Source organism: Bacillus cereus group sp. BfR-BA-01360 (assembly GCF_022663595.1).
Taxonomy (GTDB): domain Bacteria; phylum Bacillota; class Bacilli; order Bacillales; family Bacillaceae_G; genus Bacillus_A; species Bacillus_A cytotoxicus.
The window spans coordinates 1-49,433 of sequence record NZ_JAKUFV010000028.1 but is presented as its reverse complement, the minus strand read 5'-3'; the positions used below and the strand labels follow the sequence as shown (position 1 = coordinate 49,433).

Sequence of the window (49,433 nt, the reverse complement as noted above, 5' to 3'; positions counted from 1 at the left end):
ATGCAAGTTCATTAGAATGTTGTTTGATTGTTGTCTGTGCTTCAGATATCGCTTTTCCTTGTTGTGTTTGCGTTTCTTGAAGTTTAGATACGTTTTGTTTGATAACGTCCGCCGTCTTTTCAACATTTGTTACACGTTTATCAAACGAAGTTTGCGTGTTTTCGACTTTTGTTATGTTTTCCTTGATGCCATTTACGCTTGTTTCTATTTCTGTTGTTTTTTTCGTGAATTCAGCTTTAGAAGTAACCTCTTCAGTAGCTGGTTGCCATGTAGTTCGTATGTTACCTTCTTCAAATTTTGCATGATGAGAATTTAAATTTCCATCAATATTACGTCCGGAATAATAGAATATAATCCGAGTGATATCTTTATCTTTAGTTTTGAATGTAAATGATAGGGGCTCATCTGTATAATCCACATTAATCTTTAATTGTTTTTCTGCACGTAAAGATCTCCACTCTTGCTCCCCATCTGCATAAGTTATTGATGTTTCTACCCCAAACCAAGGATTTTCATTAAGTTTTATCATTTTTCCAGTGAATAGGAAAGAAACAGTAAACGTTTTGTTTCTGTAATTAATCTTATCGGAAAGATCCATATACTTACTGTCCGACCAGATTCCAGTCATATTTTGTTTGTTTAACCCATTTTCAGAGTTACTAGCTAAGTTAGTTGAACCTACGGCAATATTATTCATATTAGTTTGTAGCTGTGTAATTTTTTGCGTATTAGAAGTAGCAGTTTGCTTAATCTCATTGGTCGTCTTTGTAAGTCCGTCTGTTGCGGACTGGATATTAGCAATAGTCTGCTTCGTTCCTTCCACAGTGGACTTAACTGTATTTAGTTTATTGCTAATTTCATTATCCTTCTTGTTTAACGATTCAATAGATTGTTTGAATCCGTCTGCGGTTTGCTCGATTTGAGTCACTTTTTTATTAATGTTACCTTGTTCGTTTTTCACATTAGATATCGTTCTACTAACACCCTCGAGACTTTCTTTTACTTCGTTATACCGTCCTGTCGCTTCATTCTGAACAGCTTGTACTTTTTTATCTAGTTCTTTTTTTGTAGATTCAATATCTTTATTCACTTGCTCAAGTGTTTCTTGCTTCACTGATTCGACGTCTGGAACAACCGGTTCCCAGGTGCCGTTCTTCCACAGCTTTAAGATACCAGGCTTACCGTTTGATATGTCTAACCACAACGTTTTACCGTCTTCTAACCCTGTTTTCGGTGGATTTACGCTTTCAATAATCGTTGTTTGATAGTTTTTTAAGTTTTGTTGTACTTTTTCCGCTAATGTTTTTGCCGCTTCTGATTCTTTACGTGCAAGCTCAATGGTCTTTTTACTTTCTTCTACAACTTTTTCAAGCTGTTCTAACAGTTCTTTATTCGCTTTACTTCCTAAAGAACCAAGAATTTTATTGTATAACTTCCTTAATTCTTCGTTTTGGTCTACAATCTCACGGTAGTCACCAAATGTATATTTATTTTGTGTAGGGTCTGTGAAAGATTCGTCACCAACAATCGCTCTTGCTTCAAGATACAGTTTTGGTGTAAACCCTGTATCTTTAATACGAATCATGTCGCCTTCGCTAATTTCTTCATGTGACAATCCAAATACTTTCGAAATGTCCGCCGCTTCTACTTCGTATGATACAGACGTATTCACACGTTTTTTAAACTCTGTTTCCATGAGAGTCATAAGACGTTTTGGATCCATGTTCTGTTCTTCTGTCTCTGGAGTATAGAACCCAAATTTATGTTGTCCATTCTCGCTCCAACGCTGAAAAGCGTCCGAGTCTGTGATGTAAGGGAGTCCATTATTAATTGATTCAACTGTAATCAATTTGTCTCCCTCACCTCTTACAAAACCAACTAAAGCTGTACAAATATCACGTGAATGTTCAATACGTCTCACACTAACTAAATCTTTGCCGATCATTACCTCTTTACCAGTTTCACGACCACGCTTTTTGACCATGTCGACATACCAGGCAACTACTTGAGAGCCAACTACTTCAACTCGGTATTGGATTTCCAACCCGAATAAAGAAGCGATTTTCTTTAAAAATGTAAGAGGGTCAATAAACTCGTCAATGGTCATCGTGTGGAAGCCTGCGTATTCAGTACGTCCCCGCTTCCATTTCGTTCCCGCTAATGCCATGTCTACAAATTCATCAAGTGTTTTCGATTCAATCTTTTGCGGTTTAATAATTCCAGCCTTCGCTAACAAGACCCATGCACCGGCTGCATGCACAGTAACAGACCTGTCTTTTGAATCCTTTTCAACTTCATTCGAAATCACGTATGGAACAATGCGACCGTCTCGAACTTGCTTCAATACTAAATTTTGTTGTTGTAAAGTTATCGCTTGGTCTGTTCCATCAAATGTAGTGAATTGTAACGTATCTATATTATTTTTGAGTTCCCAGTGACGAATATCGTCCCAATAATCTTTTGGTTGAATAGCTGCAACAATTTGTTCTGTTTTAAAGTCTACGACATGTAAAATTCCGTTCATTTTCATTACCTATATCGCTCCCTAAAGCTGATAGTGGCTTTTCCAACATCGCCCGGCATGATGTCGATTCGGTTATCACCACGTACTACGACTGGAAAATCACTGAAAATGTCTTTGATACCCACTGCGTCCTCACCGTTTATCGTCACCAAACTGTTTTCAGTATCGATAACCACTTTATCTCCTTTATCGAAAATGTACGGCTTTGTGTTTTCTGGTACTTTATTCACTTTCCAAATCTTTAAGTCGTCAATAGACATCACTGAAACAGGATCATTTATATCCCATGCCATAATAGCAATCATCACTTGAGCAACTTTCCGACTTGTCATCGGATTTCCGCTCTCGTCAATCCATCTTTCTACTAATGAAGCATCGTCAATCTCCGTTCCGTCTTTAAATCTTGCTACATATACAGACCATTGATTTCCTCGTCTAGCAACCCTAAGTCTTCCGTAAAATTGATTAAAAGTGTTCGGGTGAGCGCCACTTGTATCGACTAATTTTCGAACACTATTAGGCGTTCCAGCATTACCAATCCGCATATATGCTTTTGTCATTTCAGCATCCCAGTATAAATCATTCATATTAATTCTCGTTACAATGTTGCTTGCTTCATCCAAAAGAAGTACTTCCACGCGCCCCATTTCGACAATGCTTTTCGATTTCAAGCGTACCCATGCTTCCATTTCAAAGTCTTGCAACGGTCCAACAGGAATATTCTTCTTGGCGATGGCACCATGGAATCCTCGTTCTTGTCCATAATCCTCGCAATATAAGGCATAACCATCTCTCGACTTGAAAGTACCTGTTCCTTTCATATCGTCAAAAATACCCGTAACAGGAGTCCATCCAATCGTAGTAGACATATCATCCCAAAGAACACGTTCTCGCTCTTTTACAGTTGTTTCAGCAATGGATAGCGGGTAACCAATTCGAAAATAATTTCTTTCGCTAGGATATTTTCCGAACCAAACATCCAAAAACGTAGCCGGTGTCTCTACATCAATTTCAACAAGGGCAGGCGTTTCTACGCTGCCCTTATTCATGAAACGCGATGTTATTTCTGTAGTCCAGTTTCTTTCGAACGCATGAGTTTGCATTTTTCCTAGTTTATAAGGCATTGGGCAGATAAAGGTAATGGTCGCTTGATGAATTTTAGACTTCTCCAAATTCTCCTCTACCTTTTCTTTAGTGCCGTAATATAATACGTCCGGCTCATCCATAAACGAAATAGGCACAGGTTCGTCCGTACTTAGTAAATCATTAAGCTCATCAATTCGCTTTCTTAATTCAAAAAAGGAGACTCCCTTGAGAGAGAAGTCAACCTCTAACTCTCTGTTGGGAGTCCTTTTGTTTAAGTGGTAGGATCCAGGACGGTTCGGAACCGTTAGTGTGTTAACCTCATCGCTTAAAACTCCGCGACCTCTTACATCGTTAACCATAAAAAATCCCTGTTCGTATTTTTCTGCGAAATACTCTTCCAAATTTATCCCGTTAAAAACTAGCAATCTACCGCCCTCCTTTAGAATATTGCTCTTCGTTCTTTAGCTATTTTTTGCTCATTAGTAATATCGTCAACAAATCTCACAAATTCTTGCTTACCAATCTGCACGTTAATATACGCAGGTTGTTTACTATTCGAAGATTGACCCGGTTGTAGGTTCGATTTATTTACAGCATCTATAATCGGAGTAGTTTTAGCTGTTCGGTATGTCCCTAACCCTTTAGGCATTCCGTACACAGTTTCTACAGTCAACGCTTCTGGTTTCATCCATTCAGCCATTCTCTCGGTTGTTTTTTGTACAGCGCCTTTCATTGCGTCAATACCATTAATCCAACCTTTCATCATGTTGACACCAATAAAATCTCTGAACCATCGACTTGGTGAGTGAATCGACAGGAGTCCTGAGATTTTATCTTTAATCCCGTTTCCGATTTCAGTAATTTTGTTCCAAATCGCACTTGCCATTGAACTTATACCATTTAAAAGCCCCTGCATCATGTTACGTCCTATGCTTCCTAAGTCGATTCCACTCAAGAAAGATTTCACGTTATTAAAAATTGAAGTTACTGTGCTATATACCGATGATAGGACACTCGATGTCATTGATTTAATGCTATTCCAAATTGAGGAGACAATACTACCTATGGATGACATCACTGACGAAATGACCGACCGGATCCCTGAAAAAATTGAGCTTACTAGAGAAGATACGGCTGATAGAACACTTGAAAAAACAGATCTTACTAGATTTAAGCCAGCAGTCACGATAGAAGAAATTAAGCTAATCGCTCCCTGGATAATGCTCCGGATTAATGACATCGCACTAGACGTGATCCCCTTCACAGCATTCCAGGCTCCGGACCAGTCGCCTTTCAGTAAAGAGGTAAATAGTTTAATAATGTTAGTAATAATATTAATGGCCGACGTTATTACACTAACCACTGACGGAAAAACAGCTTGCACAATCGACAAAATAAACTGAATTGCCGGAATCACGACTCCCTTTATAATTGTGGCTATCCCTTGGAGAATCGCACTTGCTACAGGAATTGCCGCCTGAATGATAGAAACCACAACCGGAAAAACAGCTTGGACCACTTGCAGAATTAGTGGTATCACAGTCGTTGCAATAACTCTAATAATTTCACCAAACATTTGAAGTACAGAAATCACAATCGGAATCGCTGCTTGAATGATAGAAACTATGATTGGAAAAACAGCTTGCACAGATGATAGAATCATAGGGATTACAGTCGTTGCGACTATCATGATAATTTCACCGAATCCCTGAATCAGCATTCCTGCAATCTCAAATACAGTTTGGATAACCTGTAATACAATTGGAAATCCTTGTTGAAACGCTTGAACAAACATTGGTAGATAAGTAGCTGCAAATTCTGTGAAAATCTGAGCTACTTGCTGAATCGCTTCAGTAATAACAGGCATAATTTCAATTGTTGTATCAGCAAATAACTGGATTAGCTCTAGGGCTAATGGCATTACGGCTTGTACAACTTCTCCAAATAGACTTGCTATCGTTGTACCTAGTTCACCGAATGCGGCTCCTAGCTCAGCAAGTACCGGTCCTAATGTTGCTAAACTTTCCGCTATCACTTGACCTGTTTTTTCGAATTCAGGTGCTAGTGGTGCAAATGCGTCAATAAATCCTTGTGCAATAGACGTCAAAATTGGCATAAGTGTAGCAGCTACGGTACTAATTACATTTTGTATCATTTGCCATGCTGACGTCAGAGCTGCTTTCGCTTGTTCATTTGAATTGATTAATTTAAAAAGTGTAGCACCTAATGATGCAATGATTGCAATTACCCAACCAACAGGCCCTGAAATACCTAAAAATGATAATCCCAAACGAACAACGAGTGGTGTCAAAGTTGCAATTGTGTTACTGATTGATGCAAAAGAAGATTTGATAAATTCAACTACCGGTGAAAGTGCTGAGCTTATACCAGCAAATTTAGCACTTAGACTTTCAATCGTCGAACCGAAAGCCGCGCTTATATTTTCACCGATTCCACTAAATTTTTCTTTAACCGAATCAACAAAGCCGCCTATTGCGACTCCCATTTCTGAAAATTTAGCAGGTATTGTTGAAAGATACGCACAAAAAGCATCAAAAGCAGATTTCATCGTCTCAACAGCAGATACTGTCACGCTTTTCACCGATTCCCAGGCGCTATTCACCCCATTACGAAATGTCTCGTTATGTTTATAAAGTTGCAAAATTGCTACGCCAATTAAAGCAAGCGCAGCAATTACTATCCCGACAGGCCCCGTCAAAAACGCGAAGGCGGCTCGTAATCCTACCATTGCTGCACTTGCTAGTTTGGCAGCCGTCGTACTTTTACCGAGCCATCCGATAAATTTACCTAAAGGAATAAGCGCCGTACCGATTGCACTAGCCATCATACCAACCACAGTCGCGATAACTAAAAATCCAGTTACAGATACCGCTGAAATAGCGACTACACTTCGCATAGTCCCTGATAAATTAGCGAACCAGTTAACCAAATTAGTAATTGAATTAGCAACGGCTTCTATAGCAGGGCCAAGAGCATCTACAAAAGTCTTAGAGTTAGCGTCTATAGCAGACTCCATCATTTTAAGTGCGCCGGCCCATCCTTTTAACATGTCGTCCGCTGCTTGTTTCGATGCTCCGCTAGAGTTTTTAAGCGCTTTCGTCATTTCTCTAATCTTCTCTGGCCCAGCACCCATTAAATTGAGCATGCCCGAAACAGCTTCCGTACCGAAAATAGCTGCCATAGTAGATGCTTTTTGAGAATCAGTATATCCTTCCATACCTTTCTGTAATTCGCCCATTAGTTGTGCTAAAGGCTTCATTTTTCCGTTAGAGTCAGTCGTAGTTACACCTAATTTCTTTAACGCATCTGCCGCCTCTTTCGGAGGTTTAACTAGACGTAGCATTGACGCACGTAGTGCTGTACCTGCGCTCTCACCTGTAGAACCTGCATCGACCATAATACCGATACTTGCTGCTAGTTCTTCCATGCTTATACCTAGCGCATTAGCTGGGCCAGCAGCGTACTTAAATGCATAATTGAGATCAAGGACGCTTGCTGCGGATTGATTCGCCGATTGAGCAAGTATATCTGCTACTTTTCCCGACTTATTCGCTTCCATTCCAAAAGCATTTAACGCTGACGTAATCGTATCTGCAACTAGTCCTAAATCCTCACCTGAAGCGGCCGCAGCACTTAATACTCCAGGTAATGCTGCTGTAGATTGAGCTGCATCGAACCCTTTTGCACCCATTTCGCTATAAGCAGCGGCTACTTCTCTTGTCGAATAAACAGACGTCTTTGCCATGTCTAAAATATCAGATTTCACTTGATTATAAGACCCACCCGTTAGTACCGCTGCTCTCCTCGTTTGGCTTTCGAACTCTCTCGCATCATTTATCATTTTGCCTAGAAAAAATCCGGAAGCGGCGGCAGCTGGAGCGAATGCGTTTTGGGCTGTCTGCCCCGCTTGCTGTACTCGATGCCCCATTTCTTGCACACGATTCCCTACGTTTCGAAATGTAGAGTTCCAACCGTTCATATTCGGTGGTGGAGGCGGTGTCATATTACGCATACGATCGTTCATCTGTCGTACTTGCTGACTAGCGCTTTGCATAGCGGAGTTCCAACCGCTCATGTTCGGCGTTGGTATATTAATCGGCTGACTTGCCGCTTGTTGAAACTCCCTTAGTGTTCGAGTTATATGCTTAAATCCGTTCTGCATATTCGATATGTCAGCGAGTAGCTGCACCTCGATTCTATTTTTACTAATTGTTATTCACCGCCCTTTCCGTTCTGATTGCGCAATGCTTGCTCGATAGCATCAAACAACGATTCATTTGCTTTAATTTTTTCCGTTAATTTCTTGTGCTCTTCTTGCGCTTCAACTAATCGAGCATTTTCAGGACGTTTAAATATATCCTCTAACGACTTGACTTTTTCGCTTTGTGCATTTCGATTGAACAACGCTTGAACACTAGCAATCTCATACGTATCTAGAAGCCGCTCTCTATAGCCGGTAAGCATAATGTGGTACTCTTTGATACTTAAGCGTTTAGACTCAAGCGTTGTCATGCCGAAATAGCGAAAACAATCTGCCTGTAAATCATCAATGTTTATTCGTACAGGCTCTCGAACGCTTTCTTCTGATCTTCCGTCATGCTCGCCAGTAATTTGTTCACTGTTTTCTTGAAGAAAAAACTATTAAGAACAACTGCCTTGTTATATTTAAGAATGTCATCAAATGATAACTTTTCCGAAGCCAATTTTTGACTTACAGCTTCCTCTATGTCTTTTCTTGTAATACCTTCTTCCGTATGAATTAATGCGTAATAAATTACATCTACGAAATCAGCAATGCCGCCTTTCATCGCTTTTTGAACGAATTCAAAAGGTCCGCCATTCTCATCGATTAATTTAATCGCTTCAAGCCCGTATTTTAGTTCGTACTCTTTTCCGTTTACCTCGAATCGTGTATATGATTTAGCCATTTATAAAAACCTCCGTTATTCTCTGAATTAAAAAGACGGGCATTTTAGCCCGTCGTTATTACTGTTTTGCTGATAGGGTATTCTGGACATTAACCTCTCCGTCAGACGCTCCTGGCGGTAATGTACTAATTGTCCCAACTGAAAGCGTACCGTTTAATTTCGCTTCAATAGAATACTTAGAAAACTCCTCGTTCTCATGCGATAATTCCACATTACTTAACATAAACGTACCGCTCTTTGCTTTGAAAGAAGAAGAGGAAGCACTACGTAAGGAAACTTCGTGAATTTTTACAAGTTTCTTATTCGTAATTGCTTCTTCAATGTAATCCAACGCCTCATCCCCTTCGGTACTCACACCTTCGATAGACACTGATTGTGTTACATCTCCGTAATCCGAACCGCTCTTATCCTTTGTTTTCAGTTCGATTTCGCCTGCTTCGATAGAACGTGATCCGGACGTTTGGTTGAATAAACGAACCGTTTTACTCTTTCCATCTGGTTGCGGGATATCAATTAAATACAGTGTCTCTTTTCCTTTAAATTCTGGTGAAGCTGCTGTCCCTGCCATTCATATTCCTCCTTAAATTCATATCGTTATCGTGGTAAAACTGCGATGCTTTGCTGTTACTTGCTCCACGCTTTCTTGCGGAACTGGTTCAAACGAAGAAACTTCTGCATCTAAAAAACCGACTAGTGTAGGCGTCTTCGAACTTGTGTCGTACAAGTCGATAGGTCGCCTTTCTAGTCGGTCGATGATTCTATCTTGTAATTCATTTCGGTTAGATACTGTATCGGAATACACTCCGATTTGTATTAAGTGATTTCGTGCGTAATTGTCTTTCGAATATCTATCAATTGTTCCCGTTAAAGATTCAATCGTTAGAAAAGGCTTTGCTTTTCCAGTAAGAGAGACACCGTCATATACCCAAATAGTAGGTGCGACCTCTTCTAGTGATTTTTTCAGCGAATACATTACGTCATTAACTGTGGCCATCGTTATAAACCTCTCGCTGTTCTCTGTACCGTTTTCTCTAAATCAGACATTAACGGTTGCTCGCCTTCAAACATCGTCTTACGCATGAAACCTTTTTTCGTTTTGTGCGTATATTCCTGAACGGCTGCGTATTCGACATCTGATCCGTATAACCATCCTGTTCTATCGCCATTGAGAACTTTCACACTCGGCGGAATACTTCCCGCTAAATTTCCCGACTCAACAGGTGCTCTGTTAGAAGCTGTATTTGCTTGTAGCCTCGCATGTTTCTCTACCGTATTCGCAACTGGCGTTTTGTATCGGTCAGGGTTGGTTATACGATAAATATTATCCATTCCTTTAATCCTTGCGGTTACCTTCACTAAACCACCCTCTTTACAACTACTTCTCGACGGTTAATTCCGCCTAGTCCTCGTTCATCAACAAGCATGATTACGTATTTGATGCCATTTCTCTCGAGATACTTGACGTTATTCAAATCGATATTAAGACGGAAAGTAACGAGTGCTTCACCTTCTTTTACGTCAGTACCAGCGAATTTCACATTATCCTCTAGCGTGAATTTCTTCCAAACAACCTGTACCATTTCCTGAATATCTTCACCTTGAATTTCTTCGCCTGTAATCGGATCTTCCTTTGTCACGCCTTTGCGCCATATAATAATAGATTCGCGTCGATTATGTTCGATTAATTCACGGTTGGCTCGAATTTGTTCGATGTCATCGTCCGTTAACATCAATCACACTCCTTTACCGATAAAAAAGGCGATTCCGGAACCAACCCGAAATCGCTTTTTAATCTACATATTATAAATATAATTTATTATGACTCAAAAGTTGTCCTTTCAGGAAAGACCCCTCCATCTCTAACTAAACAAACCGCTAATTTTTGTGCAGCCCTGTTGAAATAAAATTTAGAAGAGATATCTTTATCTGGAATAGTTTCTAATTCTCTTACTTTTTTAGTCAACTTATTTAACTCAATTTTCCCCATACTGTGTTCATTAGGTCCAAATCTATAAATCACCGTTTCTTTATCTTCATGCTCTTTTAACAACAAAACATACGAAGCCAAATTTAGTCCTCCTCCGGGGCATTCCACGGACGTCCAGATTCTACGGTTTTATCATGAGCTGTCCTATAATCCGTTTTAAATATCCCTTCAAATTTTGATTCAAAAAGCTCATGCTCTAATAAATAAATATCATTTTTAATATATGTTCCTTTTTGGAGCCTATCCCATGCTTGCGCGATTTCATAGTCAGGATCAAAACGTCCCACTCCATGGTCTTTAATATGCTCTTTAATAAATAAATGATTTTTTATTCTTTGTATACGTGGCACGCTCATTCCAGTATTTTTAGCAATAGACTGTACATCCGTCTTGGATTTTCTAAAAGACTCATACATTCTCTCAGCTATTTCGAGTTGTCTTAAGTATTCATCAACTGAAAGTTCTCTGCCTCCAGTTTGAAGATTGACTATATTTTCACGAGCTAATTTTTTAGTTTCTACAGGCGCTTTTTGATTTAAATTAATATGCTTATTTTCTGTATCTATTATTATATCTTGATTGGAATCTTTATACAAATCATTATTGCTATTATCATCTTCTATAATGTAATTTAAACGCGAAGAACATTGTGGGTGTGGCGAAATAAGTTGGGCTAATAAACTTTCAGGTATCTTTTTAGGGTATCTACCTGGACCTAGTCCGTAATCGTCACGTCTAGCTAACTTGTAACACATATGCTTCGAGTGATATCTATGACGGTGTCCATTATCTACTAATTTGTAACCTGTAACAATATCACTTTCATTTCCATTATAAATTGTAGCTGCTCGGTGTGTATTGTTGCTCTCAGTAATTGCTACACGTTCGATTTTCCATTTCTCATTATCGTGTACTTCTCTTATTTTTTGTGAGATTGAACTGACACTTTCACCTTTAAGAATGGCCGGTCGGATTACCTTCGTTAACTCTGCTCGCATATCACCCGCTAGATTCCACACTCGGTCAGACAGTATTAAGCCGTCATCTCCTACCCGTTTAACCATATCTTTCACAACGTGTTTATTTACGGAGTCTAAAGCCTTTACATTAAGAGGCGTTTCAGCAAGTTTAGAAGTCGTCCACTTCGCTGTATCATCTATTATTTTTTCGAATGACGCTCCTGCTTGCTTGCGAAACTCCTTTTCGTAATAGTCTAAATCTCGTAATAAAGCGTTTAATCTACCCCGTTTAATTACACCGTCTTTTTGATAGTCGTTAATCAAATCCATTAAAAAAAGACGGATTAAGAGTATCTCCTTCACCGTCTCTTCTACTTGTTTTTCGTTTTCTTTTTCGTATTGCTTCGATATTTCATCGAGCGCTTTATCAAAGTCGTTTTGTAATTCACTCATGGACGATCAACCCGCTTAGCAATTCGAAAACTAGAGCCTGTACCGTCGTATTCCGTTCGTTTGCTGCGCCATAAATCATAATAGTGTTGCGCCAAGTCACGGTAATTCTTCGATACACTAGACTTATCTACGCTTTCTTCACCGTCCGTATATTTAAACGAAGATGCTTCGGCTGTTGCTTTCGCCATTAAATCAACATAGCGATAATAGAACGTAATTAATTGCGCTTGTTTCTCGTTAAGAACGGTTAGCGACGAAAAGCCATTCGCGATTAATGCTTCGTCAAAAAGCGTTTCGTCGGCTTGCAACCGTTGTTTCAATTCTTCTACGCTAATAAAACCTTCCGTCGCCATAGCCGTCACTCTCCTTTAGTTACTTTTGTGGTACGCTTGCGTGTAGCGGGCTTTTTCGGCGCTGACTCGCCTTTTTCACCCGTAACCGCTTGCGTTTCAATAATTTCGACATAACCAATCGACGCTAAATATAACGCCGATTTTTCGTCGATTTCGATTTGTGAGCCGATACCGTGTCCGTCTACGATACCGCCTATTACTTTTACGTTAACTAGCATTATTGCGCCACGTCAGCATGTAGTAATAATGAAGGTTTCTCAACGATAGGGAATCCTGCTGCTACTGCACGTAATACAGATTCGATTGGCTCTTTCTTATCGTAAGCATCAAGTACAATACCTGGTTTAAAATCGTTTTCTACTGTTGGACCATAAACGAAATTACCTAGTCCTTCGGAAACGAATACTACACGATATTGAGGCATAAACTCGATTACTTCGTCGACGCCTGTATAAACGTTACGTACCGTAACCTTACGTTGCTCTACGATTTGTACTGGTGGTAAGCCGTACCCATCTAAAACATCGTTTAATTCTGCGACAGAAACTCGTGTAACGCCGTCTTTTGCTACGCCACGCACTTCTGCGATAATACCAGCGTTCTTTTGTAATAGTGCTTGTGTTTCACGTGTCATTAAGATAACGTCTGCTTTTTTACCATTTACATCTAAGTACTTATCGTTCCATTCGATTAAGTTACCTAGTGCGTCTGCATTTACGTCCGTCCACGCGTTCGTGCCTGTCAAAGCAATCTTTTGATCTGCTGGAATTCCGTAATCAACAACGATTTTTACACCGTTCTTGTTATAGTCGAATTTACCTTTCGTAACCGCTTCTAATTTAGCGATACCAACTCGACGTTGTAACGCTTTTACTAAGTCAGCACCTTTAACTATTAATTTATCAATCATCGCTTTGTGTTCAGTATCAGAACGTGATTGATTTAACGCTAATAACTCCTCTTCCGTAGCGATATATTTAAGACCCATTTTCGCAAGTTCGCCCATTTTAGACGCTACTGCATCACGGTCAACTACTGGCGGCTCTGCACCGTAACCAATCATCGCTGCAATATGATTCGATTTCTTAATTACATCGTAAGCAAATGTCGTAGAAAAGATTTGATCATTTGGTAAGAAACGGTCTGCTAACGATGGTGCGTCTTGTTTTTCCTTTTCTAATGCGTCTACCAAACCGCGAAGTGCGGGCTTTTGAAATTCCTTTAGTTGTGTAATACCTGACATTTATATTCCTCCTTAATTTTCCGTTAAAGTTCATAATAAAAAGCCGCTTTAATAGCGACTTGATTAGATGTGTTTTACGTATCGAATTAGTGGTGTGGCTTTTTTGAATGTTTCTGTAACACCTACGAGTTTTGCTTCGTATACTGAACCTCGAATAATTACTTGACCGACTACTCCGTCATTTTTGCCGTCGCAATCCCAATCAATATCGAGAATAGCGAACTCATCGAATCCAGTCGGCAGTGCACCTTCTGTACCGTCTTTATAAGGTTCAAACTTACCTGTAGATGTGTTACGAGCAATAGCCGTACCACATTCAACGTATTTTGCACCGAATTTAGTAGCGTCTAATGTCGCTCCTCCTTCGATATACTGCAAGTGTTCACTCGCTAAAATGTTTTTGCCGCTTTTAAACGGCTGTTCTGTAAATTTCGGTGTGTAAACTGGCATTAATATTCCTCCTTATTTTTTCTTATAATTTACCGTTGGCTTTTAATCTCGCGTATAACTCGCGACCAACGTCTGCTAAATCCTTCGGTTCTGGATTATCTCTTTTCGAATTACCAGGCGAAGGATCGGCGCCACTCCCTAAAGGTAAAACTACTGATTTTACGGACTCCAACGATTGTTGCAATTCTTCGTCCGTCTCGCCTTTTAACAGGTCTTTGACTAAAACGATTTGTTCTGGCGCATAATTAGCGCTTGCTAAAATCGCCTCTTTTTTAGCGTCCAGTGCTTTTGCTTTCTGCTGAGCTAATTGTTGCTGTAAGTTTTCATACAGCTTCTTGTAATCTTCTTTCTCTTTTAATCGTTCCTGCTCTGCCTTTTGACGTTCTTTCTCCGCCTTTTCATCAGCTTCTGCTTTCGCTTTTGCTAAAGCCTCGTCAATCATTCGCTGAACATCTTCGTCAGTATGCTTCGGTGTTGGTGGGTCTTGCGGGTCGCCAGGATTAGGGTCTGAAAAGTGTTGTAAATTCCCTAGGCGTAGTCTGAATGACGTTTTCTTTCGATTTACTAATTTCATTTATTCACTACCTCCATATGGATCAGTTATTTGTTTTCGTCGTTGTTGCTCGTTTGAAATTTCCTGTTTCTTAGCGGTGATGTTTTCTACACCTAAACGGTTCATCGCGCCAGCAATGGATTCGAATCCTGCTGTCGTTTCTTCTGTCAATAGTTCGACTAGTTCTTTACGATTATCTGGTAAAGGAAGAACAAATCGAATCTCATTGTCATAGTTGTCACCGATAGCTTTCACTACTTCTCGGTCGTATCCGAATTTAGGTCGGTCAACCCTCGCTTGTAAGTATCGGATTGTCTTTTCGTGTAATTCTTCCAAACGTGGTCCCCACGACAACCAATGCTCTTCGGTCTCTTGTATAATATCATGGAACAGTACGTGTAATGTCTCACTGTTTAATCCCCCGAAGTTCATTTCGGACGGTACGATTTGTGGTAACGAAGTGATTTCATGTAACGCTCCTTTTACCCTTGCATACTGATCCTTAAACGCTTCTTTCCAACGGAAACCACCTTCGACTTTTTTAATGTCGGGCGTTTGCCCGTCCATTCCGCCTTTTGCTTCAAGTACAGCACCTGGGGCGATTTGTAATTTATTTGCTGTTCCTTCAGGTACGTTCAACAAGGCGGTCATTGAGAACATTTCAAATTTAAGCGAGTCAAGAGCGTCTTCATTCATGCGGTTTAATATATCCGTTTGCTCTTTCATATCGTCAACTTCCGTGTTATTTGCGTCAGAAGCACTTAAATCATTAACAGGAAACAGAACTACTGGAATGAAGTCAATACCCATTGCCGTTTTAGGTTGAATTTTCTTGACAACTTTCAACGTTTTATCGTAATAGGCTTCTTCCAAGTAACACTGCCTTTCTTCGAGACTAAACGTTTGTTTATAGATAACTTCCTCATTATTTAGACGTTTAAAGTTAACGAAGTGTACCGCTTCTAATTCATCATAATCGTCATTTGAATAAATCGGGATAACTTCAGTATCTGGACGGAAAACCCACTTGATTTTCCCACTATTAGGATTAAATACGATTTTACAAGCGACTCTACCAACGATTAGCCTATCCCTCGCTGCTTGAATCAGTTTTTCGCGCATTTTATTTTCTTTCCATAGCTTGTACAACAACTTTTCGTAACTGTCTGCTCGCTGGTTTTCAGTTATTTGTGCCTCGGATGGCTTGTAGTCCATCTGTAGCATTTCCTCGATTGAATCGATCTGCATCGGAGACACAGAAATACCATGTTTACCCGCCATTTGCCAACGCGCCTTCTCGTTAATCATAACTTTAAAATAATTCGTAGCATAACGGGTTGGGTCGTAATCCAATCCGTCTGGACGTGGTAATTCTCTAGCTCTTACAAGTTGTCCTGTATTTGGATCAACGTGCTGTTTTCCGTCGTAGTATTCGTAGTAACGAATTTGTCGGTTGATACGATCCCACGTTTCTTTTCCAATAGCTTGTTGCCAAGGGGAAAATAACAGTTCGTCCATGTCAGACGGATTTAATATGTTGTAGTCTGCCATAGGTCGATTCATAAGTTTCCCTCCTTTCTATCTCATCCTTTTTCTAATTGTTCTTACAACTGTGTGACTATTACTTCCTGTCGAAACTGCCATGTGTAGAGCATCTGGCCCGTCGTCATGATTATGATTCGGGTACATTTCTAGCATTTCGAGTAGTAAACGCTGGTCTCTTCTAAATCGAATACGGCCCGCTTGAATGTCCGGTAATAATGACTCAATACGGAGGGCCTTTCGTGTCCTTTGTTTGATTTGTTTCATACGAGTAGCCGACGGGTAGCCAGATTGTTGTAACGCTTGAGATAGCTTGTCCGCAAACCATTCTTGCGCTTGTTGTGCTTCTACTGCAATGCCCGAATATTGATACTGAAGCGATTTCTCTACCGCTTTTTGCAATAAGATATCGGGATGCACACGTTCAATGAACGTATCAACGACATAAAAAATACCGTTAGATGAACGCCCAACGGTCAAAATAACAGAATAATCGCCTTTTTCTTTACCCATGGCGAAGTCTATCCCGCAAAAATATTCTAATTGCTTGTTTTCAATATCCTTATCAGTCCAGTACGTGAAATATTCAGGTTTAAATACTTGCGACTCCTCGTCGACAGGGTTGCCGAGGTATTCCTGGTTGAATGCTCGAGCACCCATCGATTCACGTTTTTCCATGAAATACTTATAATCGTATGCTTGCGGCCATAATACCTGCGTCCCGCGTAACATTTCGTCTTTATTTGCTTCGTAAAAGGCGTCAGCTTGATCTACTGCGTCTTTTTCATCTGCATTGTAGAGCTTTCTCCATTCTTCCCATAAATCTTCTCGCTCTGACCACGATAAAACAGCCGGGAATTTACGTGATATAAAATCTTTACGTTTAGTAAGAACGTGGTTCAATAACGAGTCGTAATGAACGATAGTACCCATGTAAACGCAAATACCTCCGAAACCCAGCGCTTCAATCATTTCTGAACGGAACCAATGCAAGTTTTTCGCTCGCAACTCCGGAGTATTCGTGTTTTCTCCACTTTCTAAGTCATCGAGGATAAATAGGCCTGGGCGCTCAGATAAATGACGCAAGCCACGCATCTGAGTCCCGATACCTTTCGCTTCAACTTTCGTACCAGTAGACGTAATAAATTCATATTTGTTATCGACTTCGTTCATAGACGGCTTCGGATGTAGTAAAGGGCCGAAATCATCACGTAGTTTTTCATTAAATTTAAGTTGGTTTACCGTCCATTTAATGAAGTCGCCCGCTACATCTGTAGTTTCAGAGACCTCTACGATGTATTTTTGTAATCGATAAACCACTTGATGACACAAATAAGAATTCGAAAGGTAAGCGGTCTTTGCATGGCGCCGCCCTACTGACCAACCTACATTACTTTTCGTTTTTCCTTCAGTAATATCGTCGAGTAACGAACATAGCGTCCGGTGAAAGTCTGCTGCGGTTTCTAACGTCTGCCCTGCTGGAATCAAATTCGATTCGTTGTCAGGGTTTAGTTCATCGGAAAAGTATTCATAAGTAAAACGAAGTACGTCGTGCTCGCAAGCATGCACGCGTTGTAACTTTTCCAATTCGTCCTCTAATGCTTCCCATTGTGTGACGTCGTGTTCTAGCAAGTCGCCTTTTGAAGCGAGTTTTTCGTATTCTTTTCGTAATAATAAACGATCGTTTATCGCTTGTTGGCGTTCTTGTCTAGCTAGCCATTTACCGTCAAGCCACGCCATTACTGCCCGCCGCCCGTACGTTCTTTTAATCGAGCGAGACGTTCTTCCATCGTTAAGCCGCTGTCTGCTGATTCCGTCTTAACTTCTTGTTTATCGACTAATAAACCGCCAAATTTATAGAATAACTCGATGCCTTTCATCGAACCTTGTCCTTTTAACATCATATCGAGATGCTTTTGCATAACGTCAGGTAGATGCGACATAAAAGCGTCTGAAGAAAGCAAATTGACGTATTCGATAAAGTTGCTGTCACGGTGTCGCCATGTATAAAGTTGGCGCGTGCTGATATTCGATTTTTCAGCGATTTCTTCGAGTGTTAAGCGTACTTGTCCGTTTTCTTTTGCTTTCGCTAATTCTTCCGGATCATCAATCGTACTTGCTTTTGGTAAGAATTTATTAATCGAGAGTAAAGTTGCTGCCGTGATTTGTTCACGGGTAAGTTGCGTTTCTAAGCGTCGTTTTTTATCGCTCATGTAACGTCCTCCTTTCCGTTTTAAACACGAAAAACGTAGACAAAACTCTAGCGTTTCGACTACGCAAATTAATTGTATTGTATTTGTATTCGTAATAGATTACGTTTATAGATTCCGAGTAAGTTATCGGTAAAATAGACCCGAGGTTTTAAAATTTGTAGGAAATCATTCGGGCCCTGCGCGCCGTTGTTCATTTCGAACGCCCCCGGGGCTTTTTAATCCGTAGGTTTTATGCAGGATTTTATTCATCATTAGTTTACATAATTCATGTTATACGAAGTAATCACCTTGGTTACAAACACGCATAAACCTTGTCATATCAACGTTTGTACTACTTACCGCTATTGCATATGATTTATACCGTTTATGCATAGATTACAAACGTTGATATCATGCGGTTTATTCATCGAGTGAATAAAGAAATAATGTATACGTTATACAACATTAGGGTCGAAGTTTTCGAGGCGTCTTCGTCGTGAATGCGTCGCCCGGTAATTCGGAAATACATAGCGTCCTGTTGACGTAATACCAGTCGAGTTTCTTCCTATTATATATGACGTAAATGTACCGTTTCATATTAGCTTCCGATATACGTAATAACACACCGATAGTAATCCATTTAATAGGCTCAGTTTAGACCGTATATTATCGTTAAATGAACGTATTATATTACGCCTATGATAACGTTAGTTAAAAGATAAAATAAATAAGACCTTGCATCCGCCTTTTCCGCTTCGCTCCAAAGCCGTCTGCCACTATCCTTTTATTACCTCACCGATAAAGTATTTATTATCGACAATATAATTAATATAGTAGCGGCGAAATGGAGGCGATAGCCGAAATGGTAGCCGCAAGGTTTTATCTTTTATCTATTTCTTACGTATTAATTACACAACAAGATAAAGAGAAGAAATTTGCTCAAAACCGTCTATAACCGTTGTGACTCTAAGGCTCATGGCAGTTTCAATAGGTATCGTTTTGACAACATAGATATGGGTAATAGGTATCGTTTTGACAACATAGTTTTTACGATAATTTCCAATAGGTATCGTTTTCGTCACACGTTGTTTAGATTTGAGCTATGTGTTCCGCAAACATTCTACGTACAACTTCCGTATATTCATCCTCAGTATCCTTACGATACATAACATCGGGATGAACTAAATACCTAACACTATTTCTACTATTAGTCGTCATGATAACACCCTTACTACGTAACTTATTAACGGTAACACTTATCGTTGCTAAATCGTGCCCAGTAACTTCCGCTAATTCTTCACGATTCAAATGCTTGATTTCCTTTGCGTCCTGCTCATTCGGATTACTACATAAGTAATACGTTTGAAAATGAAAGAACGGTAGAATCTTATAAAGTAAACCGACTTCATTTAAATCGAGATCAGCTACAATTTCTTGCGTTTTCACCTGGTAGAGTTTCGTAAATGACTCGCCATCCTTAACGTCACCCATCGTATGAAAGTTAGCGCTTATATAGTAAACGTTGCTACGTCCTTCTTTAATAACGTGGATAACACTTAGCTCCTCTAAGCGATTTAATATCTTAGTAGTAGCGGCTTTACCACGCTTAAAGATACGTTGAATGTCCTGCTGTTTTAATGGCTTACCATCCTTAATTAATTTACCGTCGCTTTTAAAACGCAAAAAAGGCAAGAGCTTTATAATTGCTCCTGCCTCTTTTAAAGTTAATCCCGTTATGACTTCTCGAATAGGATCGTGGTAACTTGCTACCCAATTCTTACCGCGTGTTAATAAACGATATTGTTCTTTTTCAATGGCACGCCTATATCCTTCGGCTTGCTTACGGTTAACTAAACTATATTCTTGTGTACGGTCTTCGCCGGTAGTTACATCGATAATTCTTAAAGTAGACATTAGTTACTCACCGCTTTCTGTGCTTCTTCCAATTCTCGAAGTGCTTTCGTTGCGGCTTTCGCTTCTCTTTGAATTGCTTTTAAACCTTTGATTGCTTCCGAAGCGTCTAACTCTACGTTAATTTGTAAACTGTTTCGTGCGTTTAATTCGCGTGATTTAATATCCGCCATTTAATCGACTCCTTTAGTTATAAATGCGAAGGGTGGAATTCTCATTCGTTTCCCTATTACGTATAGATGACTAGTGGCAGAAAAATTAGTAGTAAACTAACTTCTTGTACTATATTTATTGTTTAAACCACTCATTTAAATCAACTGGTAAATCGATAAACCTTTTTAAATTGGTATATGCAATCGCTATACCTACTGTTGTAAGATTCGATGACTTCAAGTCAGTTTTCTCCCATAATTCAACCAACATCGTGTAATTAGGGTATAGGTTTTTTAATACTTCTTCTACTTGATTTTCTGACATCTTATTATTCTCAAAGGAGTTTTTTAGATTAATGATATCCACAGGAGTAAGTCCTAATTCTTCCCCCAGCCATTCAAGATTCGCTGCGCTCATTGCATTAAATTGAAGGAGTGTGTTTGTTTTGTCATGCAGACTACTCCTTAATAATCTTTTTTTAGCATCCTCAGATATATGATCGAATTGATTTTTGAACTCATCTAGTGTAAATCCCTTACAAAATAACCCATCATACGTATCACTAAAAAGTTTATGTAAGTTACTACTTCCTAACCTTTCCACATTTAAACATCCGCAGTATTCTAAGTGAAGAAGATGGCTGCCCTTCAAAGCGTTCTTTGTAAAGAGTGGGTCTATAGTATCCTCAAGATATTTCTTTAGTTCTAGCAAAGACGTTATGTGAGGCATACGTATAGATCGTAGACAAAACACTAAAGTAAGTATATCAATCTGCTCTTTATTCAATTTGGATAATACTTCAATTGATTCATTCAAAACAATCTGCTTAAAATCTCGTTCTTTTACTTCTGTGCGTTCTACTAGTAAATCAACCAAAACTTCTCCTAATTCTTTATCATCATTTCGTGCATATTGCATTTGAGCGTTAAATAACGCAAACTGAATATCGGGATCATTAACATTTGAAACCGCTTCAGGTTTCTTTTCCCGAAGCTCTTGCAAGTAGATTTCAGTTATCTCTTCAGCCCTTGCACTCGCAACCTCAGCAGCAGTTGCTGATAGTTCGTAAAAGTTATTTTTAAATACATCTAAAGCTATGTTTCTTGCGTCTTCATAACTAATCCCTGCGTTATAATTAAGCGCTTGTATATTAGTAGAACCCTCTTCTCCCTTTTGCTTAAATCTTAAACGTTTAAACATTCTCTTTATTCTCCTTCTCATTTTTATTATCTGAATTAATATGTAAAGTATGCCCTTGATAATTTGTAGAGTTTTTTCCGGACTTTTGTTTAAACGTATATGTTGACTCTTGTCTGTCTTTTTTATTACCTTTAAAAATAGCTATTACAATACCAATCACAGGCAGACCTACCCCACTAAAGATCCATTCTTTATTGTCCATTATATATTGCCACATTTTAAACACCTCCCTTTACTTGATGTATAATATACCAATTTTACCATATTAACAGAAAACAAAAAAAGAGAGACTATTAGGCCTCTCCTTAAAAATCTTTATACATATTAAATACATCCTTATTTATTATACTAGTCAGTTAGTCGCACTCTATCTTTTTACCATTAACTCACGTTACTATATTCTCGCTATAATAAGCACTAACCGCCTGTACTCTCGTAAACTCTCGATACACTCTCCGTCTCTCCTCGTTCCTGGATTTCGCGTCCCTATCAATTTGCCACGTCTCTTTCCTCGTTCGTTTCCTCCTTACTGGAGGCTTATAGTTACGTCTATCTACTCCGTATTCCTCCGCAACTTTCATCGATACTTCTCCGCTGTGTCTCCTCGACAACTGATGATCGCTCATAATCGGATATTCTTCACGAGCCACCTTATCTGGATGTGTATCGTGCAACTCCTCGTATAGCATCAAATCTGCTAATCGTTCGAGTTGTTTCGCCTCAGGTCGTTCTCCTATCGTTCCCACATAAGCGTCTGTGAGCGATTTAATTTCTTCCGCACGTACCTCTCTATTACTAATCGCCTCAGAATGCGAATCTCGGTGAGCAATAATTAGCGTATTTACGTATGTTTCAAACTGCGTTTTGTAATCTCCGTTGATATCGAAAATGTAATTCATCATACTACAGTACCTTCACTTTCCGTAATTTGTTGCAAACGTTCATTGGCGATTTTTACATATTCTTCTGAAACCTCAAATCCTATAAAGTTACGTTTATTTAGTAACGACATTTTAGCGGTTGTTCCACTTCCCATAAACGGGTCTAGTATCGTTTCTCCAACGTTCGACCAACTTAGTATATGATCTTTGGCTAATTTCTCCGGAAAAATAGCTGGATGGCCAAATGCAATTTTATCACATGTACTTTTATTGTTTCCTATAGCATATGTCCATACATTGGTCTTAAGTTTAGTGGGCTTTGTTTGACAAACTTCAGTTCTTTTTCGCACAGACGCTTTTGTTTCTAAACTAGTAGCAGTACTTCTTGAATCGTAGTTGTAGAGTTTTCCAGATGTTTTACATATCGTTGTTAAAGCATTAAACGTCTTGGGTCTTCCTTTTGAAAAAACAAACATGTACTCAAACGCTTGTTCATATCTGCGATGGTTTTGTGGTATTGGATTTTGTTTTAAGTAAATCATAGTGTCATATAAATTAAATCCAATCTCTTTAAAATAGAGCGCTTGTTTAAAGCTCGTTCCCGTTTCTGAACCTTTACTTGTTTTGTCTCCGACTACCCAAACAACTACTCCGCCATCTTTCGTAACTCTGTATAATTCCTTAGACACACTTTCAAAATCAAATGAATACCCATTATATGAACGTAAATCATCATATGGAGGCGACGTAACAGTCAGGTCAACTGATTCATCTACTAACTTACCCAAACCTTCGATACAATCCATATTATAAATACGATTTAATTCTAATGTCATATTAAGCCGCCTCCACTTCGTCACTTTTCACTTTAACTACCGTCAATTTATAACCCTCGTCTTCCCAGGCCCATCTCTCAAACACTGCCGCTATCTTCTTCGCTAACAACCGCTTATACAAATTAACCGTAGGTGCCGTTATACCAAGCGAGACCGCCACGTCCCGCTGTTTTAAGTCTTCAAAGTACACTAAGCGCAAGACTTGACGCTGCCTATCCGTCAAGTCCGCGGTTGAGATTGCCGTCTCTAAATCGATTAGTATATCCGATGCAGCGTAATCGCCGTTAAATCTACGCTCTTGCATATAGGGTAAATGTCGTAGTAATAAATCGAGTGATTTCGGGTTGTCCAGTGCGTAGTTTTGCTCAATGCGACGGTGAGCCGCTTCGTTGTCGTATTTACTTACGCCCATTTACTCACGCTCCTTTTTCCGTTACATAACGACTGCCTATCTCGTTATGTGCTAAGTATTTTAATAAGCGAGTGCCAATCGCTTCAATTACGTTTACAGTTACGGCGTTGCCCGACATTTTATATAGTTGTGAGTTCGATATGCCAGCGCCAACTAACTTATCAAACTCGGAATCTGGAAAGCCTTGTAGTCGGAAACATTCCTTTGGAGTTAGTTTACGAATCCTATATGAAGATGTAAGTGTCGCTTGATTACATGATGTCTCTAGCGTTTGAGCAACTCCTTTGCCGACGCGGTCGCGTCGGGTTTTACTATTTGGAAACTGAACGTTTATTGAATCCCCAACCTCTGCGATTACATATCCTTGCTTCGTTGCCTCATGGATTGCCACTCCGTGTCTGTCTTGTGCGGTTAATGTAAACGAAGGTTCGTCGTTCTCTTTGAATCTACGCCCGTTTTGTCGTTTTTCGATACGATCGGGCGCTAATACAGGTCGGACTTCTTCTAAAATATGAGTATGCATTTTCTTATCAATTCGTGGTCCTGCCGTATACCTTGAGGTGAGACAAAGTGATAAGTCTTCTCCTCTAGCGATTACTTGAGGCTCCGCTATCTTCGGTTCTCGATGTCCTCCGCCCATTGTCGTTAGTGTTGGTGAAACACCCTCCGTGCTATAAACGCGCTTGATTGCGTCATGACCTTTTATATCGATGCGACCAACCATTTGAGGCTCAACAATATGTGTTCGTCTGTGCCTGTTTAGTGGAATATCGCTGGGCCCTATACCTTTAGCGTAACTAGCATCCAACGTTGGCGATATATTTTCCTCGGTACAAAGACCGCTAATCTTACCGTCTTGATTTATCGGGTAATTATCATGTAGTTGCGCCACCAGCTTAGCCGTCTTCTCTTCGCTAAGATAATAACGCTCGTCCACTTCGTCTTCTAAAATATCTCGTAATCTAGTCGTTACTACATCTTGCGTAGGCCAGTCAAAGTTGAATGTTTTTACACCCTCGTAAGATGAGATACGTCGCTTACCTTTTGCAACTACATTATTACCTTCGATTTTCCACGACTCTGTTTCCCCGTTCAAAACACCAATGATAAAAATCCGTTCACGATTCTGCGGTACTCCGAAATACTTCGAATTCAGTACATTGAAATCTACCGTATATCCAATGTCATTTAACGTTTTAATAATCGTATCTAGTGTTTTACCTTTATCATGCGAAATAAGTCCTTTTACATTTTCCAACAGTAGTAGTTTCGGTTGCTTTTCTTTAGCAATACGTGCAACTTCGAAGAATAGCGTTCCTCGTGTGTCATCGAACCCTAATCGTTTGCCCGCTACCGAGAATGCCTGGCAAGGAAACCCACCTACTAAAAGGTCATGATTTGGGACATCTTCCGCAGCGACTTTCGTCACGTCACCTACTGTTTTATGACCGTAAAGCACCTCGTAGGCTTGATTTGCAAATTTATCAATCTCGGAGGACATAACGCATTTCCCTCCGAGTTTGTTTAACGCTTGTTCGAATCCACCTACACCGGAAAATAATGATACGTATTTAAAAGTCATTGAACCGCCTCCTCAAATAAATACTTTTTAAACCGATCCTGCCCATTCTCTAACTTACCTAACGAATCCCAATTCTTTAAACCGTGTAATCTACGAAACTCATTCGCCTTGTTCGCAACCCACACCATGTAATCCCACGTTTGCCATTCGTCACCTTCAGATAAGTTGTGCGCTTTACAAAATGATACGAAACGAGGTTGACACTCTTCTAAATTTGTTACTTTCACGTTATAACAACCTCCGTTCAATTCCCGTTTGCTCCAAAATAAAGTCGATTTCGTCGTCGTAAAATCCACGCCACTTCTTAGCGTTCATTTGCTTTAATAACGGTAAAACCAATTCGGCTGGCACATGTTTTGTTTCCTTTGTACTTCCGAAAATACCAACGTAGAAATTATCATTACGTAAATTCACGTATTGGTTACCGTACCTTAAATGCCATGTAGGCGTTTCGGAATTTCGGTCGCGCCAGTACGCGCAGTTATTGCCGTTGAAGTATTTGTAATAAAAACCGTCGTCAGTTCGTTTGCCTACATCGTCGCCGCTATAACCTTGCGCAAATGGGATAGCATTCATATCCTTGTAACCTTCGTACACCTTTCCGCTATTTACGAAATAATTCCAAGGAGTTATATTCCATTCTTTAGCATCCCATCTACAGTTAATTATTTCGATATCATCTAAAACGGAAATGATTTCTGATAAATCAGCGTCAGTATAAAAAGGACGTTCCTTCGATACTTGATAACGTACAAAATAACGATGCTTTGACGCTAGTTTTCTGTGATACCCTTTTATTAATTTATTACGTACTTTTGGTTCATATTGATTAAAAACGTCCATTTCCGGTAAGTAATAACGTTTCATTACACCGCCTCCTAAAGTCCTAATTCCACAGCAAACTCTCCCATATCAAACCCAACTACTTCCTTTCCGCTAGGAAACACGGTTACAGGTGCGCTCATATACCCCTTGTCCGCCATCCAGGCAGCATGCGATGGGTCTTCGTCGATGTTACGAGTTTTATAAGGTACGTTAGCGGCGTTTAAGCTCCATAAAACTTGTTTGCACGTTGGACACGCGTTCTTTGTGTATACGATTACGTTTGTCATTTTGTTTCCTCTTTTCTGTATTTAATTGGCTTCTCTAAAGCGTCTATATACGAATAGTTATTTCGAGTTATTCTTGAGTGTATTGTGTAGTAATTTAGATTTAACTCTTTGCACCATCTTTTTAATGATTGCGTTTTCCCTTTGTAATTTATCAATATAGTATTTCGTTTATTGTTAGCTTGTACATCCCGAGTAGCCCATCTACAATTTTCCGGTGAGTACCCCTTATTCACGTCAATTCTATCTATAGATAATCCATCTTTGTACCCATTCGCTAAAGCCCATTCCATAAAAACTAAATAATCAGCTTCCCATTCTTCAATTACCTTAATACCTCTTCCACCATAATCTTTAAAAGATTTATTTTCAGGATTATTACAGCGATCAAGTATTCCTTTATACACTCCGTATAGTTTTGTTCTTCCAAAACCATTCGAATAGTTTAAGTACTTTGCATGTTCAACCACTAAACAACCACATGACTTTATATCTCCTCTTTTTACCGTCCTACCTTCTTTAACGACTTCATTTCCACAATCACATTTAAATTTCCAAAGAAACGCTCCTCTATCTGATTTTCCTACGCATTCGATAGCAGTCAATCTGCCGAACTTTAATCCAGCGAGCTCTAACTTACCTATATTGAAACGCCACCTTTCTGTTTATAAAATAACTCTCAAATCGCTAAAAGCATCTGCCATAATCTCCTTATTACTAACCGACTGCACTCCGATATCTCGCATAATCGCATCGAACTGACCATACATCTCCCCGATAGTACCAACGTTATTAATCTCGTAATCTACTTCGAAAGTATCGATATGACTTTCCGTTTCATGTGCCAGGTCAGCTTCGGTAAATACATCGCCCGCGCTGTGCGCCCTACCAATACGTAAGTCATCCGATGCGTTTACTCGGATAATTATAAAACCTTCTTCTCGTAACCACTGATACTCATTAGGCTGTCTCACTCCGTTTACTAACACTTTTGGCTTGTGATTCACTTTGTTTAACGAATCCTCGAAACAATATTTGTGTACATTATCCATCGTCATCTTTACCCAAATATCCGGATCAATCTCACGTAACCACTGACCGAACTTTTGATAATAAGCGCGTGGTTTCGGGTCTCGTGGGATATGCGGAAACAGTCGATGGAACTCATCCTTTAACACGGTGGAGAAGTCGAATTCCTTGAATCCGTACAGCATCCAAGCGTAATGAGATAACTCCGTTTTCCCAGAACGCGCCTTGCCCGTAATAGCGATTTTCTTAGCGTTACATAACAAATTACTCACGCCCTTTCGTAAAGGATTCAACGATTGCTTTAGCCGATCCGATGTCTAAAACGTTAATAATAATCGTAATGTTTTGCGGTGTACCTTGCGTCTGCGTTGTTTCCTTTAACTCGTCTATCTTTTCGTCAAGGAATACGATATCTTCACGTACTAAATCTAGCTGTTCGTCTAGTGCGTTAACACCGCCAATTGCTTTCGAAGCATCACTACGTGCGGATTCTGCCGTTTGTGAGAACGTTAGGATATTACGATGGTTTTCTTCCGTTCGTTCTTCTAGGCGTGTTAGTTTCGTTTTAATATCGTCAAGTATGTCAGACAAGTAAGGTAAATGGGCTGGAGTTTCACTTTCGATTGGTTCAACGATTACGAATTCGGATAATTTAAGATAATTGTTCCTGCCTTCCTTATCGACGAACCTTACTGCATTTACGTCTTCGTGATTACGACTAAGAATCTTAGTAAGTGTATGAACTTCACCCTCTTCGTAGCCCTCTCCATCTTCCCAAGCATCAACGACTAACACCGTATCCCCAATCGCTGGCTCTTTCGTCAACTCACGATATCTCTTTCCGTCAACCTCGTAGATATTTCCGTCTTTACTTTCGATTTTAACTATTTCCGCCATATTAACGTCCTCCTTACAGTAACGACGGTGAGAAAATTACTATCGTTGTAATTCGTACTGCTAATTTGTATTTTTCATTCGTTGTTATCATTACAATAAACATTAATGAAATTGCGATAACTATCCACGCAAGTACCGTCATTTATTCGCCCTCCACTTCCGTTTTCAATTCGTCCCTAACCCGTCTATACTCCGCTTGTTTCTTCTGTAATTTCATGTTTAATAATTCGGCTTCTTCTTCCGTTCTGCATTTACGAAATTTACCATACATTTCGGATATCTCACGTTGTAATTGACGCATTTTTCTATTCGAATAGTAACTTACGTACTCTTCCTTGCAATTCGGACAGATAAAGAAGTGTTTGTCTACTCGGTTAGGTAGGCGAAGTTTATGGAAACGTGCGATAAATACGTGATTGCATGTTTCACATTGTGCTTTGACGGGCTTCATTATTTGACGCCTCCGTTTTCGAAATCAAATTCGAGCTGTCCAACCGCATAACCTTCCTTCGACGATGTGCCGTCCTGCCTTGCGTGATTCTCTCGATTCTTCTCTAGGTAAATTCGATAAACATCTTCCGATGATAACCCACATTTAAGCGAAAGACTGATTAAGAAATGCCACATGTCGATTACTTCGCCTTGTAGCGCTTCCTTATCGATTTCCTTCTCGTTCTTCCACCACTTCCAATTTACTTCACGTCTAATTTCATCAATCTCACTTTCCATTGCTAACGTGATACCTACAACCCACTCATCGATTGATTTATTGATGTTTCTTTCGGAGATGATTCGGTTATCTAGTTCGGATTGTAATTCGAATAACTCATTTAGCTTGTCGCTCATTGTACGTCCTCCCTTTGCTTACGTAAGAATTCTTCGATTAATCTAATACGTTGTTCAAAACGTTTTCTTGCGAAATTGATAGGAAACGGTCCGACTCCTTTTTGTGTGAGCGGCGGTGAAAATACGATTCCTAGTCGGTGGAGTACGTATTTCATTTAGTGACCTCCTTATACTCGCCTGTGCCGTCGCACCACTCACACGTTTCGGCAGGTATCAATTGATCTCCATCGTAAACACCACCAACACAACCATTTCCGCGACATAATGGGCATCTTGTGCTTTCACTCATTCCGTTTCCTCCTTCGGATTTACCTTCATAACAATCCCTTTGTCGATTAAATACGCTAACCCTATCGCACACGCATCGCTCTCATCACTCGTCTTAAACACACCCCATTCAACGTATCGCCTCACGCCAGCCTCCACCTCTTCCTTTTCCGCTCGTCCCTTACCGAGTAGTTTCTTTTTAACGGAAGCCTGTCCGATACTATCATCGACTTTTAAACCGAAATCATTTAACGCACGATCTACCGCATTCCATGCGCTAAACACCGTATAGTTCGTGTGTGGTATTTTACTAGCGAAACCCTCTCGAACTATCAAATCATAGGGCGCGTGCTTGCGGATAAACAAGTGCGCCCATGCTTCGATAGTTTTCGTACGTAAAGCGATTGGTTCAGTTGATTTTGTTTTAACGTGTGATACGTCGATTAGTTTAGGCTTGCCATTGATTACGTCTATGACGGCGATTCCTGGACTACCTAAACTTGTATCAACTGATAAAACACGAAACGTCTTTTTACGATTTGTCATTCAAAACTGCCAACTTTCGGATTATATAAATGAGGAACAATATACGGCTCTTTACCATCTTCGCTATCTTGCACTAACATCACCATTTCTTTAATACGATGATGTTTAGGTATTTCTTCAGCTAGGGCTTCATACCCATTTAATTCCTCAGAGATTTCAATAGTCTCAGATGTGTAATATTTTCCGCTTCGTTTAAAATAAGTGACGTTTACAGTTTTCATTACATTCCCTCCCGTACTTTAGCGATAAACTCCAACGCCCCAATATACGGGGCTTTCTTCGCATCTGATAAACTCGAACGCTTTACCCGACTGACTTGCGTTTTTATTTCCTCGTACTCTCCATCACTCAGCGACTGAGCACATGCCGTTTTGAAGTTGTTAAATGTCCAATGCTCGATATCTAGTTTCGGAGGCTGCTTCGTTTTTACGGCCGCTACTACACTAGCAAACTTGTTTAGTACCTCATCACGCATGTCGTCCGTTATGGCAACACCGAACGCTCTGAAATCTGGGTATTTCATATAGTCTTCTTCGCTCATATTCCACGCTTTTTTCGACGCATTCATGTAAAGTACGATGTAATAATCTAAGTCGTACATTAACGAGTAGCATGTAACTTGTTTGACGTGGTCGGCACCAGGTTCACGCAGTGAATATTCGGAAGTTTTACTGTAGGTAGTCTGTTTCGATTTAATTTCGAGTCCGACGCGTGTAATTACGCCATGCTCATCGATGTATTCTAAAATGCCGTCACACGTACCGATTAAAGCGAATTGTTGGTTATTGTGTTCGATTACCTTACGAGTTTTAACGAAATCCTCAAACGCTGGATAACCGTCTTTCGTACGTTCAAATTTAAAACGTGGTTTCTCACCGGTGAATTTTTCGTAATGGCGTTCCGCTAGTAAGATATCACGTTGGATTGCATCGCCCACTGACGTACCAAGAAATTGCCATCGTCTTTGCCATGGCTTCACTTCGGTTTGATCACGTGGACTTCGTAATGCCTTTTCGTAAAGCTCCCTCGGACATGAGTTAGCTGACGAAGGAGAGAAATACGGTAAACTTCGATAGTCTAAGTATCCGCCTTTTCTTAATACTCTCGCATAGCTTTCGTGGAGCCAAATATCCAACGAAGTATCATAAGGCTCCGAATAAGAATGCCATGTTTCGAGGAAGTTACGGAATTCCTCTGCGATTTCATAAGCGAATGTTTCCTGCGTATTCTGACGTAGTAATTGTGCTGCGTTAGTTTTCGTTACGATAAGTCAACGCCTCCTAATCTTGATTTATTAAAACGATTGCCGGTCCGTTAACCACGATTCCTCCGACCTCTATCTTTTCGTAAGGCTCGACCTTGACAGTCATTACACCCTCGCGTCGCTCTAGCTCTTCGCTAAGTTCTTTCGTTGATACTTCGGATAGGTTAATCATTTACACCCTCCTCTTCGTTAAACCATTCTTCGATACTAACTTTTTCTAACCATCGTTCTGGATTTATCTCAACGTCACATCTGACGGGAACTAGTAATTTAACTGCGTTTTCCATCGTAGTTTTTAATTCGAATAGAGCTTCCTTCGAAATATCTCTCGGACACTCGAATAACAATTCGTCATGTACCTGGAGTAATATATCTACGTTATATTTCAATAGTACGGGCTGTAAATCTACAATTGCTTTCTTTAAAATCGAACCGGCTGACGCTTGAATCGGAAAGTTACCAGCCATACGATCCGCACGAAAATGTAAGAAACGGTCTTTCGACTTGTACTCGGTGTGTAACCGACGTTTCCTACCGAAAATATCCGTAATGTAACCTTGCTTACGAGCCAATAGTTTCTGCTCGTCCATATACCGTTGAATCCCTTTGTAACCTTTAAAGTAGTTATCGATAATTGTTTGCGCTTCGGTTCTCGTAATGCTTAACGTATCGGCTAACCCTTTGTCGCTCATTCCGTATACAATACCAAAGTTAACCACCTTAGCTTGCTTACGGAATTTCTGCTCAGGTGAACCGTCTGTATCTTTGTTAGTTTCGATATCCTCATACGTGTATTTACCGTTACTAATCATCGCTGCCGTTGTCGAGTGAATGTCGCGTCCTTCTTTGAACGCCTTGATTAGTTCCGGCTCCTTGGCCATATGTGCCAAGACACGTAATTCAATTTGCGAGTAATCTATAGAAACGAGTATTTTACCTGCACTCGATGTAAACAGGTGACGTATTTCAGGACGTTTCGCGGGGATTTGCTGGGTGTTTGGCGATTTGCATGTGAACCGTCCTGTCGCCGCTCCGTACGTGTTATGCCACGGATGTATTTTGTTATCGTGTTTAATTTCCTTCGGTAACTTTTGCGTAAATGCTTCACGTAGTTTGCTGACGCCTCGATAGTCGAGAATCTTAGAAATTACGGGATGTTTCCCTTTCAACTTCTTCAATGCTTTTACGCCTGTTGATCCGTTTTCTATATCCGGTAACTTTAAATCTACGAATAACTTTTTCTTCAATTGCATCGGTGAACCTAAGTTAATTTCTTCGTCGAATAGTTCGTATATCTCACGCTGTATTTGCGCTTCTTCTTCTGCCAATTGTTCATCTAATACCTTCGCTTTCTCTTTATCGAAGTTAATACCGATTAAATCTGACTTAATAAACTGCCTACATACGGGCATCTCTATGTTAAAAACGAGCGACTTGATATCTTGTAAATCCTCTCGTTTGTCAAACCATTCCATAATCCAATCGTAAAGTTTCAAGGTTTTCTCCGTATCGCCCGCTGCGTAAACTAACGCTACATCTAACGGTATTTCATTAAACGCAGTCTTACCGAATAACTCATCGAAGTTATCACTCGGTTGTCGTAGCCAATCTGTTATCAAATCCTTTAGTCGATGGTTTCGATTTTCGTCTAATGCCATCGACATAATACGTGTATCCGCGTGCAAGTTATCGATTAAGTTAATTCCATAACGCTGCATAAACCATTTACAATCGAAAGGTGCGTTGTGCATTACGGTTTTTACTTGCTCTAGTACAGGTTTAACGTACTGTAATAAAACTTCTTCGCTTAAATTCGGACCTTCTTCATGGTTCAACGGTACATAATAATTGTGGGTTCTCGTCGAAATCGAAAAACCAGCCACTTCACCTTTCCACGGGTCTAATGCTCCGTTATCCTCACCGAATGTCTCACAGTCAAATCCAACTAAATCGGACGTTTTCATATCGTCTAACATTTGCTTTAATACCTTGCCATTGGTAACCAATACGTAATTATCCGGTGTAGCTAACACCATCTCACGTATTTTATCGTCGCGCTTTCGTCCGTGTAACACTTTCCATAACCGTAAAGCCTCCGCCTTACTAAAACGTTTAGCGAGGTCAGAAGGGCTACGACCAATTTCGCCCTTCATCATCGCTTCTTTTACTTCCGCAAGTCTCTGCCTATCAGACTCACTATTCTTCATCGATAGAATTCGTTGCCATGCGTCTTCCATCGTTTCAATCGCCTTTGCCTTTCTCTCGACCGCTTTTGCCACCCGTACTTTCGTTTCTTCAACGGCTTCAGCGCCAGGTATTTTTAAGTTCAACGTTAACTTTGGCGTCACTTTCACCGCCCCGTTTCCTTGCAATTTAATCGGTAATAAAATGTTACTACCACTTCGTGATTATTTTCCGCCCACTCTTCGAAACAACGCTTATCGCAAAATGAGTTACCTTCGCGATCGTCATAAACGAATTCTTTACAGTTGAGTACGGCGCTACAATTCTCGCAAATACGCATTTGTTACTCCGTTTTATCAAAGCGTTGTTCTACTGGAACGATAAGTTCTACTCTCGACCAGTTTCCTGTATCACCCTTTAAAGCGACAGTTGAACAACTATTTACCGTTCCGTCCTCACGAGCAACTCCGATTGTTCCTACAGGATTGACACTTAAACTGCGAGAAATCGTACGAACGATATCACCTTTCTTAATCTCACCAACCTCACGACCGATAGCCGCCCACTTAAGTTTCTCTGCCTTCGCTTTCTTTTCTTCCTCGGCTTCACGGGTGATATGTTCCGCTTCTTCTTTCGTTAATGGTTCGAGGTCTTTTCGGTGTACCCAAGGTGCTGAGGCTTCGCCACCGTTTATATAAGCGGTTTTGAACGAGTCATCACCATCTTCGTTGTCGTATTCAACTAGATTAACGACGGTGCCGATTTCATAGTTATGTGGCCCGCAAACATATTCAGTATGATCTCCACCAATAACCCTCGCAAAGTCGCCTTCTTTCAATAATGCTTGTTTAGCTTCGAGGACTTCTTCGTCGGTTGCTTTTACTAGTTCGTGCTCGCGAAACCAAGGATAAAGTAGTTCTCTTCCTTGTAAATCTTCGCATTTAAATGGTTGATTATCTTCACTATCGTGGAAAATCTTCACGATGTCTCCGACTTTACCTGAATGATTACTTTCTCCGATTACCTTCGCATAATCACCGACCTGTAGACGCTCTACCATTGGCTCACTTTCGTTCTCGGCACTCTTTTCTTCCGAAGTTCCTTGTTCCGCCTGCCCTTGCTGCTCATTTTGCAACGCCTGCATACTACGTGTAATTTTTTCTAAGTCAGACGGGGTACCTTCGAGTTTAGTTCCGTCAGGTAATTCGATTTTCACTACGCCTTCCGCGTCGGTTAGTTTGTCGTTAGTGATTGCGTGGGATTTTCGGAATACTTTCCAATCGTCGTCATTACAATCACGGCTACGCTCATCATTAATATCATCGAGGAATTTCATATCATTAATTTTATTAGTTCTTACAACTTCGTAGAATGCTTCGTACGTTAAATCATCATCATACCCTTCTTCGAAACATTGAATTAAATCGTCAACTCTACCTCCGTCTGTAACTAACTCATAAACAAACCCGTTAAATTCCACCGTATTTTCATTAACAACTTTAACTCCGTCTAATTTAGCCATGTTTAATTTCCTCCTCGTTTTCTTCGTTATTAGTTACTGCTGTTAACTCAATCCACCGTTGGCTCGCGCTAGTTTCCGTCGCCCAATACTCACGTTGACCTGCACATTCGAACATAAATACTCGATCACCTTCGACGCCTGCGATATAGTCACAATCTTCAGACGTATAAGCCTGGTCGTTTCCTTTTGTCGCACGTACTACTAATGCATTGTCGCGGTCTTGACGTACGCGAATTGTTTTTACTTGAATTTTATACCATTGTTTGTTGAGCGGGTCTCGCGCTACCAAGTCGTAAACCTCCGGGATGAGCGGTTTTGCTACTTCCCAACCGAGGTTTAAGAGCGCGAGGGCTACTCGTAATTCCGAGCAACCGCCCTTAATTGTTGTTTCGTGTGCCATCTAAACGCCCCTTTCCAAACGCTCCCTTAAAACGGAAGCGAATCGTCATCAATTTCGATTGGTGTTCCTTCGTTGCTTGCACTTTTCGAAGCCGTTGGCAATTTCGATTTATCAATCGCTTCATCTTCCGCATCTTGTAACAATGCAATGATGTCGCTTTCTTCACGGAAGTTTGCTAAGTCCTCAAACCCGTAGTCAATACCAATAAACGATTTAGCCTTTTCGAGTTGGTCTTCGGACGCTTCACCGGATTCAAGGGCGTATGACTTGTCCACTTGTTTAAAGTGAACCGCTTCACCTACTAGTGAATATTGCGGGTTAAACTTACGTCCCATCTTTTCGGCTTTATCGTAGTCGGCGATAATGTTGTTGATATGGAACTCAGCCGTATCGATCACGCGGTAAGTGCCGTACTCCAAGTCATATACAGGAATCATTGCGTACATCTTACGTTTTGCACCGACTTTACATGATGGACACTCCGTTTTACCTGGCTTGAAGTATTTCGTAATGTCTGCGTTTGTTTCTAGCGGTGAATGGAGACAAGAGTGTTTTCGGAATCGGTGAATCGTACGTTTACCATCGAATGTTTTATCTTCGTGTACGAAGTAGAAATACCAATCGTCTGGTTCCGCTAGTAAGATGAATGTACGCCCCTCTGCGTTTACTTCACCGTGTTTTCCCATTCGAACGTAACGCGTCACACCTTCCGGAAATTCGCTATTCCCTCCGTTTTGGCTAGCTTCACGTTGTTCCTCACGCTTTTTTAACGTTTCTCTAATACCCATTGAAACAACTCCTTCGTTATAAATTCGAGCTTGGGTGACTCCCACGCCCGTATTACGTAACTGACTTCAATTACGCAATACCGACGCGGGGGATACATCGGTAGAAATCAAGAACTTTGGACGTAACGCATCGTGCTGTAATGCCAAGCGCCCATATGACGCCACTACCCGTTGTTCATATTCGGGGGAGGTGAAGATGGTGATAACGACGGGTAATGACGTTATATCGACGTGCATTTTTCGACTTTTATGTTGGATACTGTCGTTAGGAGTTTAGTTCATTAACAATTGTTAATACTACAAACATAAGTTATAATAAAAATACGAGGTACACTAAAAGTGGACTTCGGCTTAACACATCGTTAAGCAAAACCATTGCAATTAATCGACCTGCCAAGTCGGTTAGTTGTACGTACAAAGGGTAGCATTTAGCCCCCTCTGTACGTATTTAGAATCGTGCTATGATTTACGAGTTCTATATACAATGCCTAAGTATATAGAACGTATTACGCAAGAAGATAATCCTGGTAATCACCGAATTGTCTTTCGTCGAAGCGCTTTGCCAGGCGCTCGAGCTTGCGTATAACTGTCGAGTGATGTAGCCCCAACATTTTTCCGATTGCCGTCGGCGTTGGAGTCTTATTTTCACTTGACAGAAACGATTCAACGATTGCCGTCGTTGTCTCGTCGTTGACCTCACCCGGGTCAGTTAAGAAGTCGATTAGCTCTCGCTGGTCGGCTTCTTTCTTTTTTATAACGTGTTCTTCTATATCGAATTCGTCAGCGATAGTTTCGAACATTGCCGTGTTCTCTTCCTCATCACTATCTGATCCATCATATAACTCATACTTCCTTCTAGTACGTAACTTCCGTAATAGTGACTTATAGCCATTTCCGAGTGATACTGTGAATAGCTTTACGAAATCACCGCCAACGTTATTTCGTAAACTTTCCAATACCTTTTGTATTACATCGTGGAACAATCCAGTTATATCATGTTCGTTTGCCATATATGTAGCAGTGCTCCAATATCGGAGCTTGTCCCGATATACCTCTGATAAACTAATGTACAAATCCGTAAATACAAAATCATCTCCTGTTCGAAGATACTCGGTTGCCATCTTGTTAATATTTGATTTTTGTTCGTCTTTCACTTCTTATTCCCCCTTACAATAACTATGACGCACAAGTTGCCACACTCGCGCACTTTTTTTAAAAATCCTTTATAAACATATATTAACAAATAATTTTCAGAAATATCGAAAAGTCAACCAAGTATCTTACTTTATTTTTCGTTTACTTTTATAAGCATTTTCTCTACATAAAAAAAAAACGAGCAGCTATTATAGCTACTCTGCTTTCTAATGGTACACGCTGATTTAGCCACCAGGAGTGGTTTCTTGTGCCATTGTTTTTGCGTTATTATTATTGTTACTGTCTAATGGTGTGTTAAGCACAAACAACCCTAGAATCGCTACTAAACCCACAGAAACTCCTAACAAAATCTTCTTCAAACTGAATTCCTCCCTTTTCATTTTCAATATTTACTTTAAAGTCTATAAGTGACTTGGTCAATCCAGAACGATCTCCTCGTTCGTAGATTTCCCTAGCAACCAGACTAGAGAAAAAGAAGTTTGAGTTAGAAAAGAAGTGTTGAAAACATTCATAAAGTTCTGAGAACGAATTATAGGAGCGAGCTTTGTATAAGAGTAAAAAGTCTTTTTCTCCCCTTTCTTCTATAATACTATCTATTAATTGTCCTTTTGTATTATCCTTTTGATATTCAATAAGTCTTGTGTCTGATTTCGCTCCTAATGGTATTCCCAAATAAATTTTAACACAATCTAATCTATCTCTTGCTTGTACCTTGAACCTCTCTACTCCAATCGTCTTGGCAATGACGTAACTATTATGAAGATATTTTAGACATCTTTCGTTGTCTTCATTCAAATACGTCATCCCTACATAGTATGACGCATCTGCAACGGTTTTCGCGCAAATATTGGCATTGATTATTAAAGAAGCACATTTTCTTGCTAAATGTAATTGATTACGATGTAAAAAAATGGGAGCGAGAATTTCAGCCAACCTATGTAAAAAACACTCCTTAATAAATAATTTCCTACTATCACTTAAATCTTCTATCATGGAGGATGCCTCCCGTGCTACCTCTAACATGATATGAATTTTTTTCTGAGCAAAATAATTATAACATTTAATAATGTTTACAAGGATATTTAATGTACTATCTTCCACACGACCGATCTTATTTAGACTCTTGATTAAATCAACTCCTTTTATTTTTCCCTGCATGTAGCTATAAATAATGCTATAAACGTTTATATAATCTTTAATTACTCCGTCGCTTTTTCTGTGTATTTGAATTAATTGTCTTAGTAGCTTTACGTTTCGAGTTATCGCAGCGTACTCTAAACTCTGCTGTATTGATTCAGCAGAATCTAGTTGTAAGCACCATTTCTCCATCTTCTCACGTTGTTCGTCTGGAAACAGATAATAGGAGAGTCTCAAGAGTTTTCTAAACCCTATAGTCCCATCCTTTTTAAATTTAGACATACACTGCTTAGATACTCCTATTTTTTCTGCTACACTTGAAAATGTTATATCATCTCTATCATTGATAGTATCGCATATCTCTCTATGAAACCCTAACACTTGAAAACCCTCCTATGCTGTATAAGAAAATTTTGGTATAATGTAATTATAACCCAAATGTGCACAAAAGTACACATTTGAATATTGAGAAATATTTTTCAAGGATGTGTTAAAATGATTGACTACACCCCTCTCCATGTCACACTAAAAGAAAAAGACATGGTGATAAGCGATTTAAGAGATAAAGTATTACATAGTAAAACAATTGCTAGAATTAACAGAGGAATGTCCGTACACTTAAGTACCGTAGAAGCTATTTGTTTACACCTTGATGTACCTATTGAAAAAGTAGTTAAAATTGCTGCCACTGAAGAGTAATAGTTTTAAACCTCCGATTTAAGAAAGGAGGTGATTACATCGTTAAAAGTCGGAAGGTGCCGTATTCCCGAACTATGTAAAAAGAACGGCATTACACAAGCTGAACTCGCTCTAAAAGTCGGTATTACACCGCAATCCATAACGGATTATGTCAGCCTGCGTAATTTGCCTAACGTAGAAAGAGCGCGTAATATTGCCGCTAAGCTACATTGTGACATCGAAGAATTGTACGAATGGGAAACGGAATAACATCTATTTACCGGGAAGGTTTCGTATCTTCCCTCCGACCGAAAATACGTGAATTCACGTATGATAATTTTAATCGAACTGGCTCCGCATTATCAACTACAGATATCAACGAATCCTTTCCTTCTTTTAGTAACGAGTCATTCGCATCCTTAAATTCACAAACATATCCATTTGTCAAGCGCATTTTGCCATTTAAATATTTCTCAAGTTCTTTTCGAAGTTTCTCGCCTGCTGGATCGTTATCCGCTACGATAACTAATTCTTCTATCGGCGACTTCAATATTTGCTCTGCCTTTCGTTGGTTAAACGACGAGGATCCGTTTGCCAGTCCGAAAACCCCAGCCGTCATAAATGACATCGCATCTATTTCCGCCTCACAATATACTGCCCGCTTAATATTTCGTTTATAAGCGAGATGTAATCCGTATATCAAATCTCCAATTGGCTTTCCGTCCTTTTCGTACCAGAATGCTTTGCCGCGCGTTTTCCGATACTTAATATTCGCCAATCTACCGTTTGTATCAAACCACGGAATTACCACCGCCTGCCTAAAGCGGTCGTAACCGATCTTCATTTGCCGTTGTACTTCCTCACTAATACCTCGCTGTCCTAAATACGGGTGGCGATAAGCGTATTCTTGCAACCGACCAAAATCGAGGGCCTTATGGCCGCTTTCAATCCGGAGTTTCGGCGGCTTAAGTACGAGGTTGTCGTAGGTGTAACATGTACCATATGATTCTAACAGGTATGCTTCCGTCTCTTCATAGGTCTCATTTCGCAAGTAAGATAACAATCTGGTAAAGTTGCCGCTTTCCCATTCGCTATCAAATGCACCCGAGTCTTTCCACGTACCAGCGTAATCCCCGTCTAAGTTAACGAAAAAGCTCGGCGTGTGTTCATATCGAAATGGCGAGGCTGCAATTAGTTTATCAGAAGTCCATCTTTCGTTAGTCCAAGAAAACTGCCGAAGTTCATACTCGATGTCTACATTTACGTCCTGCCCACGTATTTGAATACTTGACAAGGTGACCCACCTACCGTTCTTTTAAATTAAAACACGCTCGTAAATTGTTTCGCTGCTTCCTCTCCTGTTTCCATTTCCTTAATCACGCCAATCTGCGGCATGTAAATGATTTCGGCGCTTTCGCCTTCACCACCGTCACGACCTTTATTAATACCGATTATACCTCGTCCTTGTTTTGCATCAGTATCAACCGCAATCAATAACGCCGCATCCTCTAAGAGTGCTTTCGTTTTCTTTACTTCGCTACGTTTCGGTAAGCGTAATTCTCTTTGGCCATCCTCGTCCTCGCTGTTATCGACTTCGTCTGCTTGTGTAATAGCGAACATAACCACTCCTGTTTTACCGGCTAATCGACGTAAAGCCTTCGATGTAGCCGCTGCGTCCCCGCCTGCTGTCTTTGACGTGTTCTTTTCGTAATCTAAATAATAGAACGGGTCCACAATTACGACATCTGCATTTGTCTCACTTATATCTACTTCTAACTGTCGTAAATCCCTTCGATGAAAGTCGTAATCATCTACGCCTCGGACAACAATATTACCTGGTAGAATTTCATTGATATTCGCTAGGAACATTTTAAACCCTTGTTCAAATTCTTCTGATAGTTTACCATGACGGATTTCCTTCGAATCAAAACCAGCTTCTAAATTTATACCGTCTAGTTCGGCTACAGTCGCTCCAATACGTGATGAGATTGAAGTGTATAAGCGTACCATCCCTTCGAACCATCCCATTTCCATTAGCCAGATAAGCACGTTTGCACCTTGAAACGCCATTTCTACGCCCTCTTCGATAGTCGTTGCGGATTTACCACGCCCTGACTTTCCATAGATTGTGTATACGTTCGAGCTTACGTAACCGCCAATCGCCTTATTGATGAATGAAAATCGAGACTTCCAAATGCGATAAGACTCGCCCTTTTTACGACGTTCGTATTCTTCTAGGAATTTAGACGTATCTGCCTTCAAACTTGTTCCCACTTTATCACGAACGTCTGTTCTTATTATAACGCTGTCAACTCTATCTCGCAACCATTCTAGGAAAGAATTTCCGTCTAGTTGCTCAAATTGTTCAGGCGCTTCGTTTTGTAAGAATTCCATCGCTTCGACCTTTGCCGAATAAGACTTGATTTGTTTCGTTAAATACTCGAAACTATCCTCGACATTTGGTACGTAAGTGAATCCGTCGACTTCTGCTACTAGCGTACGGAAGTCGGGGACACGCCCGCGATTAGTTTCTACGTAATCTTTAATAAAACGATACGCCTTACGTTCAGCTTCCGTAACAAAATCTCGCTCTGTTACATGATTCAATTGTATCGGATTAGCCGTATCTATTACTTTCGATAAGAGCATTTCTCCGTAGTTCATTAACTACACCTCCAATTTACCATCTATATAAATATTGTGTAAGGCAACAAATGTACTAATTTTAGCGAACAAACCGAACGTAGTTTTGCAGTTTGATTACAGGAGTGTTCGAACCGCTCGCATTCTCTCCGCCATCTTTCGTTTCTGATCCTCGCTATACTGACGTAATCGCTTCATACTTACCTGCTTTTCACCTAACGTGCAACGCACTGCTAGCGGTTTTCCATCGTCGTCACTTTCGATAACTGTAACGTTTTCTTCACCAATTATCCCTACTAACTTACGAATGTGTTTTGGAACGCAAGAGTATGCGTTCCATTCCTTCGTTTCGTTGTCGAAAGTCAATACGGTTTCTTGTTCTTTTGTTGAGTATAAACTCATTGATTAGCCTCCTCCGTTTCTATTAAAATAGCGTTTTTGTTATAAACCATTGTATATGGTAAAATATAGTGACAACATGTTTTAAGGAGGTTTTAATATGCCACACGAAGTTTGGTTTCCTATACTCCTAGCAATATTCGTCGTATTTTTCCTTAATAAAGAGGAAAAACACAAACAATAACTTTATTTGTTCCAGCTTAAATGTATGTACGCAATATTTAAGCTGGTATTCTTTCAAATAAGGATTTTATTTTGTTTGGTTTTTCAGTAACTCTGGGTTTTCGTAGATGTTTCCAATGACTATAAACTCATAAATTTCACCGTATACACACTTTTGATAACCTTCCCCAATTTCAAAAGGTAACCATCCGAAGTTGCCCCATTTAACAACATGCTCAGCAAGTGATTCTTCTTGGAAATGAATACCTCCGTCATGACGACTTACAATATCCCCTTCATAAATCTCCTTACCGTTCTTGTCTTTTAAGCCTGTGTATTGCCTTAAAATTGCATCACCATATTTACCATCAAGTGAGAAGTGACACCAATCATTTACTTGACCATCAAAATTACCGTGTGTTGTTTTGCTTTCGAAATTAATGTTTACAGGAGTGAAATGTTCTCCTGTCGGTTTATATATTGCATCGAACTTAATTTCTCTCATTCTCTTTCCCTCCAAAATAACTATTTTGTTTGATTTCGCATATTTTTAAATGGCTCTATTAATAGCCAATAAATAAATTTACAAGCGTTATATATAACGGAAATGGCAACTATACTTAAAATAACAACCATATAAACTAGTCCGCCCCATCCTTCATGAATCGAATCTAAAATGAACAATGGCGAGACAAAAATTAACCCTATTACACATAAAATCACGAAGGCAATTATCATCAAACATAGTTCTTTTAGTCTTTCTTTGAATAAACCCAAATTTCAATCACCTCGTTTTCTATTCAAATAACGCTCTCGTTATAAATTAATCATCATAGTCGGTATCATCAATTGCAATAAACTCTTTGTTGCATTTTGGACACTTTGCTATGTATTTAGGATGATAGGTATCATCATAAAATCTAAATTGACTACCTTCTCCGCAATGAGTACATTCCCAATACCCTTGCATATATCCACTGGTTGTTTCTGGTCTATCGCAATTAACGGAATAAACTAGATAAGGCTTATCTGGAGCGTAATGCGGTGCATACATAAAAGGTGTTAAATTAACCATCTCTAATTCCCCTTTTCTATTCAAATAACGCTTTTGCTCAGTTTTCCTATATTTCCAATTCCTTTCGAATCTCATCAGTCATCATTAAAAATTCTCTAGCATTTATAACAACATGGGTGTAGTCTTCTGAGGAATTTACTTTCATAAACACATTTATCAATTTCTTCTTCTCATTCGTGATAAATTCGATAGTGTCTTCCTCTTCCATCATGCAAGTTAATTCATGCTTCTTCATATTTCCAACCCTCCGTTTTTATACAAAATTCAAATTTGGTCTTACTTTTCCGTTTCCTCCAACACAACGTTATAAAGTCCGAAGGTCACTCCGAAAATAAAAGCGGTAACTTTTATTTCCATACCACTTAGTCCACAAAAATACGTAAGCCAAAACCACGTTGGCAAAGACATGAATACTGCGATAATAATCTTTTTCATTATGAGTTCTCCTTCATTCCTTCTAAGATTGAAAACATTAGTAAACCTAATAGTAGTAATACTGTGTATATAATATTCTCTGTAAAAGTAAGTCCTATATAAATTGAGAATGATGACACAGGTACGAAAACAAGGAATTGAAATACGATTAATATTAATTTTTTCATCTTCGCATCCCCCTTTTCGAATCACCCTCGAACGGCAACACCACGCATAAATCTCGCACTCTATCGTACAACCTACGATCAAACACGCTTTCCAACTCGTCGATAGGAATGTTCGAGGTGTAAACCGTAGGTAATCCGTTCGTTATCCGGTGGTTAATCACCGCGTGTAAATCGCCTCGAAATGCTTCGGTTGCACTACGTACTCCAATATCGTCCAATATCGCAAAAGGGGCCGTCTTAGCGTTAGTCATGCGACGGTAGTATTCCTTTGCGGATTTCTCCGCCGTTTCACGCGGTATGTTTGACCGATTAAATTCGTTAAATAACGTTTGCCATTCGTTCACATCTAAAAAATAACCAGGTACCTGCAACGATTGCCTATTTCGCTGCAAACTACCGATGTAATGCCGGATTAGCCATTCATTTAAAATAACGGCTGCTGTTGTCGTTTTCCCTGTACCAGTTTCTTCGGAAAACAAATACATCGATTTGATCTTGTCTTTTACATCCGTTGCCTCATCCGCCTCAAATTGTCGTGAGAAAGTCGTTACATACGCTTCGATAGATTTATAGACTTTCGGTTGTGTATCTTTTACAGGCGAATTCAGTAGCGTTAAATGACGGTATTCTTTTGGTAAGTTGGTCGCTGCCATACGTCCACCTTTCCCGTTAAATCCGTGTAGTGCGATGTATGAAGGGCATTGACGGTTACATGATTCGCTTTTGTACAGTGAACAATGATCGGATAGAATACATTGCATCAAACCAACGCCTCCCCTGCGAATTTATCCTCATAATATTCCGTAACAGCCTTGATGTCCTCACCCGCTAGAACAGCGCCTCCTTTACGTAACTCCATGCCGTATGGACACTGTTTATAGCACTTATCTTCTACGGCACCCATTCGAATTAGTTCGTTAAAAGGACAATCGAAGCAATGATTGTTTAGTATTCGAAGCACCTTACTACGTGCTTCTTCTTTTTCAATATTGTTATAGGTACACTTTGGAAACTCATTCCTACGTGCTAATAACGTTTTTTCACGACCACATGACGGACATCCCACACCCCTTTTAAAATGCATGTAAGCAATCGAAGGTTTTTCATTAGGGTGATACGGGCATGTGTAACGCATTTTCGTACGGTTATTTTTGTAAACCGTCTCTAGTAATGTATAACCTCTTTCCGCAAACTCTTTACGTACTTCTTCAATCGTTCTAGTACGATATTTATGTTGTTGTCGTTTACATTGACGGCAACCACCGAAACCCTTTCGCATATTACCTGCTGTTATCTGGATAATACTTTCAGGATGCTGACGGCATTTACAACGCATCGGTGTTCTTGCGTTTATATAATCCGTTTCTAGTAAATCGTACCCTTTAGAATCAAAAAGTGCTTTTACTTCTTCGAACGTGAATTTAGAACGCGCCATTTGTCTTCCCTCCGTTCATAAATAATCGATAATTTCTTCCGTACTAACTTCCATAACCTCCGTCTGTCTTTGTAACTTCGCTTCTTCCTTACGTAACTCATCAAGCACTCGCGGTAGAATACGCCCTCGCATATACGAATACATAAACGCAAAGTTTAATCCAGGATACTCCCGTGTCGGCTTATAATCGGCAAAACATGCGTCGATGAATTGTTTTGTTGCTTCCGGTTTATACTCAGCAATAAACGTCTTCAACATACGTCCTTCCATCGCATAGCTACGAGTGACATAAGGAATTTTATAACGCTCCTCATGTTCGTGCTTTAGATACTCTCGGAATGTCGTTACGTTCCACTTTTCGATTGGTAGGTTGCGGAAATCTTTCGTTGAAACTCTTTTTATGCGGGTCATTTCGTAGCCTCCTCTACTAATCCATCCCAATGCTTAAAATCGTCAATACCTGTTTCATGTAGCGTCTCAACCCGTATTTGCTTATCTAGAAAACTTTCGTATTTATTTACACTTTCTTTAGCGATTTCTACAAATTCACCTGCGCGTTCTACTTTGGCGTATTTAACCCCATATAACATGCGTCTTCGTCTAAACGTTAATCCAAGTATGTTTCTGGTAAGCGGCAGATAAATTCTTACTTGATAAAACGTATTTATAAATGTTACTTCTTCGATTTCAATTTCATAGTTACGATATCTTCCTACTACTGGGAATTTACGTAAAATCATTCTGCCCCTCCTCGTCAAATAATTGCGCATGTAACTCCTCGTTAGACGCCTGCCACAAGTCTCGTCCATCTTCCGTTTTGAATACGTTGCGACGGATTAGCGCCTCGATGTAGATTTCTTTCAGTAATAAATCGTGTAACTGCATTGTCCCTCCATTTGTATTGCTCAATTAACCTATTTGTAGATTCCTAGATTTTTGTCTCGTTATTTGAGCGTAAAATTCACGTTAGTAACCTTTTGTGACCTTACGTTCTTGTTGGCGCTCAATCACTCCAGTTACACTCCCGATGCTACACTCGACTTTTTGCTTAACTCCTTTTAACGTGTGCATGACCGACTGTAATACCGCTTGATCGTCCTTTGCCTTACGACGTTCCTTACGAATACGTTTCAGCTCTTTCAATAAGTAATTGCCACGCGCTGTAGTAAACGTTTCTATCTCGATAGTGTGTAAGATATCTTGCTGCGCTAAATCCGTTTGTGACTTACGTATATTCGTTTGTTGCATGTCGGACTCTAACGATTCTAGTTCTGATAGGATACGTTGCAGCCGCTTTTTTACGTCTCTCACCGTAAACACCTCCTATTAACTTTCCTTCAGTTCATTTACTAAGTTTTCTAAGCTATACTTGACGTCTTCTAAGGTACGGTAACCTCCGATTATTTTTCCGTTTGCATTTATGTGAAACAGAATATTCTCTAATCGTCTAATAAGGATCTTTTTATCCATATAAATCGTTCCTTTCGATATCTATTTAAAACCTGACAACTTCGCTTACGCTCGTTGTATCTCATCATCTATTAGCGGTGTTCTTTTATATAAGTAATTACCGCCGAATATATTAATGATGGAAGGATATTTCGCTAGAAATAGCCTTCAAGGTTTTTGTTTTGCAAATGATATATAAAATAACTGATATATAAATAACTAATAATTCGTCTTCAGCTCATGAAGTACCCCGCTACATATCTTGAAGTGCTCCCCCTTCACTTCGTGAGTTTAGTCCTCTATAAGAATTGAAGGTCGATGGAATTTCGGGAACTCATCTGGTATTGGTAACAACGTATATAGATTCGATGTCTGCCCTTTACCGTCGTTTTTAAGCCGTTTTTCTACTTTTATTAACCGTAGCTCTTCCAATCTCCTAATCGCTGATCTAACCGTATTCTCGGAGCACACACACTCCTTAGCGATTCGGCTTACACTTGGATACGAAGTTTTCGTTTCATAGTCTGCGTATTTACATAAGATAACGTAGACCATTTTCTCGTAGACTTTTCCGAAGTTTTTCGTATCATGTAATACGCCGTAGTCAATATTCACGTATTTACGAGTATTAAGCGCAACTACTCGATCCCTATTTTCGCTCATTCTCTCACCAACTTTATAATCGGTAGAATCGTATATACCGTATTCTCCCACTGTTGTGTACGCTCGTGTCTGCGTCTTTCCTTAACGACTAATGGCTTTCCATTCCAACGATACTCACATAGCTTTTTGATGCGTCTATTAGCGCTCTCACGGCTTATATTTAATCGTTTTGCAATCATATCTTGCGTTGGATAACATTCACCATCTTCGTCCATGAATGACGCCAGGACGCAAAGTGTCGTCCATCTTTCCGGACCTAAATCTGCTATTAAACCAGAGTGTACTGCGTCGACATACATCTTAAGGAATATACGTGTCTCTCGCTTTCCACTCGTTATTGAATATTCCGTTTGGGCTTCGATTGATACTAAGTTGCTATTTTCGCTCACTGTACTCACCCGTTTCCACCTCCGTGTAATGCCTTGTGAACTCCTTACATTTACTATGACGCAGGACTTTGTACCCTCGCGCACTTTTTCTCAAAAAAAATTAATTTATTTACGTTTTTCTACTTTTTACACCCCTATACAAAATGTGTCCAAGGTTATAAAATACAAGTTATGGAAGCTATTATTTCAATATGTTAAACCTAACGGAGGTTTGATTATGAAAGGTAGCGTATTACAAGATAAAAAAAGAGGAACCTGGTATTTTTCTTTTGATATAGGAAAAGACCCGTTTACCGGGAAAAGAAGACAAATTAAAAGACGTGGATTTAAGACTGAAAAAGAAGCGGAAAACGCATTAATTAAAGTTCAGGCTGAAATGTTAAATGACGAGTTTCTGGATTTAACACAAATGTCCTACTCTAAATATCTCGATGAATGGTTTGAAGAAAGACGGATTTATCTCCAGAAGTCCACTTATGAAATTCACTCGATTTACTGTGAGAACGTCATAAAACCAAAACTTGGACATTTCCAGTTACAAAAAATTGAACCTATTCATATTCAAAAGTTTATAAATAACTTAGTAAATGAAACAAATTACTCATCTCACACTATTCATTTAATATTTCGAATAGTAAGCTCATCATTAAAGAAAGCACAGACGATGAAGTTAATTAAAGATAACCCTGCAACCGGTACGACATTACCAAAACGACAGCGTAAAGAAATGAACGTGTGGTCACTTGATCAAGTAAATTATTTCTTAACCGAATCTAAAAACATTAAGCGATTGACTCGCTGCTATATCGCATTTGCAATGTCCCTTCTTACTGGCATGCGTCAAGGTGAAATAATGGGATTACGTTGGAAGGATATAGATTTCGAAAGAAATATCATTTACGTAAAACAAACTTTAACGCAAGCTGCCGAAATAAAAATCGGTGCAAAAAACACATCAAGTATACGATCAATTCACATTCCAGACAAGCTCGTCAATGAATTAAGAAACCATCGTAAATTGGTCCTTGAAGAGCGGTTGTGTCACGGAAAGGATTACGAAGACAATGACCTAGTAATTTGTACACGTACAGGTAAACCGATGATCCCTCGAAATCTACGAAAAGAGTTCTATAATTTAACGGAGAAACTCGGACTTCCTAAAATACGTTTTCATGACCTACGCCATACTCATGCGACTATGCTGATACAACAAAATGTTAATGTAAAATTAATCGCTGATCGGTTAGGTCATTCCGATATTGAAACTACACTTAATACGTATAGTCACGTTCTGCCTGACATGCAAAAATCGGTATCTGAAAAACTAGATAAAATCATGAATATTTAATCGACATGTTGCCACTTCTGTGTCCACGCTCGATTTTACGTCTATTAACCGTCAAAAATACGTGAATTTACGTATATCTTAAGTCTAAGTGCCTGAAGAAGGTATGGTCGAAGTCGGCGAATTAAAAATACACCAAGCATCGCATGCCCGCTACTTTGAAGACTTCTTAAAATTTGTCGA

65 protein-coding genes and 2 pseudogenes are annotated in these 49,433 nt (G+C 39.7%); 4 read left to right on the top strand and 63 right to left on the bottom strand.

Features of this window, described 5'->3' with window-relative positions:
• From MR056_RS19390 to MR056_RS19165, 47 genes and pseudogenes are all read right to left on the bottom strand, one after another.
• A partial coding sequence (locus tag MR056_RS19390) for a phage tail spike protein (RefSeq protein ID WP_305037792.1) occupies positions 1 to 2,530 on the bottom strand: 2,530 nt, incomplete at its 3' end.
• Positions 2,530 to 4,035 (bottom strand): distal tail protein Dit, encoded by a 1,506-nt coding sequence (locus MR056_RS19385; RefSeq protein ID WP_210351314.1) that lies wholly within the window; start codon positions 4,033 to 4,035, stop codon positions 2,530 to 2,532. The genes MR056_RS19390 and MR056_RS19385, both read right to left, overlap by 1 nt.
• A 14-nt stretch (positions 4,036 to 4,049) precedes the next feature.
• Positions 4,050 to 7,793 carry a phage tail tape measure protein gene (locus MR056_RS19380; protein ID WP_210351313.1) on the bottom strand — a complete coding sequence of 1,248 codons (3,744 nt, stop codon included), beginning with the start codon at positions 7,791 to 7,793 and terminating at the stop codon, positions 4,050 to 4,052.
• 50 nt (positions 7,794 to 7,843) lie between these two features.
• Entirely contained in the window at positions 7,844 to 8,095 is a 252-nt protein-coding gene (locus MR056_RS19375; RefSeq protein ID WP_210351312.1) for a hypothetical protein, read from the bottom strand.
• Between the two features lie 89 nt (positions 8,096 to 8,184).
• A complete protein-coding gene (locus tag MR056_RS19370; RefSeq protein ID WP_210351311.1) occupies positions 8,185 to 8,559 on the bottom strand; it encodes a tail assembly chaperone in 375 nt (124 codons plus the stop codon).
• A 58-nt stretch (positions 8,560 to 8,617) separates the two neighbouring features.
• Complete coding sequence (locus MR056_RS19365) at positions 8,618 to 9,127, bottom strand: phage major tail protein, TP901-1 family (RefSeq protein WP_087095111.1); 510 nt, start codon at positions 9,125 to 9,127, stop codon at positions 8,618 to 8,620.
• 18 nt (positions 9,128 to 9,145) lie between these two features.
• Positions 9,146 to 9,553 (bottom strand): hypothetical protein, encoded by a 408-nt coding sequence (locus tag MR056_RS19360; protein WP_087095112.1) that lies wholly within the window; start codon positions 9,551 to 9,553, stop codon positions 9,146 to 9,148.
• 2 nt (positions 9,554 to 9,555) lie between these two features.
• The gene (locus MR056_RS19355; RefSeq protein WP_210351310.1) at positions 9,556 to 9,915 is read right to left on the bottom strand and encodes a hypothetical protein; all 360 of its coding nucleotides are present in this window, start codon (positions 9,913 to 9,915) and stop codon (positions 9,556 to 9,558) included.
• Complete coding sequence (locus MR056_RS19350; RefSeq protein WP_087095114.1) at positions 9,915 to 10,289, bottom strand: hypothetical protein; 375 nt, start codon at positions 10,287 to 10,289, stop codon at positions 9,915 to 9,917. The genes MR056_RS19355 and MR056_RS19350 overlap by 1 nt, the downstream gene beginning before the upstream one ends.
• 86 nt (positions 10,290 to 10,375) lie before the next feature.
• Positions 10,376 to 10,627: a hypothetical protein gene (locus tag MR056_RS19345; RefSeq protein ID WP_087095115.1), complete on the bottom strand. Its 252-nt coding sequence runs from the start codon at positions 10,625 to 10,627 to the stop codon at positions 10,376 to 10,378.
• A 530-nt stretch (positions 10,628 to 11,157) separates the two neighbouring features.
• Positions 11,158 to 11,958 (bottom strand): annotated as a pseudogene (locus MR056_RS19340) (hypothetical protein); the annotation flags it as partial.
• A complete protein-coding gene (locus MR056_RS19335) occupies positions 11,955 to 12,311 on the bottom strand; it encodes a hypothetical protein (RefSeq protein ID WP_048723643.1) in 357 nt (118 codons plus the stop codon). The gene MR056_RS19335 and the pseudogene MR056_RS19340, both read right to left, overlap by 4 nt.
• 5 nt (positions 12,312 to 12,316) lie before the next feature.
• Complete coding sequence (locus MR056_RS19330) at positions 12,317 to 12,529, bottom strand: hypothetical protein (RefSeq protein WP_048723645.1); 213 nt, start codon at positions 12,527 to 12,529, stop codon at positions 12,317 to 12,319.
• A complete protein-coding gene (locus MR056_RS19325; protein WP_048723647.1) occupies positions 12,529 to 13,554 on the bottom strand; it encodes a major capsid protein in 1,026 nt (341 codons plus the stop codon). Before MR056_RS19325 ends, MR056_RS19330 begins: the two co-directional genes overlap by 1 nt.
• Before the next feature lie 63 nt (positions 13,555 to 13,617).
• Entirely contained in the window at positions 13,618 to 14,004 is a 387-nt protein-coding gene (locus MR056_RS19320; RefSeq protein ID WP_048723649.1) for a hypothetical protein, read from the bottom strand.
• A gap of 22 nt (positions 14,005 to 14,026) precedes the next feature.
• A complete protein-coding gene (locus MR056_RS19315; protein WP_210351308.1) occupies positions 14,027 to 14,578 on the bottom strand; it encodes a hypothetical protein in 552 nt (183 codons plus the stop codon).
• A complete protein-coding gene (locus tag MR056_RS19310; RefSeq protein ID WP_242136642.1) occupies positions 14,579 to 16,075 on the bottom strand; it encodes a phage portal protein in 1,497 nt (498 codons plus the stop codon).
• A 60-nt stretch (positions 16,076 to 16,135) separates the two neighbouring features.
• Positions 16,136 to 17,839, bottom strand: a complete 1,704-nt coding sequence (terL, locus tag MR056_RS19305) for a phage terminase large subunit (protein WP_210351306.1) — start codon at positions 17,837 to 17,839, stop codon at positions 16,136 to 16,138.
• Positions 17,839 to 18,312, bottom strand: coding sequence for a phBC6A51 family helix-turn-helix protein (locus MR056_RS19300; RefSeq protein ID WP_048723656.1), 474 nt, complete (start codon positions 18,310 to 18,312; stop codon positions 17,839 to 17,841). Before MR056_RS19300 ends, terL begins: the two co-directional genes overlap by 1 nt.
• Before the next feature lie 1,068 nt (positions 18,313 to 19,380).
• Entirely contained in the window at positions 19,381 to 20,205 is an 825-nt protein-coding gene (locus tag MR056_RS19295) for a replication/maintenance protein RepL (RefSeq protein ID WP_210351305.1), read from the bottom strand.
• Positions 20,205 to 20,375: a hypothetical protein gene (locus MR056_RS19290; protein WP_210351304.1), complete on the bottom strand. Its 171-nt coding sequence runs from the start codon at positions 20,373 to 20,375 to the stop codon at positions 20,205 to 20,207. Before MR056_RS19290 ends, MR056_RS19295 begins: the two co-directional genes overlap by 1 nt.
• A 115-nt stretch (positions 20,376 to 20,490) precedes the next feature.
• A complete protein-coding gene (locus tag MR056_RS19285) occupies positions 20,491 to 21,555 on the bottom strand; it encodes an LPO_1073/Vpar_1526 family protein (RefSeq protein WP_210351303.1) in 1,065 nt (354 codons plus the stop codon).
• On the bottom strand, positions 21,548 to 21,772 hold the full coding sequence (locus tag MR056_RS19280) for a hypothetical protein (protein WP_210351302.1): 225 nt from the start codon (positions 21,770 to 21,772) through the stop codon (positions 21,548 to 21,550). Before MR056_RS19280 ends, MR056_RS19285 begins: the two co-directional genes overlap by 8 nt.
• A gap of 169 nt (positions 21,773 to 21,941) precedes the next feature.
• Positions 21,942 to 22,454 (bottom strand): hypothetical protein, encoded by a 513-nt coding sequence (locus MR056_RS19275; protein WP_210351404.1) that lies wholly within the window; start codon positions 22,452 to 22,454, stop codon positions 21,942 to 21,944.
• Positions 22,454 to 23,272, bottom strand: a complete 819-nt coding sequence (locus MR056_RS19270; protein ID WP_210351301.1) for a DNA-methyltransferase — start codon at positions 23,270 to 23,272, stop codon at positions 22,454 to 22,456. The genes MR056_RS19275 and MR056_RS19270 overlap by 1 nt, the downstream gene beginning before the upstream one ends.
• A gap of 1 nt (position 23,273) precedes the next feature.
• Positions 23,274 to 23,684, bottom strand: a complete 411-nt coding sequence (locus MR056_RS19265; protein ID WP_210351300.1) for a sigma factor-like helix-turn-helix DNA-binding protein — start codon at positions 23,682 to 23,684, stop codon at positions 23,274 to 23,276.
• A 4-nt stretch (positions 23,685 to 23,688) separates the two neighbouring features.
• Entirely contained in the window at positions 23,689 to 25,266 is a 1,578-nt protein-coding gene (dcm, locus tag MR056_RS19260; protein ID WP_242136640.1) for a DNA (cytosine-5-)-methyltransferase, read from the bottom strand.
• Positions 25,263 to 25,493 (bottom strand): hypothetical protein, encoded by a 231-nt coding sequence (locus MR056_RS19255; RefSeq protein WP_048723667.1) that lies wholly within the window; start codon positions 25,491 to 25,493, stop codon positions 25,263 to 25,265. The genes dcm and MR056_RS19255 overlap by 4 nt, the downstream gene beginning before the upstream one ends.
• A 1-nt stretch (position 25,494) precedes the next feature.
• On the bottom strand, positions 25,495 to 26,133 hold the full coding sequence (locus MR056_RS19250) for a hypothetical protein (RefSeq protein WP_048723671.1): 639 nt from the start codon (positions 26,131 to 26,133) through the stop codon (positions 25,495 to 25,497).
• A gap of 11 nt (positions 26,134 to 26,144) precedes the next feature.
• Complete coding sequence (locus MR056_RS19245; RefSeq protein ID WP_048723674.1) at positions 26,145 to 26,378, bottom strand: glutaredoxin family protein; 234 nt, start codon at positions 26,376 to 26,378, stop codon at positions 26,145 to 26,147.
• The gene (locus MR056_RS19240; RefSeq protein ID WP_087095122.1) at positions 26,375 to 26,980 is read right to left on the bottom strand and encodes a hypothetical protein; all 606 of its coding nucleotides are present in this window, start codon (positions 26,978 to 26,980) and stop codon (positions 26,375 to 26,377) included. The genes MR056_RS19245 and MR056_RS19240 overlap by 4 nt, the downstream gene beginning before the upstream one ends.
• Before the next feature lie 60 nt (positions 26,981 to 27,040).
• Complete coding sequence (locus MR056_RS19235; protein WP_048723677.1) at positions 27,041 to 27,667, bottom strand: nucleoside/nucleotide kinase family protein; 627 nt, start codon at positions 27,665 to 27,667, stop codon at positions 27,041 to 27,043.
• Between the two features lies 1 nt (position 27,668).
• The gene (locus tag MR056_RS19230; protein ID WP_048723678.1) at positions 27,669 to 28,301 is read right to left on the bottom strand and encodes a hypothetical protein; all 633 of its coding nucleotides are present in this window, start codon (positions 28,299 to 28,301) and stop codon (positions 27,669 to 27,671) included.
• Positions 28,302 to 28,314: 13 nt separating this feature from the next.
• Complete coding sequence (locus MR056_RS22315; protein ID WP_255816321.1) at positions 28,315 to 28,443, bottom strand: hypothetical protein; 129 nt, start codon at positions 28,441 to 28,443, stop codon at positions 28,315 to 28,317.
• Positions 28,444 to 28,752 carry a transglycosylase gene (locus MR056_RS19225; RefSeq protein ID WP_087095125.1) on the bottom strand — a complete coding sequence of 103 codons (309 nt, stop codon included), beginning with the start codon at positions 28,750 to 28,752 and terminating at the stop codon, positions 28,444 to 28,446. It abuts the gene before it with no gap.
• Complete coding sequence (locus MR056_RS19220) at positions 28,752 to 29,147, bottom strand: dUTPase (protein ID WP_048723680.1); 396 nt, start codon at positions 29,145 to 29,147, stop codon at positions 28,752 to 28,754. Before MR056_RS19220 ends, MR056_RS19225 begins: the two co-directional genes overlap by 1 nt.
• Positions 29,144 to 29,302, bottom strand: a complete 159-nt coding sequence (locus MR056_RS19215; RefSeq protein WP_164468643.1) for a hypothetical protein — start codon at positions 29,300 to 29,302, stop codon at positions 29,144 to 29,146. The genes MR056_RS19220 and MR056_RS19215 overlap by 4 nt, the downstream gene beginning before the upstream one ends.
• Positions 29,303 to 29,432: 130 nt before the next feature.
• Complete coding sequence (locus MR056_RS19210) at positions 29,433 to 29,960, bottom strand: crossover junction endodeoxyribonuclease RuvC (protein WP_048723681.1); 528 nt, start codon at positions 29,958 to 29,960, stop codon at positions 29,433 to 29,435.
• A complete protein-coding gene (locus MR056_RS19205; RefSeq protein WP_048723682.1) occupies positions 29,957 to 30,181 on the bottom strand; it encodes a hypothetical protein in 225 nt (74 codons plus the stop codon). The genes MR056_RS19210 and MR056_RS19205 overlap by 4 nt, the downstream gene beginning before the upstream one ends.
• Positions 30,181 to 30,939 (bottom strand): hypothetical protein, encoded by a 759-nt coding sequence (locus MR056_RS19200; protein WP_239431009.1) that lies wholly within the window; start codon positions 30,937 to 30,939, stop codon positions 30,181 to 30,183. The genes MR056_RS19205 and MR056_RS19200 overlap by 1 nt, the downstream gene beginning before the upstream one ends.
• Before the next feature lie 301 nt (positions 30,940 to 31,240).
• Positions 31,241 to 31,396, bottom strand: a complete 156-nt coding sequence (locus MR056_RS19195; RefSeq protein ID WP_087095127.1) for a BC1881 family protein — start codon at positions 31,394 to 31,396, stop codon at positions 31,241 to 31,243.
• Positions 31,389 to 33,578, bottom strand: coding sequence for a DNA polymerase (locus MR056_RS19190; RefSeq protein WP_242136639.1), 2,190 nt, complete (start codon positions 33,576 to 33,578; stop codon positions 31,389 to 31,391). Before MR056_RS19190 ends, MR056_RS19195 begins: the two co-directional genes overlap by 8 nt.
• Positions 33,579 to 33,751: 173 nt before the next feature.
• Entirely contained in the window at positions 33,752 to 34,930 is a 1,179-nt protein-coding gene (locus MR056_RS19185; RefSeq protein WP_210351298.1) for a hypothetical protein, read from the bottom strand.
• The gene (locus tag MR056_RS19180; RefSeq protein ID WP_048723686.1) at positions 34,923 to 35,330 is read right to left on the bottom strand and encodes a group I intron-associated PD-(D/E)XK endonuclease; all 408 of its coding nucleotides are present in this window, start codon (positions 35,328 to 35,330) and stop codon (positions 34,923 to 34,925) included. The genes MR056_RS19185 and MR056_RS19180 overlap by 8 nt, the downstream gene beginning before the upstream one ends.
• Before the next feature lie 26 nt (positions 35,331 to 35,356).
• Entirely contained in the window at positions 35,357 to 36,118 is a 762-nt protein-coding gene (locus MR056_RS19175; protein WP_048723687.1) for a hypothetical protein, read from the bottom strand.
• A 506-nt stretch (positions 36,119 to 36,624) separates the two neighbouring features.
• The gene (locus tag MR056_RS19170; protein WP_048723688.1) at positions 36,625 to 37,272 is read right to left on the bottom strand and encodes a hypothetical protein; all 648 of its coding nucleotides are present in this window, start codon (positions 37,270 to 37,272) and stop codon (positions 36,625 to 36,627) included.
• A gap of 295 nt (positions 37,273 to 37,567) precedes the next feature.
• Entirely contained in the window at positions 37,568 to 38,791 is a 1,224-nt protein-coding gene (locus MR056_RS19165; RefSeq protein WP_048723689.1) for an AimR family lysis-lysogeny pheromone receptor, read from the bottom strand.
• A 114-nt stretch (positions 38,792 to 38,905) separates the two neighbouring features.
• On the opposite strand from MR056_RS19165, the gene MR056_RS19160 reads away from it, so the two are divergent.
• Together MR056_RS19160 and MR056_RS19155 are read left to right on the top strand one after the other, a co-directional pair.
• Positions 38,906 to 39,109, top strand: a complete 204-nt coding sequence (locus tag MR056_RS19160) for a helix-turn-helix domain-containing protein (RefSeq protein WP_048723690.1) — start codon at positions 38,906 to 38,908, stop codon at positions 39,107 to 39,109.
• 30 nt (positions 39,110 to 39,139) lie between these two features.
• Positions 39,140 to 39,358, top strand: coding sequence for a helix-turn-helix transcriptional regulator (locus MR056_RS19155; protein WP_235436449.1), 219 nt, complete (start codon positions 39,140 to 39,142; stop codon positions 39,356 to 39,358).
• A 7-nt stretch (positions 39,359 to 39,365) separates the two neighbouring features.
• Here MR056_RS19155 and MR056_RS19150 read toward each other — a convergent pair whose 3' ends face one another.
• The 16 genes from MR056_RS19150 to MR056_RS19075 all read right to left on the bottom strand — a co-directional run bounded on the left by MR056_RS19150 (position 39,366) and on the right by MR056_RS19075 (position 47,914).
• Positions 39,366 to 40,382: a toprim domain-containing protein gene (locus MR056_RS19150; protein ID WP_048723691.1), complete on the bottom strand. Its 1,017-nt coding sequence runs from the start codon at positions 40,380 to 40,382 to the stop codon at positions 39,366 to 39,368.
• Positions 40,383 to 40,408: 26 nt separating this feature from the next.
• Positions 40,409 to 41,752, bottom strand: coding sequence for a DnaB-like helicase C-terminal domain-containing protein (locus tag MR056_RS19145; protein ID WP_087095132.1), 1,344 nt, complete (start codon positions 41,750 to 41,752; stop codon positions 40,409 to 40,411).
• A gap of 96 nt (positions 41,753 to 41,848) precedes the next feature.
• Positions 41,849 to 42,133, bottom strand: a complete 285-nt coding sequence (locus MR056_RS19140) for a hypothetical protein (protein WP_048723693.1) — start codon at positions 42,131 to 42,133, stop codon at positions 41,849 to 41,851.
• Positions 42,134 to 42,380: 247 nt separating this feature from the next.
• On the bottom strand, positions 42,381 to 42,797 hold the full coding sequence (locus MR056_RS19135) for a YopX family protein (RefSeq protein ID WP_048723694.1): 417 nt from the start codon (positions 42,795 to 42,797) through the stop codon (positions 42,381 to 42,383).
• A gap of 20 nt (positions 42,798 to 42,817) precedes the next feature.
• Complete coding sequence (locus MR056_RS19130; RefSeq protein WP_087095133.1) at positions 42,818 to 43,069, bottom strand: hypothetical protein; 252 nt, start codon at positions 43,067 to 43,069, stop codon at positions 42,818 to 42,820.
• A gap of 46 nt (positions 43,070 to 43,115) precedes the next feature.
• Positions 43,116 to 43,367 carry a hypothetical protein gene (locus MR056_RS19125; RefSeq protein ID WP_087095134.1) on the bottom strand — a complete coding sequence of 84 codons (252 nt, stop codon included), beginning with the start codon at positions 43,365 to 43,367 and terminating at the stop codon, positions 43,116 to 43,118.
• Positions 43,368 to 43,413: 46 nt separating this feature from the next.
• Positions 43,414 to 43,602 (bottom strand): hypothetical protein, encoded by a 189-nt coding sequence (locus MR056_RS19120; protein WP_087095135.1) that lies wholly within the window; start codon positions 43,600 to 43,602, stop codon positions 43,414 to 43,416.
• Between the two features lie 41 nt (positions 43,603 to 43,643).
• Positions 43,644 to 43,802 carry a hypothetical protein gene (locus MR056_RS19115; protein WP_164468644.1) on the bottom strand — a complete coding sequence of 53 codons (159 nt, stop codon included), beginning with the start codon at positions 43,800 to 43,802 and terminating at the stop codon, positions 43,644 to 43,646.
• A gap of 163 nt (positions 43,803 to 43,965) precedes the next feature.
• Positions 43,966 to 44,730 carry a P-loop NTPase family protein gene (locus MR056_RS19110; RefSeq protein WP_048723697.1) on the bottom strand — a complete coding sequence of 255 codons (765 nt, stop codon included), beginning with the start codon at positions 44,728 to 44,730 and terminating at the stop codon, positions 43,966 to 43,968.
• Positions 44,730 to 45,404: a hypothetical protein gene (locus MR056_RS19105; protein ID WP_087095136.1), complete on the bottom strand. Its 675-nt coding sequence runs from the start codon at positions 45,402 to 45,404 to the stop codon at positions 44,730 to 44,732. The genes MR056_RS19110 and MR056_RS19105 overlap by 1 nt, the downstream gene beginning before the upstream one ends.
• A 15-nt stretch (positions 45,405 to 45,419) precedes the next feature.
• Positions 45,420 to 45,815, bottom strand: a complete 396-nt coding sequence (locus MR056_RS19100; protein ID WP_235436451.1) for a hypothetical protein — start codon at positions 45,813 to 45,815, stop codon at positions 45,420 to 45,422.
• Positions 45,812 to 46,144: a hypothetical protein gene (locus MR056_RS19095; RefSeq protein WP_048723699.1), complete on the bottom strand. Its 333-nt coding sequence runs from the start codon at positions 46,142 to 46,144 to the stop codon at positions 45,812 to 45,814. The genes MR056_RS19100 and MR056_RS19095 overlap by 4 nt, the downstream gene beginning before the upstream one ends.
• The gene (fbpA, locus tag MR056_RS19090; protein ID WP_087095137.1) at positions 46,131 to 46,289 is read right to left on the bottom strand and encodes a Fur-regulated basic protein FbpA; all 159 of its coding nucleotides are present in this window, start codon (positions 46,287 to 46,289) and stop codon (positions 46,131 to 46,133) included. Before fbpA ends, MR056_RS19095 begins: the two co-directional genes overlap by 14 nt.
• 81 nt (positions 46,290 to 46,370) lie before the next feature.
• Positions 46,371 to 46,715, bottom strand: coding sequence for a hypothetical protein (locus MR056_RS19085; RefSeq protein ID WP_048723700.1), 345 nt, complete (start codon positions 46,713 to 46,715; stop codon positions 46,371 to 46,373).
• 429 nt (positions 46,716 to 47,144) lie between these two features.
• Positions 47,145 to 47,516, bottom strand: a complete 372-nt coding sequence (locus MR056_RS19080; protein WP_048723701.1) for a helix-turn-helix domain-containing protein — start codon at positions 47,514 to 47,516, stop codon at positions 47,145 to 47,147.
• The gene (locus MR056_RS19075) at positions 47,513 to 47,914 is read right to left on the bottom strand and encodes a helix-turn-helix domain-containing protein (RefSeq protein ID WP_048723702.1); all 402 of its coding nucleotides are present in this window, start codon (positions 47,912 to 47,914) and stop codon (positions 47,513 to 47,515) included. Before MR056_RS19075 ends, MR056_RS19080 begins: the two co-directional genes overlap by 4 nt.
• 208 nt (positions 47,915 to 48,122) lie before the next feature.
• Between MR056_RS19075 and MR056_RS19070 the strand changes: the two genes are divergently transcribed.
• Together MR056_RS19070 and MR056_RS19065 are read left to right on the top strand one after the other, a co-directional pair.
• Positions 48,123 to 49,253, top strand: coding sequence for a site-specific integrase (locus MR056_RS19070; RefSeq protein WP_048723703.1), 1,131 nt, complete (start codon positions 48,123 to 48,125; stop codon positions 49,251 to 49,253).
• Between the two features lie 88 nt (positions 49,254 to 49,341).
• A pseudogene (locus MR056_RS19065) lies at positions 49,342 to 49,433 on the top strand (DUF3900 domain-containing protein); the annotation flags it as partial.

What these genes read in the sequence shown, in the direction of transcription:
- MR056_RS19210 (WP_048723681.1), bottom strand. Translation starts at nt 29,960, where the DNA reads ATGACAAATCGTAAAAAGACGTTTCGTGTTTTATCAGTTGATACAAGT.
- MR056_RS19135 (WP_048723694.1), bottom strand. Translation starts at nt 42,797, where the DNA reads ATGAGAGAAATTAAGTTCGATGCAATATATAAACCGACAGGAGAACAT.
- MR056_RS19290 (WP_210351304.1), bottom strand. Translation starts at nt 20,375, where the DNA reads ATGGCGGATATTAAATCACGCGAATTAAACGCACGAAACAGTTTACAA.
- MR056_RS19295 (WP_210351305.1), bottom strand. Translation starts at nt 20,205, where the DNA reads ATGTCTACTTTAAGAATTATCGATGTAACTACCGGCGAAGACCGTACA.
- MR056_RS19285 (WP_210351303.1), bottom strand. Translation starts at nt 21,555, where the DNA reads ATGTTTAAACGTTTAAGATTTAAGCAAAAGGGAGAAGAGGGTTCTACT.
- MR056_RS19370 (WP_210351311.1), bottom strand. Translation starts at nt 8,559, where the DNA reads ATGGCTAAATCATATACACGATTCGAGGTAAACGGAAAAGAGTACGAA.
- MR056_RS19360 (WP_087095112.1), bottom strand. Translation starts at nt 9,553, where the DNA reads ATGGCCACAGTTAATGACGTAATGTATTCGCTGAAAAAATCACTAGAA.
- MR056_RS19120 (WP_087095135.1), bottom strand. Translation starts at nt 43,602, where the DNA reads ATGAAGAAGCATGAATTAACTTGCATGATGGAAGAGGAAGACACTATC.
- MR056_RS19315 (WP_210351308.1), bottom strand. Translation starts at nt 14,578, where the DNA reads ATGAAATTAGTAAATCGAAAGAAAACGTCATTCAGACTACGCCTAGGG.
- MR056_RS19245 (WP_048723674.1), bottom strand. Translation starts at nt 26,378, where the DNA reads ATGACAAACGTAATCGTATACACAAAGAACGCGTGTCCAACGTGCAAA.
- fbpA (WP_087095137.1), bottom strand. Translation starts at nt 46,289, where the DNA reads ATGCAGTTACACGATTTATTACTGAAAGAAATCTACATCGAGGCGCTA.
- MR056_RS19300 (WP_048723656.1), bottom strand. Translation starts at nt 18,312, where the DNA reads ATGAGCGATAAAAAACGACGCTTAGAAACGCAACTTACCCGTGAACAA.
- dcm (WP_242136640.1), bottom strand. Translation starts at nt 25,266, where the DNA reads ATGACTTTTAAATACGTATCATTATTTTCCGGTGTAGGTGGATTCGAA.
- MR056_RS19125 (WP_087095134.1), bottom strand. Translation starts at nt 43,367, where the DNA reads ATGGTTAATTTAACACCTTTTATGTATGCACCGCATTACGCTCCAGAT.
- MR056_RS19105 (WP_087095136.1), bottom strand. Translation starts at nt 45,404, where the DNA reads ATGGCGCGTTCTAAATTCACGTTCGAAGAAGTAAAAGCACTTTTTGAT.
- MR056_RS19365 (WP_087095111.1), bottom strand. Translation starts at nt 9,127, where the DNA reads ATGGCAGGGACAGCAGCTTCACCAGAATTTAAAGGAAAAGAGACACTG.
- MR056_RS19140 (WP_048723693.1), bottom strand. Translation starts at nt 42,133, where the DNA reads ATGAGTTTATACTCAACAAAAGAACAAGAAACCGTATTGACTTTCGAC.
- MR056_RS19265 (WP_210351300.1), bottom strand. Translation starts at nt 23,684, where the DNA reads ATGGGCGTAAGTAAATACGACAACGAAGCGGCTCACCGTCGCATTGAG.
- MR056_RS19350 (WP_087095114.1), bottom strand. Translation starts at nt 10,289, where the DNA reads ATGTTAACGGACGATGACATCGAACAAATTCGAGCCAACCGTGAATTA.
- MR056_RS19325 (WP_048723647.1), bottom strand. Translation starts at nt 13,554, where the DNA reads ATGTCAGGTATTACACAACTAAAGGAATTTCAAAAGCCCGCACTTCGC.
- MR056_RS19175 (WP_048723687.1), bottom strand. Translation starts at nt 36,118, where the DNA reads ATGGGTATTAGAGAAACGTTAAAAAAGCGTGAGGAACAACGTGAAGCT.
- terL (WP_210351306.1), bottom strand. Translation starts at nt 17,839, where the DNA reads ATGGCGTGGCTTGACGGTAAATGGCTAGCTAGACAAGAACGCCAACAA.
- MR056_RS19180 (WP_048723686.1), bottom strand. Translation starts at nt 35,330, where the DNA reads ATGGCACACGAAACAACAATTAAGGGCGGTTGCTCGGAATTACGAGTA.
- MR056_RS19230 (WP_048723678.1), bottom strand. Translation starts at nt 28,301, where the DNA reads ATGGCGGAAATAGTTAAAATCGAAAGTAAAGACGGAAATATCTACGAG.
- MR056_RS19110 (WP_048723697.1), bottom strand. Translation starts at nt 44,730, where the DNA reads ATGCAATGTATTCTATCCGATCATTGTTCACTGTACAAAAGCGAATCA.
- MR056_RS19160 (WP_048723690.1), top strand. Translation starts at nt 38,906, where the DNA reads ATGATTGACTACACCCCTCTCCATGTCACACTAAAAGAAAAAGACATG.
- MR056_RS19095 (WP_048723699.1), bottom strand. Translation starts at nt 46,144, where the DNA reads ATGATTTTACGTAAATTCCCAGTAGTAGGAAGATATCGTAACTATGAA.
- MR056_RS19145 (WP_087095132.1), bottom strand. Translation starts at nt 41,752, where the DNA reads ATGAACTACGGAGAAATGCTCTTATCGAAAGTAATAGATACGGCTAAT.
- MR056_RS19275 (WP_210351404.1), bottom strand. Translation starts at nt 22,454, where the DNA reads ATGAATTACATTTTCGATATCAACGGAGATTACAAAACGCAGTTTGAA.
- MR056_RS19310 (WP_242136642.1), bottom strand. Translation starts at nt 16,075, where the DNA reads ATGGACGAACTGTTATTTTCCCCTTGGCAACAAGCTATTGGAAAAGAA.
- MR056_RS19115 (WP_164468644.1), bottom strand. Translation starts at nt 43,802, where the DNA reads ATGAAAAAGATTATTATCGCAGTATTCATGTCTTTGCCAACGTGGTTT.
- MR056_RS19100 (WP_235436451.1), bottom strand. Translation starts at nt 45,815, where the DNA reads ATGACCCGCATAAAAAGAGTTTCAACGAAAGATTTCCGCAACCTACCA.
- MR056_RS19270 (WP_210351301.1), bottom strand. Translation starts at nt 23,272, where the DNA reads ATGACATTAGAATTAAATCGTATTTATAATATGGATTGTATCGAAGGT.
- MR056_RS19220 (WP_048723680.1), bottom strand. Translation starts at nt 29,147, where the DNA reads ATGAGCGACAAGCTAAATGAGTTATTCGAATTACAATCCGAACTAGAT.
- MR056_RS19330 (WP_048723645.1), bottom strand. Translation starts at nt 12,529, where the DNA reads ATGCTAGTTAACGTAAAAGTAATAGGCGGTATCGTAGACGGACACGGT.
- MR056_RS19280 (WP_210351302.1), bottom strand. Translation starts at nt 21,772, where the DNA reads ATGTGGCAATATATAATGGACAATAAAGAATGGATCTTTAGTGGGGTA.
- MR056_RS19195 (WP_087095127.1), bottom strand. Translation starts at nt 31,396, where the DNA reads ATGATTAACCTATCCGAAGTATCAACGAAAGAACTTAGCGAAGAGCTA.
- MR056_RS19070 (WP_048723703.1), top strand. Translation starts at nt 48,123, where the DNA reads ATGAAAGGTAGCGTATTACAAGATAAAAAAAGAGGAACCTGGTATTTT.
- MR056_RS19185 (WP_210351298.1), bottom strand. Translation starts at nt 34,930, where the DNA reads ATGGCTAAATTAGACGGAGTTAAAGTTGTTAATGAAAATACGGTGGAA.
- MR056_RS19375 (WP_210351312.1), bottom strand. Translation starts at nt 8,095, where the DNA reads ATGCTTACCGGCTATAGAGAGCGGCTTCTAGATACGTATGAGATTGCT.
- MR056_RS19250 (WP_048723671.1), bottom strand. Translation starts at nt 26,133, where the DNA reads ATGAAACGTTATTACTTACCGGAAATGGACGTTTTTAATCAATATGAA.
- MR056_RS19080 (WP_048723701.1), bottom strand. Translation starts at nt 47,516, where the DNA reads ATGAGCGAAAATAGGGATCGAGTAGTTGCGCTTAATACTCGTAAATAC.
- MR056_RS19320 (WP_048723649.1), bottom strand. Translation starts at nt 14,004, where the DNA reads ATGCCAGTTTACACACCGAAATTTACAGAACAGCCGTTTAAAAGCGGC.
- MR056_RS19215 (WP_164468643.1), bottom strand. Translation starts at nt 29,302, where the DNA reads ATGAAATACGTACTCCACCGACTAGGAATCGTATTTTCACCGCCGCTC.
- MR056_RS19205 (WP_048723682.1), bottom strand. Translation starts at nt 30,181, where the DNA reads ATGAAAACTGTAAACGTCACTTATTTTAAACGAAGCGGAAAATATTAC.
- MR056_RS19225 (WP_087095125.1), bottom strand. Translation starts at nt 28,752, where the DNA reads ATGAAGCCCGTCAAAGCACAATGTGAAACATGCAATCACGTATTTATC.
- MR056_RS22315 (WP_255816321.1), bottom strand. Translation starts at nt 28,443, where the DNA reads ATGACGGTACTTGCGTGGATAGTTATCGCAATTTCATTAATGTTTATT.
- MR056_RS19335 (WP_048723643.1), bottom strand. Translation starts at nt 12,311, where the DNA reads ATGGCGACGGAAGGTTTTATTAGCGTAGAAGAATTGAAACAACGGTTG.
- MR056_RS19380 (WP_210351313.1), bottom strand. Translation starts at nt 7,793, where the DNA reads ATGCAGAACGGATTTAAGCATATAACTCGAACACTAAGGGAGTTTCAA.